Here is a 57,671-nt window from a genome sequence, read left to right as displayed (position 1 = left end):
TAACGAGCCGAACCTGGAGCACCTGGCGCGCCGGGCGATCAACCTGCTGGAGAGCTTTTCGATCCTCAATGCCCTGGAGCAGATGCGCCAGGAGTCCACCCACATCGCCTTCGTGATCAACGAATTCGGGGACTTCATGGGCGTGTTGAGCATGACCGATATTCTGGAGTCCATCGCCGGTGAATTGCCCGATGCCAGCGAAATCGAAGGGCCGGACATCGTCGAGCAGAACGACGGCTTTCGTGCCAACGGTGCCTTGAACCTCAATCTGGTGCGTCAGCGCACGGGCTTCAAGGCTGCGGCGACCGAGGATTATCAAACCCTGGCGGGGTTGGTGATGAGCCTGCTCGACCGTTTGCCGGTGGTGGGCGATAGCCTGGAACATGAGGGTTGGCGTTTGACGGTAGCTGAAGTGGAGGAGCGTCGAGTGACGCAAGTGCACTTGCGCCCTTGCTCAGGTCATAACGGTTGAAGATGTCTGTTACGCACTGCTCTTGCTCTTCAAGTGGGCCGAAGCCCTTGAGTTTTTCTACCACGATTCCCTCCTGGTAGATCAGTAGCGTCGGGGTGCCTGTCACATCAGGGTGCCTCGGCGTATGGGCGCAATCGAGTACCAAACTGACTAGCCAGGGATGCTTCCAAGCGGCCTGTTCGAATAAGGAGCCTGCTTGCGCACAGGCAGGGCAGTGCTCGGAAACAAACAGAATGAACACCGGGCGCGGGGTGTTCAGTACCCGATTGAACTCTTTGGCGCTGGAAATTCTGCGCGTGGCGACTCCCATGTCGATCCCCTTCCGCTGTGTTGGTTTTTGCCAACGCTAAGCCGGTGGGGTACCACCGTCTACTGTCAACCTTCACAGGTGTGCGTCGATCCGAGGCGGTCAGTATGGGGGCGCAGTAACACCGTTGTGGGGCGTTGCGTAGCAACACCCGATGCTGGCGGCGCAAAGCCGTTAAGCGCTTCAATACCTATCTTACTGAACCCTAAAGAGTTTCCCGACCGCATATTTTTCCTCCCGTGGCTGTGGCACACTTTCTGCTGTCTATTCCGTTGTTACATACAAAGTTCCGGTATAACGGAATACACAACCCCTGGAGTGCTTGTCATGCATCACCGACCTTCCGTATTCAAAGCGTGTGTTTTTCTTGTTGCCGCATCGGCTTCCTTCACAAGCATGGTGCAGGCGGCGGACAGCAAGCTGGATGATGTGCTCAAGCGCGGGCATCTGATCGTGGGTACAGGCAGTACCAATGCGCCGTGGCACTTCCAGGGAGCGGATGGCAAATTGCAGGGGTTTGATATCGACATCGGCCGCATGGTGGCCAAGGGTTTGTTCAATGACCCGAGCAAGGTCGAGTTTGTGGTGCAGTCATCCGATGCGCGCATTCCCAACCTGCTGACGGACAAGGTCGACATGAGCTGCCAGTTCATCACCGTCACCGCCAGCCGTGCGCAGCAGGTGGCTTTTACTTTGCCGTACTACCGCGAAGGTGTCGGCCTGCTGTTGCCCAACAACAGCAAGTACAAGGAAATCGAAGACCTTCAAGCCGCAGGCGATGACGTGACCGTGGCCGTGCTGCAAAACGTGTACGCCGAAGAGCTGGTGCACCAGGCGCTGCCCAAGGCCAAAGTCGATCAGTACGACAGTGTCGACCTGATGTACCAGGCCGTGAACTCCGGTCGCGCCGACGCGGCTGCCACCGATCAGTCCTCGGTCAAATACCTGATGGTGCAGAACCCCGGTCGCTACCGCAGCCCCACTTACGCCTGGAGCCCGCAAACCTACGCGTGTGCGGTCAAGCGTGGCGACCAGGATTGGCTGAACTTCGTCAACACCGCGCTGCATGAAGCCATGACCGGTGTGGAATTTCCCACCTACAAGGCTTCTTTCAAGCAGTGGTTCGGCGTTGACCTGCCAGAACCGGCCATCGGTTTTCCCGTGGAATTCAAATGATCCGGAACAGCCGGGGCGTGCTTGAGCGCGCCTCACTCAGGTATTGCCGACCATGAACTATCAGTTGAATTTTGCCGCCGTCTGGCGTGATTTCGACACCTTGCTGGCGGGGCTCGGCCTGGGCCTGCAGTTGGCCCTGCTGTCGATTGCCATCGGCTGCGTGATCGGCCTGCTGATGGCGTTCGCCATGCTGTCCCGGCACCGCGCGTTGCGCATCCTCGCTTCGGTGTACGTGACGGTGGTGCGCAATACGCCGATCCTGGTGTTGATCCTGTTGATCTATTTCGCCTTGCCGTCCTTGGGGATTCGCCTGGACAAAATCCCTTCGTTCATCGTCACCCTGTCGCTGTACGCCGGTGCCTACCTGACCGAAGTATTCCGCGCCGGGTTGTTGAATATTCCCAAGGGCTTGCGTGAAGCCGGGTTGGCGATCGGCCTTGGCGAATGGCGGATTCGCGCCTATATCACCGTGCCGGTGATGCTGCGCAACGTGCTGCCGGCGCTGTCGAACAACTTTATCTCGCTGTTCAAGGACACGTCCCTGGCCGCCGCGATCGCGGTGCCGGAGCTGACCTATTACGCCCGCAAGATCAACGTTGAAAGCTACCGGGTGATTGAAACCTGGCTGGTTACGACCGCGCTCTATGTGGCTGCCTGTTACCTGATTGCCATGCTGCTCCGTTACCTGGAGCAGCGTCTGGCGATCCGTCGTTAAGGAAGGGTTTGCATGTACGAATCCCCCAGTTGGCTGCATGAATTGTGGATCGCCCGCGAGACCCTGTGGGCCGGCTTCCAGGCCAGTGTGTCGGTCTCGGCACTGGCGATTATCTTCGGCACCCTGATCGGTATCGTCGCCGGGTTGATCCTGAGCTACGGCAAGTTCTGGATGCGTGCACCGTTTCGTCTGTACGTCGATCTGATCCGAGGCACCCCGGTGTTCGTGCTGGTGTTGGCGTGTTTCTACATGCTCCCGGCCCTGGGCTGGAAAATCAGTGCATTCCAGGCCGGTGCGGTCGGGTTGACCCTGTTCTGTGGCTCCCACGTGTCGGAAATCGTGCGCGGTGCACTGCAAGCCATTCCCCGTGGGCAACTGGAAGCGGGCAAGGCCATTGGCCTGACGTTTTACCAGTCGTTGGGCTATGTGTTGTTGCCCCAGGCCCTGCGTCAGATCCTGCCGACCTGGGTCAATTCCTCTACCGAAATCGTCAAGGCGTCCACTTTGCTGTCGGTGATCGGCGTGGCCGAATTGCTGCTCAGCACCCAGCAGGTGATCGCCCGCACCTTCATGACCCTGGAGTTCTACCTGTTCGCCGGTTTCATGTTCTTTGTCATCAACTACGCCATCGAATTATTCGGGCGCTACATTGAAAAGCGGGTGGCCTTGCCATGAACCAAGCTCAAACCAAACCAGCGCTGCTGGACATTCGTGGCCTGCGTAAACAGTACGGCCAGGTGGAAGTGCTCAAGGGTGTCGATCTGTCGATGCAGCGCGGCAATGTGGTGACGTTGATCGGCTCCAGCGGCTCGGGCAAGACCACCTTGCTGCGTTGCGTGAACTTGCTTGAGGAGTTCCAGAGCGGGCAGATCACCCTGGACGGCGAGTCCATTGGCTACAGCGAGGTCGGCGGCAAGCGCGTACGGCACCCGGAGCGGGTGATTGCCCAGCACCGCGCCATGACCGGCATGGCGTTCCAGCAATTCAACCTGTTCCCGCATCTGACCGCGCTGCAAAACGTCACCCTTGGCTTGCTCAAGGTCAAGAAGATGGGCAAGGATGAAGCCGTGGCCCTGGCCGAAAAGTGGCTGGACCGCGTCGGCCTGCTGGAGCGGCGCAACCACTTTCCCGGCCAATTGTCTGGTGGTCAGCAACAGCGCGTGGCGATTGCCCGCGCCATTGCCATGAACCCCAGTCTGATGCTGTTCGACGAGGTCACATCGGCCCTCGATCCGGAGCTGGTAGGCGAAGTGCTCAGCGTGATCAAGGGGCTGGCGGAGGAGGGCATGACCATGTTGCTGGTCACCCACGAAATGCGCTTTGCCTATGAAGTCTCCGACCAGATCGTCTTCATGAACCAGGGCCGCATTGAAGAGCAGGGCACTGCGAAGGACATCTTCGAGCGGCCGCAGTCGCCGCGACTGGCGGAATTTTTAAAGAACATTCGTTTTTAACAAGGAGCAACTTTTATGAGCATTACTCGTTACGGTACCGGCAGCACCGCAGGTGGCGGCCAGCCACGCCCGTTCGCACGTGCGGTGGAGGCCGATGGCTGGCTGTATGTGTCGGGCCAGGTGCCGGCGGTGGATGGCGAAATCATCAGTGGCGGCATCGTCGAGCAAACCCGGCAGACCATGCGCAACGTGGTGGCGATCCTCGAAGAAGCCGGCTATGAGCTCAAGGATGTTGTGCGCGTGGGCGTGTGGCTGGAAGATCCACGGGACTTCTGGAGTTTCAACAAGGTCTTCGGCGAATACTTCACCCCCGAGCACGCCCCGGCGCGGGCTTGTGTGCAGGCCAATATGATGGTTGATTGCAAGGTTGAGATCGACTGCGTGGCCTACAAGAAAAAGGGCTGAATGCCCCCACTCTTGAGATCACTGAAGATCAATGTGGGAGCTGGCTTGCCTGCGATGACGTAGTGCCAGATAACACCTTTGTCACTGACCCACCGTCATCGCGGGCAAGCCCGCTCCCACAGGGGATCACCGTGCAGCAAACACCTTTGACCGGACCCATCACTGCCATGACCGAAGACACCATCAAACGCCGCGCCAAAGGCCTGGACCGTGCGTTCGATATCCTTGATTTTCTCAAGGAGATCGGCCAACCCCTGCGCCCGAATGACATTGCCAGCGGCATCGGCAGCCCCAAGTCCACGGTCTACGAATTGGTCGCGTCGCTGCTGGAGCGGCGCATTCTGGAAACCGTGGGCAAGGACGGTCACGTGTATCTGGGGCGCCAGCTGTATTTCCTCGGCCAGGCGCACCTGCGGCACTTCGACCTGACCCGCGAGGCCGATCACGCCCTGCAGGAAATCGTCAGCCAGACCCACGAAACCGCGCAGATGTGCCTGCTCAACGGGCGCAAGTACACGGTGGCGCTGATGCGCGAAGGCCAGCGGCATTTCCGTATTTCTTCGGATATCGGTGAAAACGCGCCGATCCCGTGGACCGCTTCCGGGCGTTTGTTGCTGGGGCATTTGAGCGACCAGCAGATCATCGAGCTGATCGACCCCGACGATTTCATCCTGCCGGACGGCCTGCGCCTGCCGCTCGATACCTTCCTGGCGCAGATCCGCCAGGCCACCGTCGATGGGTTCTTTTCCTTCGACAGTGTGGCCGACACCTTCACCCATTGCTTCGCCGCCCCGGTGCGGGACGCCCAGGGCATCAGCATTGCGACCCTGTGCATCGTTGCCCCGCGAGCCGATGCCAGCAAGCACTACCACGACTATCGCCGGGTGCTGATCGACAGCGCCAACAGCCTGGCCCGGCGCATCAACGAATAGGAGTTTTCCATGTCTGCCCTCAATGCCGTTGAAAAAGGTGCCGCCGCCGTCGGTGCCCATTTGGTCCGCGATGTCAGCCTGCCGGCGCTGGTGCTGCACCGTGACGCCCTGGAGCACAATATTCGCTGGATGCAGGACTTTGTCAGCCACAGCGGCGCCGAGCTGGCGCCCCACGGCAAGACCAGCATGATGCCTGCGCTGTTCGAGCGCCAGATCACCGCCGGTGCCTGGGGGATCACCCTGGCCAACGCCGTACAAACCCGCGCCGCCTATGCCGGTGGCGTGCGTCGTGTGCTGATGGCCAACCAATTGGTGGGTGCGCCGAACATGGCGCTGATCGCCGACCTGCTGGCCGATCAGGATTTCGACTTCCATTGCATGGTTGATCACCCGGACAACGTCGCGGATCTGGGCCTGTTCTTCGCCGCGCGCGGCCTGCGTCTGAACGTGATGATCGAATACGGCGTGGTCGGCGGCCGGTGTGGCTGTCGCAGCGAACAAGAAGTGCGTGAACTGGCCCGGGCAATCAAGGCCCAACCGGCATTGGCGTTGACCGGCATCGAAGGCTACGAAGGGGTGATCCACGGCGAGCACGCCATCAGCGGCATCCGTGACTTCGCTGCCAGCCTGGTGCGCCTGGCGGTGGACCTGCAAGACAGCGGCCTGTTCGACCTGCCCAAACCGATCATCACGGCGTCGGGCTCGGCCTGGTACGACCTGATCGCCGAGTCGTTCGAGGCGCAGAACGCTGCCGGTCGTTTCCTCAGTGTGTTGCGCCCAGGCAGCTACGTGGCCCACGACCATGGCATCTACAAAGACGCGCAATGCTGCGTGCTCGACCGACGCAGCGACCTCAACGAGGGCCTGCGCCCGGCGATGGAAGTCTGGGCGCACGTGCAGTCGCTGCCGGAGCCGGGGTTTGCGGTGGTTGCCCTGGGTAAGCGTGACGTGGCCTATGACGCCGGCTTGCCGGTGCCGCTCAAGCGCTACAAGGCCGGGATCGTCCCGGCGCACGGTGATGATGTGAGCGCGTGCAAGGTCACCGCGGTGATGGACCAACATGCGTTCATGACCGTAGCGCCGGGTGTTGAGTTGCGCATTGGCGACATCATTTCGTTTGGCACGTCCCACCCCTGCCTGACCTTCGACAAATGGCAGGTGGGTTGCCTGGTGGATGAGCAGTTGCAGGTGGTCGAGTCGCTGCGTACCTGTTTCTAGACCGCGTCGCACCTATCGGGGGGCAAGCCCCCTCCCACATTTGGAATGCATTCCCCTGTGGGAGGGGGCTTGCCCCCGATGAGGCCATCAGCCCCACCGAGACAGCAGCCATGACCACCCAACCCCGCATCGCCCTTATCGGCGAATGCATGATCGAACTGCAACACCGCGCCGACGGCAGCCTGCACCAGAGCTTCGGCGGCGACACCCTGAACACGGCGGTGTACCTGCGCCGTGAGCTGGGCGAGTGCGCCAGCGTCGACTACGTCACCGCCTTGGGCGATGACAGTTTCAGCGACGCCATGTGCCAGCAGTGGCAAACCGAGGGCCTTGGCCTGGGCATGGTCCAGCGCCTGCCCGGGCGTCTGCCGGGTTTGTACTGCATCCAGACCGACGCCAGTGGCGAGCGCAAGTTTCTTTACTGGCGCAACGAAGCGGCTGTGCGTGACTGCTTTACCACGCCTGCGGCCGAGCCGATCCTGGCAGCGTTGCCGGACTATGACGTGGTGTATTTCAGCGGCATTACCCTGGCGGTGTTGGGCGAGGTTGGGCGCGAGCGCTTGCTGGACACCCTGGTCGAAACCCGCCGCCGAGGTGGCAAGGTGGTGTTCGATAACAATTACCGGCCACGGCTATGGGCCGATGTGCAAGCGGCCCGTGCGGCTTATCGCAAGGTGTTGGCCGAAGTGGATATAGCCTTGTTGACCGAGGATGACGAGCACGCGTTGTTTGGCTATGAGGACAGCGAGCAGGTGTTTGCGGCCTATCCATCGATTGCAGAAGTGGTGCTCAAGCGTGGCGCGGATGCGTGTTTGATTCGCTGTGCGGGAGAGCGTTTTGCGGTGCCGGCGTTGAAGGTGGAAAAGGTGGTGGACACTACGGCGGCGGGAGATTCGTTCAGTGCGGCGTATCTGGCCGGGCGGCTCAAAGGTGGCTCGCCGCAAGAGGCTGCATTGGCGGGGCATCGGCTGGCGAGTCGGGTGATTCAGCTGCCGGGGGCGCTGATACCGAGGTGAATGGCCGCCTGCGGCGGATCGCGGGCAAGCCCGGCTCCCACATTTTGCCGGGTGTACACCGTTAAATGTGGGAGCTGGCTTGCCCGCGATAGCGTCTGGAGCCAAGTGCTCAATCCCGGTAAAACACCTGCACCAGGTGATAGCCAAACTTGCTCTTGATCGGCCCGTGCACCACCTTCACCGGCTTCTTGAAGATCACCGCATCAATCGCGCCCACCATCTGCCCGGGCCGCACTTCGCCCAGATCGCCGCCACGCTTGCCCGACGGGCAGGTGGAGTACTTCTTGGCCAGTACGTCAAAGGCTTCGCCCTTGGCAATGCGCTGCTTGAGTTGTTCGGCTTCTTCGCTGGTTTTCACCAGGATATGACGGGCTTGGGCTTTCATTGATCTCTACCAGGTGTGCGACGGCGCGCGATTATGCCTGAACTCAGGCCTCGCCGCCGATCATGCTGCGGATTTTGGTGGCCAGCAGGTCGATCGAAAAGGGCTTGGCGACCATGTCCATGCCGTCTTCCAAAAAGCCCTGGCGCTCAGCGGCTTTCTCGGCATAACCGGTCATGAACAACACCCGCAGGCAGGGGCGATGCTGGCGCGCGATTTCCGCCAGTTGCCGGCCGTTCATGCCCGGCAGGCCGACGTCGGTCACCAGCAAATCCACGCGCAAATCCGACTCCAGCAGCGGTAGCGCGGCACGGGCGTCGGCCGCCTGGTGCGCGGTATAGCCCAGTTCATCGAGGACGTTGACCACCAACATGCGCACTGCGGGGTCGTCCTCGACCACCACCACGGCTTCACCGGCCAGGGCCACCGGGGCTTCGGTGAGGCTGACGGGCAGGTCGCTTTCCAGTGCGGTGCCGTGCAGGCGCGGCAGGTACAGGCGCACGCAGGTGCCCTGGCCCGGTTCGCTCTGGATCGTTACATGGCCGCCGGACTGCTGGGCAAAGCCGTAAATCATCGACAGCCCAAGGCCGGTGCCTTGGCCGATAGGCTTGGTGGTGAAGAACGGGTCGAATGCCTTGGCGAGGATTTTCGGCGCCATGCCGCTGCCGTTGTCGCTCACGCCGAGCATCACGTAGTCGCCGGCCTTGACCGGCTCCAGGGTGGTGATGTCGGTGCCGTCCAGGTAGCTGTTGGCGGTTTCGATCAGCAACTCGCCGCCGTCGGGCATGGCGTCGCGGGCGTTGATCACCAGGTTGAGCAGGGCGTTTTCCAATTGGCTGGCGTCGGTGTTCACCGGCCAGATGTCCTTGCCCAGTTGCACCTTGAGCGCGATATGCGCGCCCTTGGTGCGCTGGAACAGATCTTCCAGGGATGCCACCAGCTGGTTGGGATCGGTGGGGCGGCGGTCCAGCGACTGGCGCCGCGAAAACGCCAGCAGGCGGTGGGTGAGGGCGGCGGCGCGATGGGCCGAGGATACGGCGGCATCGGCAAAGCGGCCAATCTCATCGCTGCGCCCGGCGGCAATATAGCGCTGCATCAGGTCCAGGCTGCCGATGATGCCGGTGAGCATATTGTTGAAGTCATGGGCGATACCGCCGGTGAGCTGGCCCACCGCTTCCATCTTCTGCGCATGGCGCAGGGCGTCTTCGGCGCGTTCACGCTCGAACATCTCGTTCTGCAGGCGCTGGTTGGCCTCGGCCAGCGCCTGGGTACGCTGGGCCACACGCTCTTCGAGGTTCTCGTTGAGATGACGCAGGGCTTCCTCGGTGAGTTTGCGTTCGGTCTCGTCGATGACAAAAATGTAGAAGCCATTCACCGAACCATCATTGCTGAAGCGCGGCAGGTACTTCATCAACGCGTGGCGCGGGCGGCCGTCGCGATGGGGCGTGAGGGTCATGAAGCTGCACGCCTTGCCGTTCAGGGCCGCTTCGATCTTGTCTATTCGTCCGGCATACACCTCATCACCGAGCACTTCGCGGATGGTCTTGCCGTACAGCTCCTGGGGCGTCTTGCCGTACCAGTCGAGGTAGGCGCTGTTGTTCAGGCGAAAGCGCTGTTCATGGTCCACGTAGCCGATCAGCACCGGCATGGCGTTGATGATCAGTTGCAGCTCGGTCTGGCTCTGGCGCAGCGCCTGTTCGGTGTGCTTGCGCTCGGTGAGGTCCAGCGCGGCACCGAGGAAGCGTGCGGGTCGGCCTTGTTGGTCCTTGTAGCAGCGGCCACGGGCAAACACCCAGCGCACTTGGCCGTCGGCTTGCAGCAGGCGGTACTCCTCGGCGTATTCAGTGCCGAAGGTGATGCAATGCTTGATGCTGCGCGTGACCATGCCACGGTCTTCGGGATGTACGCCGAGCAGATAGGCGCTGATGGGCAGCAGGCCGGCGTCACTCGGGTCGACACCGTGCAGGTAGGCGAAATGTGCATCGGCGATAAAGTGGTCTTCACCGATGTCCCAGTCCCAGGTGCCCACGGCATCGGTCGCCGCCAGTGCCAGTTGCAGGCGCTGCTCGGTGTTGTGCTGGGCCTTGAGGCTCGCTTCGGAACGCTGCTGCAGTTCCATGGTTTTGCTGCGCCGTTCATTGGTTTCGATGGCGGTGACCAGGATGCCTGCCACCTGGCCACTTTCGTCGCGCACCGGGCTGTAGGTCAGGTCGAGCCAGATTTCGGTGTCGCGACATTCGCGTTGCAAGACAAAACGCTGCTCGCTGAAGGTGCGCACCTGGCCGCCGAGCACCGCGTCGTACACCGGCGCGGCGAAGCTTTGCAGCTCCGGCCAGGTCTGGTGCGCAGGTTGGCCCAGGGCGCCGGGGTGCTTGTTGCCCACCAGTTGGGCGAAGCCATCGTTATAAAGTTGTATGAGTTGCGGGCCCCACAACAGCACCATCGGCATCGGCGAATGCACGACAATATCGACGGCGGTGCGCAGGCTCTGCGGCCAATCAGTGGCCTCACCGAGGGGGCTTTGCGCCCAGTCCAGCCGCTTGATCAATGCAGCGGCTTCGCTACCGGTGGATGTTCCATTCATGAAAAAAAGCCCTGAACACGACGCTTTGAAAAATGACCACATCCATTGTCCCAAGGATCATCAATGGATGACTACCCCGGAAAAATAGCACGCATTGACGGCTTTTCTTCAAAACAGCGGTTCAGCGCTGAAACCTTTCATCTAAAAATCCAGTTCAGGGCGTCGGCGAAACTGCTCCAGTGCTTCGGGATTGGCGAGGGCATCGGTGTTCTTTACCGGCTCCCCATGTACCACGTTGCGCACCGCCAACTCCACGATCTTGCCGCTGATGGTGCGAGGGATATCCGTGACAGCGAGGATCTTGGCCGGTACGTGGCGCGGCGTAGTGTTGGCACGGATTACCTGGCGGATCTGCTGTTGCAGCGCCTCATCCAGCTCGACGCCGTCATTGAGGCGCACAAACAGCACCACACGCACATCGTCCTGCCAGCGTTGGCCGATGGCGAGGCTTTCCAGCACCTGTGGGACTTTTTCCACTTGGCGGTATATCTCGGCGGTGCCGATGCGTACGCCGCCAGGGTTGAGCACCGCGTCTGAGCGCCCATGAATCAGCAGGCTGCCATTGGCCCGCTGCTCGGCATAGTCACCCTGGGCCCATACGCCGGGGAACTGGCTGAAATAGGAGGCGCGCAGCTTGTGCTGGTTCGGGTCGTTCCACAGCCCAATGGGCATGGCCGGAAAGTGCCGGGTGCAAACCAGTTCGCCTTTTTCCCCGATCAGCGGCCGGCCCTGGTCGTCCCACACCTCGATGGCCATGGCCAGGCTCTTGCACTGCATTTCACCGCGTCGCACCGGCAGCACCGGGTTGCCGATCACGAAGCAGGAGACGATATCGGTGCCACCGGACATCGACGACAGGCACAGCTCGTTCTTGATCTCGCGGTACACATAGTCGTAGCTCTGGGGTGACAGCGGCGAGCCGGTGGAAATCAGGCCTTTGAGGCTGCTCAGGTCGTGGCTCAGGCGTGGCCGCAACCCGGCTTTCTCCAGGGTAGCGAGGAATTTCGGGCTGGTGCCGAATACACTGATTTTTTCCGCATCGATCAAGTCGATCAAACGCTCGGGGCCGGGGTGGAACGGTGAGCCGTCATACAGCACCGCCGTGGCGCCCATCGCCAGCACCGACACCAGCCAGTTCCACATCATCCAGCCGCAGGTGGTGTAGTAGAACAGGCAGTCCTCGCGGCTCAGGTCGGCGTGCAGGCCGTGTTCCTTGAGGTGGGTGAGCAGCACGCCGCCGGTGCCATGGATGATGCATTTGGGGATGCCGGTGGTGCCGCTGGAATAGAGGATATACAGCGGATGATCGAACGGCACTGCGACAAATTCAGGCACGCCGCCGGCCTGATAGAAGTCGTCCCACAGCGTGACCCGGGCTTGGCTCAGGTAATCGTCGACCTGTGCCTGAGGCCGGGCGTACGGCACGATGATCAGCTGTTGCAGGGAGGGCAGGCGCGCGAGGATTTCATTGAGCTTGGCGCTCTGGTCGATGTTTTTGCCTGCATAGCGGTAGCCGGCGCAGGTAATTAGCACTTTGGGTTCGATCTGGCCGAATCGATCGATGACGCCCTGGGTGCCGAAATCCGGCGAAGAGCATGACCAGATCGCGCCGAGGCTGGTGGTGGCAAGCATACCCACCAGGGTTTGCCAGGTGTTGGGCATGCACGCGGCCACCCGGTCACCCATGCCAACCCCGGCCGCCCGCAAGCTTTTTTGCAGGCCGGCAACGTGTTCCGCCAGTTGCGCATAGCTCAGTTGTTCACGTTGGCCGTCTTCGCTGACAGCCACCACCGCAGGATGATTGTCGCGGCGGCGCAACAGGTGTTCGGCAAAGTTCAGGGTGGCGCCGGGAAACCATTGGGCGCTGGGCATCTCGATGTCTTCGATCAGTGTGACGCTGGGCGGGCTGCGAAACTGCACGTCGAAGAACGCCACAATCGCCTGCCAGAAGTCCGGGCGCTGGTCGATGCTCCATTGGTGCAGGGCAGGGTAGTCGTGGAGGTGCAGGCCGTGGCGTTGGTTGATGAAGCGGCGGAACTGGTCCATCCGTGTGTTGGCGATGCGTTCGGGCGAGGGTTGCCAGAGGATGTCGGACATAGCGAAATCTCTTGTTCTAGTATCGGTCTTCCAAACAATAGCGTTCCAATGTGGGAGGGGACTTGCTCCCGATAGCGGTGGTTCAGTTACAGATGTTTACCCTGACACACTGCTATCGGGAGCAAGCCCCCTCCCACATTTTGATCTCCGGTGTCTGGGGGGGTTATTGGGCCAGCCAGCCACCGTCGATATTCCACGCCGCACCGCGCACCTGGGCGCCAGCCTCGCTGCACAAAAACAACACCAGCTCACCCAGCTGCGACGGCGTCACAAACTCCAGGGACGGCTGTTTTTCAGCCAGCAAATCCTGCTGCGCCTGTTGCGGGTCGACTCCACTGGCCACGCGATCATCAATCTGCTTCTGCACCAGCGGCGTCAGCACCCAGCCCGGGCAGATCGCATTGCAGGTCACATTGTTGGTGGCGGTTTCCAGGCCCACCACCTTGGTCAGGCCGATCACGCCATGTTTGGCCGCCACATACGCAGCCTTGCCCACTGAGCCGACCTGGCCGTGCACCGAGGCGATATTGACGATACGCCCCCAGCCCTTGGCCTTCATGCCCGGCAAGCTCAAACGTGTGCTGTGGAACACCGAGGACAGGTTGATCGCGATAATCGAGTCCCAGCGCTCCACCGGGAAGTCTTCCACCGCCGCCACATGCTGGATGCCGGCATTGTTGACCAGAATATCCACGCCACCGAACTCGCGCTCGGCGTAGGCGAGCATGTCGGCGATCTGCGCCGGGTCGCTGACATCCGCCGGGTGATGCCCGACCTTGCCACCAAACGCCTGCACCTGGGCGATCACCGTGCTGGCGTCGCCAAAGCCGTTGAGAATCAGGTTGGCGCCGGCCTTGGCCAGGCTCAATGCTATCCCTAAGCCGATGCCGCTGGTGGAGCCGGTGACCAGGGCGGTCTTGCCATTCAAAGTCGTCATGAAAACCTCACACAATACCGGTGGCATAGAAAGTACCGATCACCACGAACACCGCGAGGGTCTTGATAATCGTGATGCCGAAAATGTCCTTGTAGGCTTCGCGGTGGGTCAAGCCGGTGACCGCCAGCAGCGTGATCACCGCGCCGTTGTGGGGCAGGGTGTCCATGCCGCCGCTGGCCATGGCCGCGACCCGGTGCAGCACTTCAAGAGGGATATTGGCCGCATGGGCCGCTGAAATAAAGCTCTCGGACATCGCCGCCAGGGCAATGCTCATGCCGCCGGAAGCCGAGCCGGTGATGCCCGCCAGCAGGGTCACGGTAATTGCTTCGTTGACCAGCGGGTTGGGGATGCCCTTGAGCCAGTCCGCCAGTACCAGAAAGCCTGGCAGCGAGGCGATTACTGCGCCAAAGCCGTATTCCGAGGCGGTGTTCATTGCCGCCAGCAGCGCGCCGCTGACCGCACTTTTACTGCCTTCGGCCAGCTTGCTTTTGATCGCGGAGAAGCCGAACACCAGTACCACGATAATCCCCACCAGCAACGCCGCCTGCACCGCCCAGATCGCGGTGAGCTTTGCGATTTCGGTGGTCACCGGCGCGCTCATGCCTGGCAGGCTGAGGCTGTGGGTCTTGCCGTACCACTGCGGGATCCAGTGGGTAAACAGCAGGTTCATTACCCCGACCAGAATCAACGGCGACAGCGCGATCCAGGGATTGGGCAGGCTGAGGTTCTCGGCGGTTTCCGGCTCGTTACGCAACTCGGTGCCATAACCTTCCCCGGCCCGCTGGGCCTTGTTGCGCTGGCGGGCCAGGTAGAGCATACCGGTGCAAAACACGAAGATCGTGCCGATCAGCCCCAGCCACGGCGCCGCCCAGGCAGTGGTGTTGAAGAAGGTACTGGGGATGATGTTCTGGATCTGCGGCGTGCCGGGCAGGGCGTCCATGGTGAACGAGAACGCGCCGAGGGCGATGGTTGCCGGGATCAGGCGCTTGGGGATATTGCTCTGGCGAAACATCTCCGCCGCGAACGGGTAAACCGCAAACACCACCACGAACAGCGACACGCCGCCGTAGGTGAGCAGGGCGCAGACCAGCACGATCACCAGCATTGCCTGGCGCGTGCCCAGCAAGCGGATCGCAGCCGCCACGATCGAGCGCGAGAAACCCGACAACTCGATCAGCTTGCCGAACACTGCGCCGAGCAGGAACACCGGGAAGTACAGTTTGATAAAACCGACCATCTTTTCCATGAACACCCCGGTAAAGGCGGGGGCGACGGCTGATGGGTCGGTGAGCAGCACCGCGCCGAGGGCGGCGATGGGGGCGAACAGGATAACGCTGTAGCCACGGTACGCAGCCAGCATCAGCAGCGCGAGCGCGGCCAGGGCAATGATCACACTCATGGTGTGTCTCCATCGGATTGTTATTGTTGTGGGGTGAAGCGGTGGGAGGGCTATAGCTAGATGTGTGCCATGTTATTAACTATTTGAAAAACAACAATATTTTCAGAATTTTCAACAGCGCTTTGAAATTTTATCTCTATTTTGAGACAAGCAAATACCTAATGTGGGAGGGGGCTTGCTTCCGAGAGCAGTGGGTCAGGTACAGATGCTCAGCCTGACAGGCTGCCATCGGGAGCAAGCCCCTCTCACAATGGATTGTCTTTGTATTGAGAATTGGGTCTCAATATGGAGACTGAGTTAGCCCCAGCGCCACCATTTTCTTGTACAGCGTCGACCGTCCAAGCCCCAACTGCCTGGCGGCCTCTACCACATTCCCGGTACACGCCTGCAACGCCGCCCCAATCACCTGCCGATCAAACCGCTCCCGCGCCGCCGCAAAGGTTTCACCCTCGATCGCGTCCACCGGGCCACGGACTACTGGGCTGAACGTACCAATCGCTGCACGAACCTGCGCGGCATTCAACATCAGGTCATCACTGAGCAACGCCGCCCGCTCCAGCACATTGCGCAGTTCACGGATATTGCCCGGCCATGCATGTTGTGCGAGCAACACCAGCGCCTCAGGGTCCAGTTCGTGCTGGCTGCGCAACTCTTCGAGGATCGCCTCGCTCAGCGCTGGAATATCCTCCAGCCGTTCACGCAACGGCGGTACCTGGATCGGCAGTACGTTGAGGCGGTAATACAAATCCGCACGAAACTCGCCACGTTTGATCGCTGCCTCCAGGTCCATGGATGTCGCGGCAATCACCCGCACATCGCTGTGCAGCATCTCGTTGGAGCCCACCGGTTCGAATTCTTTTTCCTGCAACACCCGCAGCAATTTGCTTTGCAGCGGCAGCGGCATGTCGCCAATTTCGTCGAGAAACAGCGTGCCGCCCTGGGCGATCTGGAACTTGCCGGGGCGACCCTTGCGGTCGGCGCCGGTAAATGCACCGGGTGCGGTGCCGAAGAACTCTGCTTCGAGCAGATCGTGGGGAATCGCGGCGCTGTTGATGCTCACGAAGGCTTTGTGCGCCCGCGGTGACGCACCGTGGATAGCCTGGGCGAGCAGTTCCTTGCCGGTGCCGGTTTCCCCCAGCAGCAACACTGGCGACTCGGCACTCGCACTGCGCCGCGCCCGGCGCTTGACCTCCAGGCTGGCAGCGCTGGTGCCGATAAAATGCGCGAAGTTGTATTTGCTTTGCCGCGAGCGCAGCAGCGAGCGCGTCGAGGCCAGCTCTTGCTGCATGCTCAGGTAGCGCTCGATCAGCGGTGACAGGTTGCGCAACTCATCGAACAGCGCAAAGCCAATCGCGCCGATCACCGCTCCGGCATCATCGTGGATTGGCAGGCGCATCACCACCAGCGGGCCCTTGGGGGTGTCCTGGATATCCAGCAGTATCGGCCGGTCGTTGTGCACCACCTGGCGCAACAGGCTATTGGAAATCACCTGCTCGCAGGGCTGGCCGATGGCCTCATCGGCGCTGTGCAGGCCGAAACGCCTGGCGTAGCGCTCGTTCATCCACACGATGTTCGCGTCGCGGTCGACGATGACCGTGCCTTCGCTGGACTGCTCGATGATCTCGAACAACGACTGAATGGCCAGGCCGCGAACGTGTTGATAATCCTTGAGGCTGGTACTCATGGAGGCAGAATCCTGTTGATCATCACAAAGGGATGTGCGCTGCAGCCAGCAGTTCTTTGGTATAGGGGTGCTGGGGCGAATCAAACACATCATGACTGGCACCGCGCTCCACTACCTTGCCATCCTTGACCACGATCATGTCATGGGCCATGGCGCGCACCACGGCCAGGTCATGGCTGATAAACAGGTAAGTCAGGCCATATTTGTCCTGCAGTTCACGCAGCAACGCCACCACTTGTTTCTGCACCGTACGGTCCAGGGCCGAGGTGGGTTCGTCGAGCAGCATCAGCGCCGGTTTGAGCACCAGGGCGCGGGCGATGGCGATGCGTTGGCGCTGGCCACCGGAAAACTCATGGGGGTAGCGATGCCGGCTGGCGGGGTCGAGGCCCACGTCCTTGAGCACCTGGATCACCTGGGCATCGCGCTCGGCCAGGCTGCATGGCGCATGCACTTCCAGGCCTTCGCTGATGATCTGCTCGACCGACATGCGCGGGCTGAGGCTGCCATAGGGGTCCTGGAACACCACCTGCATCTGCTTGCGCCACGGGCGCATCTGCTGATGGTTGAGCGGGTCGAGGGCCTCACCCTGGAAGCGGATGCTGCCGGTGGAGTCAAGCAAACGCAGGATCGCCTGGCCCAACGTCGATTTGCCTGAGCCGGACTCACCGACAATCCCCAGGGTCTTGCCGCGCTGCACGCTGAGGCTGATGCCGTCGACCGCACGCAGCCAGGTCTTGCGCCGAAACAACCCGCCGCCCAAGGGGAAATCGACGTTGAGGTTGTCTACTTGCAACACCGTCTCGCGCGCATCGCTGCACAGCGCATCGCCCGTGGGCTCGGCGTCCAGCAGCAGGCGGCTGTAAGGGTGCTGTGGGGCCGTGAACAAGGTCTGGCAGTCAGCCTGCTCGACAATTTCCCCGGCGCGCATCACGCAGACCCGCTGGGCGATACTGCGCACCAGGTTAAGGTCATGGCTGATCAGCAGCAGCGACATGCCCAGGCGTTGCTGCAAAGACTTGAGCAGCAGCAGGATCTTGCGCTGCACGGTCACGTCCAGCGCGGTGGTGGGCTCGTCGGCAATCAGCAACTCCGGCTCGCAGGCCAGGGCCATGGCGATCATCACCCGCTGGCGCTGGCCGCCGGACAACTGATGCGGGTAGGCCTTGAGCCGTTCCTGGGGTTTCTGGATACCCACCAGCTCCAGCAGTTCGAGAATCCGCGCCCGCGCCTGCTTGCCGCCCAGGCCCTTGTGCAGCAGCAAGGTTTCGCCGATTTGCTTTTCGATGCTGTGCAACGGGTTCAGGGACGTCATCGGCTCCTGGAAGATCATCGCAATTCGGTTACCGCGCAGTTTTTGCAGGGTAGACGGCGCTGCACCGATCAACTCCTGGCCACGATACTTGATCGAGCCCGTGGTTTCGGTACCGGCTTGCGGCAGCAGTTGCAGGATTGAATGGGCGGTCACTGACTTGCCCGAGCCCGACTCACCCACCAGCGCCAGGCACTCGCCGGGGCGCACATCCAGGCTCAGATTGCGTACCACGGTCTGGCCGCTGAACGCGACGCACAGGTCGCGGATTTCGATCAGGTTCATAGGCAATTACTCATGAGCGAGGGTCGAAGGCGTCACGCAACGCCTCGCCGATAAACACCAGCAACGACAGGATCAGCGCCAAGGTGAAAAACGCGGTCAGGCCCAGCCAGGGGGCTTGCAGGTTCTGCTTGCCCTGGGCGATCAGCTCACCCAGGGACGCGCTGCCAGCCGGCATACCGAAGCCGAGGAAATCCAGGGCGCTCAAGGTGGATATCGCCCCGGTCAAGATAAACGGCAGATAGCTCAGCGTCGCGGTCATGGCATTGGGCAGGATATGCCGGCGAATGATCTTGGCGTCGCCCAGGCCCAGGGCGCGCGCGGCCTTGACGTACTCCAGGTTGCGCCCGCGCAGGAACTCGGCGCGCACCACATCCACCAGCGCCAGCCAGGAAAACAGCGCCATGATCCCCAGCAACCACCAGAAATTCGGCTCGACGAACCCCGACAGGATAATCAGCAAGTACAGCACCGGCAGGCCGGACCACACCTCCAGAATGCGCTGCCCGAGCAAATCCACCCAGCCGCCGTAGTAGCCCTGCAACGCCCCGGCGGCAATGCCGATGGCGGCGCTGATGGCGGTCAAGGCCAGGGCAAACAGGATCGACACCCTTGCGCCGAAGATCACCCGCGCCAGTACATCGCGGGACTGGTCATCGGTGCCCAGCCAGTTCACCGCCGACGGTGGGCTCGGGGCAGGGCGGGTCAGCTCATAATTGGGGGTGTCGTCGCTGAAGGGAATCGGCGGGAACAGCATCCAGCCGCCGTCCTGCTTGATCAGCTTTTGCACATAGTCACTGCGGTAATCGGCCTGGAACGGCAGCTGCCCGCCGAACTGCTGTTCGGTGTAGCGCTTGAACACCGGGAAATACAGTTCGTTCTTGAAACTGAGCACCAAGGGTTTGTCATTGGCGATCAACTCGCCGCCCAGCGTCAGGATAAACAGGCCGATAAACAACCACAGCGACCACCAGCCACGCCGGTTTTTCTTGAAGCGTTCGAAACGCCGACGCGCAACGGGAGACAGGTCAAGCATCAGGCGTTCCTCGCAGCAAAGTCGATACGCGGGTCCACCAGGGTGTAGCAGAGGTCACCGATGAGTTTTATCAAAAGGCCGAACAGGGTGAAGATAAACAGCGAGCCGAATACCACCGGGTAGTCACGGGACACTGCCGCCTCGTAGCTCATGCGGCCCAGGCCGTCGAGGGAGAAGATCACTTCGATCAGCAGTGAGCCGGCAAAAAATACGCTGATAAACGCTTGGGGAATCCCCGAGATCACCAGCAGCATGGCATTGCGAAACACATGGCCATACAGCACCCGGCGTTCGCTCAGGCCCTTGGCACGGGCGGTCACCACGTACTGGCGGGTAATCTCATTGAGGAACGAGTTCTTGGTGAGGATGGTCAAGGTGGCAAACCCGCCGATCACCAGCGCCGTCACCGGCAAAACCAGGTGCCAGAAATAGTCGGCAACCTTGCCCACGGTGCTCAGTTCGGCAAAGTTTTCCGACACCAGCCCGCGCACCGGGAACCAGTTCAGCGACGTACCGCCGGCGAATACCACAATCAGAAACATCGCAAACAGGAACGCCGGCATCGCGTAACCGATCACGATGGCCGTGCTGCTCCACATGTCAAAGCTGCTGCCATGGCGCACGGCCTTGCGTATCCCCAAGGGTATCGACACCAGGTAGGTGATCAGCGTCGCCCACAGGCCAAGGGAAATGGTAACTGGCATCTTTTCCAGGATCAGGTCGGTTACCGTCGCGCCGCGAAAGAAACTGTTGCCGAAGTCCAGCTGGGCGTAGTTCTTGAGCATCAGCCACAGGCGTTCCGGTGCGGACTTATCGAAGCCGTATTGTTTTTCGATGTCCTTGATCAGCTTCGGGTCCAGGCCACGACTGGCCCGGGAGCCGCTGATACCTTCGCCGGATGCGCCCGCTACACCGCCGCCGCCAATGCCTTGCAGATGGGCAATGGCCTGTTCCACCGGCCCGCCGGGCGCGGCCTGCACGATCACGAAGTTCACCAGCAGGATGATCACCAGCGTCGGGATGATCAGCAGCAGGCGCCGTACGATATAGGCAAACATCAACGGGCTCCTCCGCGTTTTTTCAGCTCGGCCTGCATTTGCTCGTTAGTCAGTGGCGTGGGGCTGACTTCCCACCAGGTTTCCAGGGCTTCGTCATTCTTCGCCTCGATCGCCGGGCGGCCGAAACGGTTCCACCACGCGGCGGAGGTGCCCGGGGGGTAATAGTTGGGGATCCACAGGTAATTCCATTGCAGCACACGGTCCAGGGCGTGGGCGTAGGTGAGCATCTGCGCCTGGGTGTCGGCCTTCACCAAACCGTTGATCAGCGTATCGACGGCCGGATCCTTGAGTGCGATGTAGTTGTTGGCGCCCGGATCGAACGCAGCGGCGGAGCCGAAGTAGTTGTAAAGCTCCATGCCGGGCGAGGTGGTGACCGGAAAACCGGTGACGATCATGTCGTAGTCACGGGCCATCAGGCGGTTCACGTACTGCGACGAGTCGATGCGGCGGATATTGAGGGTGATGCCGATCTGCGCCAGGTTGCGCTTGTAGGGCAGCAACAGGCGCTCAAGCCCGTTCTGGACGTTGAGGAAGGTGAACTCCAGCGGCTCGCCCTGGGCGTTGACGAGTTTGTCACCCACCGGTTTCCAGCCAGCGTCCTCAAGCAGTGCCAGGGCTTGCAGTTGTTTATCGCGGATCATGCCGCTGCCGTCGGTGACCGGGGCCTTGAATACCTGGGTAAACACTTCATCCGGGATTTGCCCGCGCAACGGTTCCAGGATCGCCAGTTCTTCCTGGGTCGGCAATTGGCTGGCCGCCAGCGGGCTGTTGGAAAAGTAGCTTTGCTGGCGGATGTACAGGTTGCGCATCATTTGCCGGTTGGCCCATTCGAAATCCCACAGCATCGCCAAGGCCTGGCGCACGCGGCGATCTTTGAAAATCGGCTTCTGCACGTTGAACACATAGCCTTGGGCCGGTTGCGGCATCTCTTTGGCCAGGTGTGCGCGCTGCAGGCGACCATCGTCCAGCGCCGGGCCGTTGTAGCCGATGGAATAGCCGGTGGCGGAGAATTCACGGTTGAAGTCGTAGGCGCCGCCGCGCAGCACCTGGCGCGCCACTTCGGTGTCGCCGAAGTATTCCAGGCTCAGGTGATCGAAGTTGTACAGGCCACGGCTGACCGGCAAATCCTTGCCCCACCAATCCGGATCGCGGGTAAAGGTGATGGTGCTGCCGGCGTCGATCTTGCTGACCTTGTACGGGCCGCTGCCCAGCGGGGCTTCGTAGCCGCCGCCATTGGCAAAGTCGCGGGTCTTCCACCAATGCTCCGGGAACACCGGCAAGGTGGCGATATCCAGGGGCAGGGTGCGGTTGTCGTTGCTGGAGAAGTCGAAGCGTACCTGACGCTCGCCTTCGACTTCGACGTGCTTGACGTCGGCAAACAACGTGCGAAAGCGCAGGCTGCCTTGGGTCATCAGCAGATCGAAGCTGTAGCGCACGTCTTCGGCTGTAATCGGGGTACCGTCGGCGAAACGCGCCTTGGGATTGAGGTAGAAACGTAGCGACAGGCCGTCGTCGGCGCGCTCCATTTTTTCTGCCACCAGGCCATAAACGGTGTAGGGCTCATCCAGCGAGCGCAGCGCCAGGGGCGCATACACCCAGCCGTCGACCTGAGACACGCCAATACCTTTGTCGATATACGGCAGCACATGATCAAACCGCCCGACCTCCAGCGCCGAGCGCCGCAGGCTGCCGCCCTTGGGCGCGTTGGGGTTGGCATAGTCGAAGTGGCTGAAACCGGCGGGGTACTTGGCGGGCTCGCCGTAAACCGTCAGGTAGGTTTGCGGGGCCGCGATCGCCGCAGTGCTGGCCATCAGCAGGGCCAGGGTGGAGCAGAGCAGAGATGAAAAAGCCAATCGCATTATCAGCCTTGAACGCCGGGTTAAGAAGAATAGGGATTTGTACGCTAACGGCCTGGGCATCGCCAGTCATCACATGCACAACGGCCCGCCAAAGGGCGGGCCGTTGTTTATCGCATCTGCGCCGATTGAATCAATCCTGGCGGCTGGTGACTTCCAGCAGGTGATAACCGAACTGGGTTTTCACCGGGCCCTGCACGGTATTGACCGGGGCGCTGAATACGACAGTGTCGAATTCCTTGACCATTTGGCCTGGGCCGAACGAACCCAGATCACCGCCCTGGCGGCTGGATGGGCAGGACGAATTGGCTTTGGCGATTTCTGCGAAATCAGCGCCGCCTTCGATTTGGGCCTTGAGTTCGTTGCACTTGTCTTCAGTGGAAACGAGGATGTGACGGGCGGTGGCTTTGGCCATGGGGAATAACTCCTAGAGTAAAAAAACGGTGAGCGTACCGGATTCAGGCGGTTATTTCCTGGCAAAGTTCCGCTGTTGTTCAGTCCTGCCTTTTTCAGCGTGGCGGTTCAAGGCAACACGATGTAGTCGTTGCGCTGCACGATCGGTTGGTGCGGCCCCTGCACCAGGTGGATGTAACGGCCGTCCACCAAGTCGATCGGCAGGCAGTCGTCAATATCCAGCACGCCGTCGGTGTGGGCCTGGGACCAGTGGCGCAGCATCTGCTGCTTGCCCTGGCTCATGGCCTGCTGTTTGTTACGAGCGACTACCAGCAGGTAGTGATGGGCCTCGCCGAAACTATGGGCTTCATAGCCACCGAGGTTGATGAAGTACAGGCGGGGCGCGTCGCCATGAGGCGCCAGATGGCTCAGTTCAACTTTCCAGCCGTCGACGCCGTCGACCGCCATCCATGAGTCGATGTGCACACCCTTGGGGCTGCCAAACCAGGCGTCGCGCAATTGCGGGTAGCTGGCCTGCAACGTATCCGCCATGGCGAACACTACATCGTGTACTTCGATTTTTGCCCGTGGATGCTTGCCCCCGAGCATGACGACAAACAGCATTACCGGTGATTCCTGGCGACTGGCGAAAGGGCAACCATACTGCGATTGAACCCTTTTGTCCGCTCAATGCCACATTGTTAATCAGCACACTCACCAGGAGGTTGTCATGCGTACCATTGATCTGGCCGGTGTTCCCGTCCCTGTCATCGGCCAGGGGACCTGGCGCATGGGCGAAGACCCAAGCCGGCGCCGCGCCGAAGTTGCTGCGCTGCAACTGGGTATCGATGAGGGCCTGACGCTCATCGATACCGCCGAGATGTATGGCGACGGCGGTGCCGAAGAGGTGGTCGCAGAGGCGATTCGTGGCAAGCGCGACCAGGTATTTCTGGTCAGCAAGGTCTATCCGCATAACGCCAGCCAAAAGGGGGTGCCTCGCGCCTGCGAAGCCAGCCTTCAGCGCTTTGGCACCGATTACATTGATTTGTATCTGTTGCACTGGCGCGGCCAGTACCCACTTGAAGAAACTGTCGAAGCGTTCGAGCGTTTGCGCGAGGCCGGCAAAATCGGCCGCTGGGGTGTTTCCAACTTTGATGTGGCAGACCTGCAGGAGCTCGCATCCCCTGCATGTGCGACCAATCAAGTGCTCTACAACATTGAAGAGCGCGGGATCGAGTTCGACCTGTTGCCATGGTGGCAACAGCATCATTTGCCACTGATGGCTTATTGTCCCATCGCCCAGGGTGGTGAGCTGCTGTCGAGCCCGACCCTCAAGCAGATCGCACGTCGCCATGAGGTCACACCGGCCCAGGTATCGCTGGCGTGGGTCCTGCGCCAGGAGGGTGTCATCGCAATCCCCAAGGCGGTCACACCTGAACACATCCGACTCAACGCCGCAGCTGCGAAGCTGGTGTTGGATGAACATGACCTGGACGCTATCGATCGTGTGTTCGCAGCGCCCAAGCGTAAGCACCCATTGGCGATGGTGTAACCGGCCAGCAGGAACGGCGCCTTCCCTGGCAGCTGTTCCCGCTCTAGCCGTGGTTAGCCGGCCACTGGGCTGCGCCAGTCGTCCGAGCCGGAAGTTCCGGCCACTTCGTGAGTCCAGATGATCTTGCGATAGGTGAAGTGCACATCCTCCAGATGAGTGAAGTGGGCGTTGTCGGGGTCCTGGCAGTTGGGCATGCGTGACTGGATGTCCACGATAGTCGCACCCTCCAGTTCAATGGTGAAGTAGTGCTCCTGGGTTCCGGCGGACGAGGTGCGCAGCCATTCGAGGCGGCAGGAGACTTCTTCACCGCTGGTCAGGGCGCTGAATAGCAGCGGTGACGATTTATCGAAAACCTTGCTGATCATCAGCGGCTTGTGCACGCGCTGACCTGTCGGCTGGCCCGATTGCGGATCGCGAGGAATGATCACCTGATGGGCAAACGCCTGGACCAGTATCTGATCCTCATGACCTTCCTGATAAATGTTGCCTACCGAGTCCTGAGTAAATGTGCCTGCCGTGATCAAACCTTGTTTGACTCCGGTGATGGAGAGGTACGCGGGTGTTGGCATGATTGGTTTCCTTGCCGGGTTGAGTAGGTTTTGCCGAACAGCGAAATGGCTGAACGGGTAGGTGCCTATAACCTATAACAAGAAGCGTGCCTGAAAGTGTGAAGTTCAATGAAATAAGGGCGAGCACTGTTTGGTGCGCTGCGTATTGGGTTTTTATTCCGGGCTATGGGCTGTTTTTAGTTATAAAAGTTGCGCATCGATGCGCACTTAGTTGCTCACGTGTTTTTACGGTGAAGTATACGGCTGGCCGAGCTAACAGAGTTGTTGTTACTCGAATGTGTGCGCAAATAGCTGCGCAGGCCAAGATTATAGCGGCGCGTAGGATGTTTCTTAAGTTTTGGTCCGTCGCTTGCTCATTGCTTTATGCATGGCTAAGGTTCTTGTGTCTCGATATGTTTGAACGGAACTTAAGGGCTCTCTGATACGTACTTTAATGGCGTTAAGTTTGCCTATTTTGCCTTGGATGGTTGTGTGCGGCCGAAAATGAGTCATTCAAAAGAACTGTATGCCGATTATTTGCTACTTGCACGAGCAGCCTGTTCGCCAGGTAGTTTCGTGGGCATTGATATGCGCTTTTCCAACGAGTTCGAAGCGCTGGAAGGCGAACTTGGCAAAGCGCAGTCGGTTCATGGCAATGGGCTGCCGGATTGGCAGCGGGTCAGCGAAATCAGCGAATGCCTGCTGCGTGAGCACTCCAAGGATCTGCGTGTCGCCTGCTGGTTGACCTGGGCCTTGTATCAGCGTGATTCATTGGCTGGATTGCTGGCCGGCCTCGGTGTGCTGCGTGAGCTCTGCGAGCACCATTGGGTGCACGTCTACCCTGGCAAACTGCGTACCCGCGTTGCAGCGTTTGGCTGGTTGGTGTCGCGCCTTGAGCAAGCGTTTGCAAAAAAAATCTCGCTCAATGATCAACAGCCTTTATTTCAAGCGTTGCTGGAACACCTCGAACATCTGGACCAACTATGGGCCCAACATCTGGGGAGTGATGCTCCCGTGCTGCTGCCGATTCGACGGCAATTGGCGGAGCGCCTGGCCGATGCCGCGCAAGGGGCGCCAGAAGCTGATGGGCGCGCGGGTGCTATTCCCGGCGTGAGGCAAGCGGCGGTCCAGTTGCCCACCCCCGAGCAATCGGTCAACAGCGAAAAAGAGGCGCACAAATTACTGCGCTCATTACAGGAACAGGCCCGGCCTTTATGCGCCTGGTGGTTGCGTCAGAACGCCACCGACCTGCGGGCTTTGCGCCTGGGCCGAACCTTGGCATGGCTGATGCTCGTCAACTACCCCGACGCCAACAGTGAACGCATAACCGCGCTGCGCCCATTGGCCGCCGACAAGCTCAAGCGTTATCAGGAGCGCTTGAGCCAAGGCCATTACGCCGATGTGCTGTTCGAACTGGAAGTCAGTCTGGCCGGTGCGTTGTTCTGGTTCGATGGTTTGCGCATGGCCTGGGAGTGTCTGGACGGCTTGCACGCGGACCTGGCCATGGCCGAACTGGAGATACATTTCGCGCTGCTGCTGCAGCGCCTGCCAAACCTGACGGAGTACCGCTTCGACGACGGCACCCCCTTTGCCGACACTGCGACAGCCGAGTGGATTGCGCTGCACGTGATGCGCCATGTGCGCAAGCCTGCGCCCAGTGAAGTCGTGACCGACCTGACGACCCAACCCTGGGACGCGGCGTTGGACGCGGTAATGCCTTGTCTGCGCAAGGACGGGCTCAAAGCCGCGGTGGGTGTGATCAAGCAAGGCTTGCAGGGCGCGGTCAGTGATCGCTGCCGTTTTCATTGGCGCCTGGCGCTGGCCAGGCTGTGCATGGCGGCCGGCAAACACGAGCTGGCCAGGATCCAGCTGGAGCAACTCGATCTTCAATTACAGCGCACGGGCCTGGAAAGTTGGGAGCCGGCGTTGGCCCTGCAAGTCGCTCAGCTCCTGTACCGCTGCTACGACCTGCTACCTCAAAGCCAAGCCATACGCGACGGCAAGGATGCCCTGCATCGCCGGTTGTGTCATTTCGACCTGGAAGCAGTACTTCAATAGCGCCTCATTAAATAAAAGGAAAAGCACCATGGCCAAAGACGGTTCGGTAGCCCCCAAGGAACGTATCAATATTACCTTCAAACCCGCCCTCGGCGGTGCCCAGGAAGAGGTCGAGCTACCGTTGAAGCTGCTGGTGCTGGGGGATTTTTCCAAACGTGCGGACCTGCGCAAGCTGGAAGATCGCAAGCCCATCGGTATCGACAAGCACACCCTCGACGAGGTGTTGGCCAAGCAAGCAGTGAGCCTGACGCTGAACGTACCCAATCGCCTCCAGGATCAAGCCGACGTGGAAGAATTGGCGATCCAGGTTCGCATCAACGCGATGAAAGACTTCAATCCCGCGAATCTTGTCGAGCAGATCCCGGAGTTGCAAAAGCTGATGGCACTGCGTGAAGCACTGGTGGCGCTCAAGGGACCATTGGGCAACACCCCAAGCTTTCGCAAGGCGATCGAGCAGGCATTGACCCATGGTGATTCCCGCGCACGAGTTCTGGCCGAGCTTGGGCTGCCCAGCCCAGACGCCTGACATTTTCAGTAAAAGGACACTGATACCATGACCACGATTCAACACGAGCTGCAATCGGTACAGACTATCCACACCTGCAGCATCCTCGACAACATCACCGCCCAGACATTGCTGAGCGCCGACGACGAGGCTTACGGCATCGCCAAGCGCGGCGTATCGGCGTTTATCGCGGAGCTGCTCAAGCCACACAACCGTGACGAACCGGTAAAGAAACGCCTGGTCGACCGGATGATCGCCGAAATCGATACCAAGCTCAGCCAGCAAATGGATGAGATCCTGCACCATCCCGACTTCCAGGCGCTGGAAGCTTCCTGGCGGGGGTTGCAGTTGCTGGTCGACCGCACCAATTTTCGCGAGAACATCAAGATCGAGCTGTTGAATGTCTCACGCGAAGACCTGCTGGATGATTTCGAGGATTCCTCGGAAATCACTCAGTCCGGGCTTTACAAGCATGTTTACAGCGCTGAATACGGTCAGTTCGGTGGGCAGCCGGTGGGTGCGATCATTGCCAATTATTTTCTCTCGCCCAGTGCGCCCGATGTAAAGCTGATGCAATACGCCTCCAGCGTCGCCAGCATGGCTCACGCCCCCTTTATTGCTGCGGCGGGGCCGAGTTTCTTTGGCTTGGAAAGCTTCACCGGGCTGCCCGACCTGAAAGACCTGCGGGATCATTTCGAAGGGCCGCAGTTTGCCAAATGGCAAAGCTTTCGCCAGAGCGAAGACGCCCGTTACATTGGCCTTACTGTCCCGCGCTTTCTGTTGCGCACCCCGTATGACCCCCTTGAGTGCCCAGTCAAGACCTTTGCATATCAGGAAAACGTGGTTAACAGCCACGAGCATTACCTGTGGGGCAATACCGCCTATGCCTTTGCCACACGCCTGACAGACAGTTTCGCTCGCTTTCGCTGGTGCCCGAATATCATCGGGCCGCAAAGCGGCGGGGCCGTCGAGGACCTCCCACTGCATCACTTCCAGAGCATGGGCGAGATTGAAACCAAGATCCCTACCGAAGTGCTGGTATCGGATCGGCGCGAATACGAGCTGGCGCAAGAAGGGTTCATCGCCTTGACCATGCGCAAGGGCAGCGACAATGCAGCGTTCTTTTCCGCCAGCTCCGTGCAAAAGCCCAAATCCTTTGGCATCAGTGAAGAAGGCAGGGCGGCAGAACTGAATTACCGCTTGGGCACCCAATTGCCCTACATGATGGTGGTCAACCGCCTGGCCCATTACCTCAAGGTTCTGCAACGCGAACAGTTGGGCGCTTGGAAAGAGCGCACGGACCTTGAGCAGGAACTCAACAAGTGGGTTCGCCAATATGTGGCGGATCAGGAAAACCCCAGCGCCGAAGTGCGTGGACGGCGCCCACTGCGTGCCGCGCGCATCGTCGTCAGTGATGTCGAGGGCGAGCCCGGCTGGTACCGCGTCCACGTGACAGTGCGCCCGCATTTCAAGTACATGGGGGCAGACTTCACCTTGTCCCTGGTTGGCAAGCTCGATAAAGAATGAGCAGAGGCCAGGGCATGATTCAGCACAACAGCCTTTTCGAGCGTCTTGAATACGGTGCATCGACGCAAGGGTGTCCTGTGGCGTCCATCGCCGCACATCTGGGGAAAATGCTCAGCACACGTGCGGGCAGTGTCCAGACACTGGCTGATTATGGTTTGCCTGATCTCAACGACATGCGACTGAGCCTGCATGAATCATTGACTCAGTCGCGGCTGCATATCGAGCGTTTTATCCAGGCCTACGAACCGCGACTGGCGAATGTGCATGTCAGGCTGTTGCCCGATGTGCGTGGGTCCCTGGTCCTGGCATTTGCAATTGAAGCTGAGCGAGTTATCGACGGCGTCCTGCAACCGGTCGTGTTTCAGGCCCGTCTTGCGCAAGCCGGGCGGGTAGAGGTTTTCGTCCATGACGTTTAACCGCTACTTTCAAAGTGAACTCAGCGCGCTGCGCCAACAAGGGCGGCGTTTTTCCGAGCGCAATCCAGCTCTGGCGCCGTTTCTTGCTGAGGCCGGCCAGGACCCGGATGTCGAGCGTTTACTGGAGGGGGTTGCATTTCTGACCGCTCGCCTGCGACAAAAGCTGGATGACGAACTGCCGGAGCTGACGCATTCGTTGATGCACTTGTTATGGCCCCATTACATGCGGCCAACACCGGCCTTCAGCATCCTGCAATTCGACCCCTTGAAACGTGCCGGCCCCAGTGTTCGAGTGGCCCGGGACACCGCCGTGGAAAGCGCTCCCACCAAGGGTGAGCGTTGCCGGTTCCGCACATGCTATGCCACCGACATCATGCCCCTGCAACTCAGTGGCCTGGAATACCGCTGCCAGGGCGAGGGGGCCTGGCTGGAATTGCAACTGACCATGAGTACCCAAGGTAACTTCAGTGAGTTGGCATTTGATTCGCTGAGGCTGCACTTGGCTGGCGACCACTACATCAGTCAGGGCCTGTACCTCAGCCTGTTGCGCCATGTCGACAGTATCTGCCTGTCGCTGCTGGATCACGAGGGTGTACCGGTGAGGACCCGCGACGGGCAACCTGTAACGCTGCGCCTCAGTGCCGGCCAGGTCCAGCCAGTGGGGTTTTCCCCGGAGCAGGCGCTGATTCCTTATCCGCAGAACACCTTCGATGGTTATCGGCATCTGCAGGAGTACTTCGCTTTTCCCGAGAAATACCTGTTTGTCGACGTCGAAGGGCTGAACGTGGTGCACACGCTGCCTGACGAGCTGCTCCGGGAGGCGCATGGCATGGTGATGCGCTTCGAACTTCACACCCAGGGCCGTGATCCCCTGCGTCCAACCCTGGACAACGTGAAGCTGTATTGCACGCCCATCGTCAACCTGTTCAAACAGGATGCGATCCCCATTCGCCTGGACGGTAAACAGGATGAGTACCTGTTGGTACCTGGGGAATATACGCCGGGCAATGCCAGTGTGTTTTCCGTGGACCAGGTCACCGGGTGGCGCCCCGGCGGGTTGGGCTACCAGACCTATGTGCCGTTCGAGTCGTTTGAACATGACGGCGATCACGAGGCTATGGCGGCCCCCTCCAGTTACAGCATTCGCCAGCGTTCGTCGGTACAGCATGGCGGGCTTGATACCTGGATGGGATTCCCCAGCCGCCGCGAACAGGGCCAGGAAACCCTGTCGGTCGAACTGACCTGTACCAATTGCAACCTGCCGCGCCAACTTCGTGCAGGCGAAATCACCCTGCCCGGGGAACAGACCCCGGAGTCATTGGGGTTTTGCAACATCACCACGCCCACCGCGAGCTTTGCGCCGCCACTGGACCAGGATTTTTTGTGGAAGCTCATCAGCAATATGTCAGTCAACTATCTGTCGTTGACCGATATCAATGCCTTGAAAGTGATACTCCAAACCTACGACTTGCCGCGCTATCACGATCGACAGGCGCTGAAGGTCAGTCAGAAAAGGTTGAGCGCTTTGCGCTCCATTCGCCATGAGGCAGTGGACCGTCTGCACCGCGGTCTGCCTGTTCGAGGCTTGCAGGTCGAGCTGACCGTTGATTCCCAGGGCTTTGTCGGTCAGGGCGATCTGTTTGTATTCGCCTCTGTTCTCAATCAGTTCTTTGCGCTCTATGCAAGCCTCAATTCGTATCACGAGTTGCGGGTCATCAGCACACAAGGAGACGTGTACCTATGGCCATCCCGGATGGGGCAGCAACCGCTGTTTTGACTCAACTTTGCCGTGTGATTCGTGAGTACACGCTATTTCAGGCGATTGTGCAGGTCATCGAACGACTGCGCGAGGCTCATCCGCTGCTGGATGACGAGGCGCTGTATGACCAATTGGAGTTCCAGGCCAACCCCGGTTTTGGGTTTGCCGCGCACGATATCGACCGTGTGGAGTTTTTCAGCGAGCACGGGGCCTTGCGCGCTCGCTTGCGTCTCAACGTATTGGGGTTATTCGGTGCTGGCTCGCCGCTACCTGCGTTTTACGCCGAGCAAGCGTTTGCCGAGCGTTCGGGCGGCAACCCGACTCGAGATTTCCTTGATCTGTTCCATCATCGCCTGCAGCGCTTGATGTTGCCGATCTGGCGCAAATACCGTTATCGGGCGTGTTTCCGGGCAGGTGCTAACGACAGGTTTTCCGAGCAGATGTTTGCCTTGATGGGGCTGGGCGACAGCGCAATTCGCAGTGCTTCGCAGCTTGATTGCAAGCGCCTGCTGCCTTATCTGGGCCTGCTGAGTTTGCGAGTGCACTCGGCTGCGCTGATCGAGGCTGTCCTGCGTTACTACTTCAAGCACGACGCGTTGTTTATCGAGCAATGGGTGGAGCGCACGGTCGAGGTCAGCCAGTTGCAATGCAATCATCTGGGGCGGGCCAACAGTGCCCTTGGTCAGGACCTTGTCCTGGGGCATCGCATCGCTGACCGCAGCGGTAAGTTCAGGGTGCATCTTCTGGCGCTGGGTTGGCAGCGTTTCCATGATTTTCTGCCTATCGCTGAGGCGTACCAGCGGCTGTGCGCGCTGGTGCGACTGACCCTGCGCGACCCTCTGGAATACGACCTGCGCCTGACGTTGGCGCCGGGCGAGGTCAGGCCGTTGCACATCGGCGAAAACACGCTTTGCCGCCTGGGCTGGACCACCTGGCTGGCGCATGAACAGGCCGACGGCGTGGTTACGCTTGCCAGCAATTTTCACAGGGGTTGATGATCATGATGAATGTGGACCTGCCAGGCGAATTGTCCGACCCACTGGTATACGCCAATGCGCTGGCCGCCTGCTTTACACGCCTGGCGTTGTACCGTGATGAACAGGCGCTGCCTGATGCGCTCGTCGCCGGTGTGGCACAACTGAACCAGTGCGAACTCAGCCAGTTTTACCTGCTCAATGAAGTGACCGGTCGCCTTGAACTGATTGCCCAACATTTGTCCGAGGCGGCATCGATGGTCGTCGCGGTCGCAGATTCTGATCTGCACCATCCACCCCTGTTGAACCATACCTTGAGCCAAGGTGCTGTCCTGAGCCTGGAAGATGTGCAGAGCAGTTGCCATGACGTTAATTTCCTGCCCGTACCGGTGAAGCCCTGGCGGGCGCTGTTGAGCGTGCCGTTGCTCAATCGTGGTGAGCGGGTCGCCGGTGTGCTGCTGTGCGCTCGGCAACAGCCGGGCCAGTTGCAAGGCTACGCCACCTCCCTGGCGCAGTTGGGCAGCTTCGCCGTGAACCAGCTGCTGGTACTGCGCGGTATGCAGCCCAACGTTGATTCAAGGCTCAGGTGCAACAAGCCATTGGCCAGGGAGTACGGATTGATTGGCTCCAGTGCGGCGATGAAACAGACGTGCCATTTGATCAGTAAAGTCCTGCATACCCCGTATACCGTACTGCTGTGCGGCGAGACCGGTACCGGCAAGGAAGTGGTAGCTCGGGCCATTCATGCGGCCGGCCCGCGCCGGGAGAAAGCCTTCGTCGTGCAGAACTGCGCAGCGTTCCCTGAAGGGCTGCTCGAGAGCGAGCTCTTCGGTTATCGCAAAGGTGCGTTCACGGGGGCCGAGCGCAATCATGCGGGTCTGTTTGATGCCGCGCACGGCGGTACGTTGCTGCTGGATGAAATCGGCGACATGCCGCTGGCACTGCAAGCCAAATTGCTGCGGGCCTTGCAGGAGGGCGAGGTCCGGCCGCTGGGTGCCAGCGCGGCGCATAAGGTCGACGTGCGGATCATTGCGGCCACTCATCGCGACCTCGCTGCGATGGTCGCCGAGGGGCGCTTTCGCGAAGACCTCTATTACCGGCTCGTGCAGTTTCCGATCACGTTACCGGCCCTGCGCGAGCGAGACGGCGACCTGCTGCAACTGGCGCGCTATTTCACTGACGAGGCGTGCGCGGCGCTGGAGAGGTCACCCGTGGGTTGGTCCACCCTGGCCCTTGATCAACTGTCCGGCCACGCCTTTCCTGGCAACGTACGCGAGCTTAAATGCATGGTTGAGCGTGCCGTGTTGTTGTGTGACGCCGGCGTGATCTTGCCGGAGCACCTGGCGCTGCCACCGACTGCGGCGCCGGCCGCGAGCGACGATGTGACGCTGCGCCAGCGCATGGAACGAGTAGAGCGAGTGTTCCTGCTCGATTGCTTGCACAAGAACCATGGCAATCGCACCCGTACCGCGCGGGAGCTAGGGGTTGCCCGACGCACGCTGCTTTACCGTCTTGCACGCTTGAATATCCCCGTCGGCGATGCCAGGGAGAAATGCTAATGGTGCACTTGATTTTTACTGTGGGAGAAACCTGATGCCTGACCGTCCATGGCACGCCGTGTTGCTTGTGTTGTGTTTGCTGGGTGGCTGTAACGCCAACTACGTGTTCGATGATGCCGAGTACCGTCCTCTGGGTGACCCACAGGCAATTATTCGTGGCCGATGAATAGAGGGATCATGACGATGCAGCTTGTGTTTGAGGTCTGTACGGTCGACAGCGCCAGCGCCGAACCCTCGGCCCACAAAGTATTTGACGCAGTGGGCGGCGTGATTGGCCGCGGCCCCGGATGTGACTGGGTGATACCCGACCCCAGCCGCGTGCTCTCCAGTCACCATGGATTAGTCGGTTACCGTGAGGGCCGCTATTTCCTGACTGATATCAGCCGCAACGGTATTGGCGTGGCAGGCAGTGCTGAACGCCTGCGCAAGGGGCAGGCGCGATTGATCAATGATGGCGATGTATTCGAACTTGGGGCGTTGGTACTACGTGCGCGTTTGTTGCAACCCGCACGACCTTGCGGCGAGCTGCGTGCCAGTGTGGCAGTACCGATTCCCGATGATGCCTTCCTGTCCCTGGACCCTCTGCACGCGCTGGACCTGGAGCACCAGCAGCAGGCCATCTCGGATGACCTGGCAGCATTGAGCGAGGCCGTTGATGAGCAAGGGGTGTGGGCCGAACGCCACGGGACCGATAGGGAGCATGTGACATTCCCGCGCCGGGCAGAACCCGGGGTAGAGGTTGCTGCAGTGCACGTTAGTGCAATGGGACCCTCGACTGATGAAGTGTTCTGGTCACAGTTCGCGGCGGCCTTGGGCGTGGGGCTCGACGCACTCGACCCAGCGGCCAGGGAGGTACTGGCGATCAAGGTGGCGGGGTTGTTTCGCTTGACGATCCAGGGGCTGCAACAAGCCCTGCGCACGCGTGAAGAGTTGCATCACGAATGGGGGAGGTCGTCGTTCGACAGTCAGGGCGCAGCCCGGAACCCTTTGAAAATGTTCAGCGACACCAACGCGGCGTTATCCGCACTGCTGGATACAGGGGCTTTGGGCCAAATGCCCGCCTCGCGGGCCATTGGTCTGGCTCATCGGGAGCTGCAGGTACATCAGGTCGCGCTGCAGGCTGCGTGTCGCAGCACCGTGAACAAGGTGTACACGGCCTTCGAGCCGAACCATTTGGCCTGGTGCTTTGAATCTCAGGGCAAGCCGCCACGATTTTTCACCGATGGCGCGCGTTGGCGTGCTTACCAGCGTCACTACCAGCGTTTGGTGGCGCAAGGGCCGTTGAACGATCGCCCGTTGAACGGCGATTTCGCCACGGCCTATGAAGAACAGGTGCGCCTGATCTCCTCCCTGCACATTGATTTTTCAGGATGATATTCATGTATCGAGCTACCCGTGCTTTGGTGTTGCTTTTGTTTGGTTTCTTGGCGGGTTGCAGCGCCGTATCGCCTTTTTCCACGCTGACCAAGCTGGACGTTGTGTTGACCGCCAACGAGCACGTCAACCCTGACCTGCACGGTCGCCCCTCTCCCGTGGTGGTGCAGTTGATCGAACTGCGCCATGGCGTAGCCTTCGAACATGCCGACTTCTTCAGCCTGTATGACAAGGCGCAGCAATTGCTGGCAAAGGACTGGGTAAGCAGTGAAGAAGTCGAGCTGCGTCCAGGTGACCACCTGGCGCTCAAACTCCGTATCGGTCCCGACAGTCGTTTTGTAGGGGTGTTGGCGGCTTACCGAGACTTGCCGCACGTTCAATGGCGGCAGTTGATCCCCGTGACTATGCACCAGCGCAACCGTGCCGATCTGGTGCTGGACCAGGACGGTATACGCGTCGTCGACTCGCTCGCCGGGATGGAGGTGCGCTGAGATGCCTGTTCATAAAGTGATCTGGCAAGAAGGCATGTTGCTGCGGCCACAGCACTTGCAGCACAACGACCGCTATTACCAGCAGCAACTCAACCAGACGCGCCTGTTGGGCAGTGATGCCTGGGGCTTCCTTACGCTGGAATTGAATGAGCAATACCTAAAGCTGGGCAAGCTGGTGGTCAACCAGGCGAGTGGCGTCTTGCCGGACGGTAGCTTGTTTGATTTGAGTGCCGCTATGGAACCGCTGGTGTTGCAGGTGCCAACTGATGCGGGCAGGCAGGGCATTTACCTGGCACTGCCCCTGGCCAGCGGCAATCACCTTGAGGTCCGCCAGCCTGAACAGAGCGATGTTCTGGCGCGTTACCTGCGATGCGAAGTGGAAGTGGGAGACTCCAACCTGGGTGTAGATGCGCGTTGCCGAATCAGCTGCGCACGGCCCGACTTACGCCTTGTATTGGGCGAGCAGGCGGGTGATCAGAGCTTCGTCACACTCAAGGTTGCCCAGGTACTGGACGTCAGCGGTGAAGGGGGCGTGAGCCTGGATACCGCGTTCATCCCGACCTTCATTTTCGTGCAGGAGCATGGCTACTTGGCGTCGTGCCTTAACGAAGTCGTCGGTCTGCTTGCCAGCCGCGGCGATGCCATCGCGGCGCGCATTCGTGGCGAGAGCACGGCTGCAAGCACACAACTCGGTGATTTCCTGATGCTGCAGGTGATCAATCGTACCGAACTTGCGCTGCGGCACTGCCTGAGCCAGGCCCAGGTTCGACCCGAAGCGCTGTTCCGCCTGTTGGTGTCGATGCTCGGCGAGCTATCAACGTTCGCCTGTGACAGTAAACGCGCGCAGCTGGACGTGCATTATCGACACAGCGACCAGGGCGCCAGTTTTCGTGGGTTGATGGAGCGCCTACGCGCCGTCCTGTCGGTGGTGCTTGAGCAACATGTGATCGAATTGACATTGCAACCACGCCAGTACGGCGTTCTGGTCTGCCCGGTCAACGAGTTGAAATTGCTCGGCACGGCCACGTTCATCCTGGCAGCCACCGCGCAGTGTGAGGCAGAGGAACTGCGCCAGCGCCTGCCGGCACACCTGAAAGTCGGGCCGGTAGAGCGCATACGTGAGTTGGTCAACCTGCACCTGGCCGGTATCAAGGTCAAGCCGCTGCCAGTGGCGCCGCGGCAGATTCCGTTTCATGCCGGCAAGACCTACTTCATCCTCGATATGAGTGCCCCCGAGATCGCGCAATTGCAGCAGTCGGGCGGTTTCGCGTTCCACGTAGGCGGTGACTTCGCCGGGCTTGAACTCAACTTTTGGGCCATCAGGAATTGAATGCCATGGACAGTGAGTACACACAGGATGAAAGAACCGTCCTGCTCGACCGCGAGGGTCATGGGCCTGCACAGGGGGCATTGACGGACTTCCCATCGCCGCCACGCTATGAGCAGCTGGAAGATCGCATGATCTATGCCGGCCGTATGCTCGATGCGTCGAGCTTCAAGGCTGGGCTCAACCCGCTGGTGGCTGCGGCTTGGGCGGTGTTGTCCGAGATCGTGGCGCTCAGGGTCTGCTCTGGTCGCGAAGACCTGGGCACGCTCAACGACCGATTGTCATTGACGGTGACTCAATTCGAAACCCGCGCCTTGCAGGGCGGTGTTGAAAGCAGCCAAGTCATGTCGGCGCGTTATGTGTTGTGCAGTGTGATCGATGAGGCGGTTGTTACTACGGCGTGGGGGGCACAGAGTGAATGGTCGAAGGTTAGCCTGTTGAGCCGCTTTCATAACGAAACCTTCGGGGGCGAAAAAGTTTTCCAACTGCTGGAGCGTCTATCACGCGACCCGGTGAAGAACCTGCCGATGCTGGAGCTGCTTTACCTGTGCCTATCCCTGGGGTTCGAGGGCAAATACCGAGTGATGGAGCGCGGCATGTCGCAACTGGAGGGTGTTCGCGATGCCTTGTATCGCCAGATCCGGCACGTACGCGGGGAGCCGTCGCCGGCGCCACCCGTACCCGCGATGCACGGGGCGAGCCGGCGTACGGGGTTGTGCGTTGTTCCCGTTACCTGGTTGGTCATCTTCACCCTGGTTTGCTTGCTGGCAATGTACACAGGATTTGCCTGGATGCTGAGCACGGAGCGCGCGAACGCGCTGCAACCGCTTCAATTTTCGGCGTCGGATTTGATCCGCACGTCCTTGTAAACGCAGGGAGCAAAGAATGAGCGCATTCTTCAAGGGTGTGGGCGCCGTGCTGGGCCGGATTTGGGTTTGGAGCCTGTTGCTGGCGCTTTCGTGTGCGGCAGTGGTGTGGTTTTGGGGGCCGCTGCTGGCGGTGAATGATCAGCCTGTTTGGCAGGGCGCGACGGCTCGCCTGGTCACCATCAGTGTCGTGTTTCTGCTTTGGGGGTTGGTGATGGTCCTTGCCGGCGGTGGTCGTGCCGCCCGGCGTCCACGGTCTGAGCGCCAGCCCCGCCAGCAGCCGTCGACACGTGTGGAGAACGAATACCGCTGCGTACGCACTCGGTTCAAGGATGCGGTTCACCTGCTGAAAACCTCCAGCCGTTATGGAGAGCGCAGCGCGCGTTGGCGCCATGAGTTGCCCTGGTACCTGTTGATTGGTGAGCCGGGCAGTGGCAAGACGCAGCTGCTGGCGGCAGCCGGCTTGCAGTTATCGCCTGAACACGCTGACAGGCGACCGACGAGCAGCAGTGCTCATTGCGAGTGGTATTTCGCCGACGAAGGCGTACTCGTCGACACCCCGGGGCGCTATCTGACCCAACCTGACAGTGCAGTGGATGCCGCAGGCTGGGCCACCCTGCTGAATCTCCTCAGGTGGCGCCGCCGGGTGCGCCCGCTCAACGGCGTGGTGGTGGCGCTGTCGGTAGACACGTTGCTCAACACCAGCGAGTACGACCTGGATCACCATGCCCGTCGTGTGCACGCGCGCTTGCAGGAGATCCGGCAAACGCTACATGTGGATGTGCCGATCTATCTGGTGTTGACCCAGGCCGATCGATTGCCGGGATTCGCTGAGTTCTTTGATTCACCCCATGGGGAAAGTGCCGACAGTCTGCTGGGGCAGCCACTGGACGTCGGCAGCGGCATGGCTGAAATTACTCAGGTGCACGAGGCCGTCGAGGGATTGTTGCAGCGTTTGAACGGTGAGCTGATTGCGCGACTGCACCAGGAGGGCAACGTTGAACGTCGTGGTCAGATCCTGGAGTTTCCCCAACAGGCGGCACGCGTCGGTGAGCGTGTAAGCCTGTTCGCTGAAATGGCCTTTTCTGCTCATCGCTACCAACCCATCAATGGTTTGCGAGGGTTCTTCCTGACCTGTGCCGATGACAGGCATGCACGTTTTGTGAGGGGGCTGTTCAGCCAGGTGATCTTTGCCGAAGCCGGTCTTGCCAGCCTGCAAGCCCAGGAGCAGCAGCGCATCCGTCAGCGCCAGGGCCTGCAAGCGATGACAGTCGCGCTGATTCTTGGCGGTGTCGGTGGCCTGTGGATGTACAGCTACAGCGTCAACCAGCTACGCCTGGTCCAACTGGCGGCATTGGTCGCCCAGACGATGCCGGCCACAGGGGCTCAAAACGATGAAAGCCCGGCGTTGTTGGGGCTGTTGGATGCGCGGTTGGCGGCGACCCGGGTGTTTCCGGCGGCGCAGGATGTGCGCTTGGTCGAGCGCCTCGGCCTGTATCAGGGCGAGGTGAGTCGTGCCTGGGTAGACCAGGCTTATGAGCAGGCGCTGCAACAGCAACTGCTGGTCTGGATAACCGCGCAGCTTGAAGAACAGATAGACGCAAGCCTGGGGGACCGCGAACGGTTATTGGATAACCTGCGTGCGTATTTGATGCTCAATCTGCGCGAGCGCCGTGACGCCACCTGGCTGGCACAGCATGTGACAGGCCTTTGGTCGGTGCGTTTTGCCGGGGATATGCCCACGCAGAAGCGTCTGGGAGAGCACTTGGCACGGCTGCTTGAACGGCCGTTTGTCACACCGCTCAACGATGAACGAGTGGCCCAGGCCCGCGAAGTGCTGAGAGGGGAATCTTTGGCCGATGGCGTGTATCGAGTATTGCGCGAACAAGCGCGCAACCTGGAACCGTTGCGCCTGGCCGAGGGTAAGGTATTTGCCACGATCGACCCGCCTGTTCCCGGTTTCTATACAAAAAGATATGTGCAGTACTTTGAGGCGCAGGGCCCGAGGCTGGTCAATGCCATCGCTCAGGATAATTGGGTGCTGGGGCAGGGCACCGACCTGGGGCCACAGGATCTGCGGCGGTTGATGGCAGAACTGCAGCAACGCTACTTCAGTGAGTATGCCGATGCCTGGAGCGACGTACTCGGACGAGTCAGGCTGCAACAGACCGACAGCCTGCGCCAGGATGCCGACCAGCTCATGAGCCTGACCTCGGCACAGTCCCCCTTGATTCGGCTATTGCAGCAATTGCGTGAAAACACTCGTTTGCTGCCAGGCCATGTGCTGCTGGATAAGGTGTCCCAGCATTCGGGAGAGCTGGCAGGGCTGGCCAAGGCGACGTTGACGGATGGGCAGTCGGTTTTTGACGATGCGCCACGGCGGGCATTGCAGCAGCGGTTTGAACCCTTGCATCAGTTGCTCGATGAGCAGCACAACCCCGGCGCAGAGCTGGCCCAGGCGTTGCGTTTGCTCGGTGAGCTGCACCTGCAACTCACGGCATTGAACCGTGACAGTGCGCCAGAACAGGCGGCCTTCCTGCGGGCTCGACAGCGTATGGAGGGGCAGCAGGATGTACTGGGCAATTTGCGTGATGCTGCTGCGCGTCTGCCGCTGCCGCTTGCCGGTTGGTTCGAGGGCGTGGCCGACGACAGTTGGCGGCATTTGCTGGAGCAGGCGTATGTGCATGTCAATCAACGGTATCAAAGCGACGTACATAGCCTTTATGCCAAGGCCCTTCGCCGACGTTATCCATTCAATGCCCATGCAAGCAGTGATGTTGCGCTGCATGATTTTCAGGAGTTCTTCAAGCCGCAGGGGGTAATGGCACGTTTTTATGAGGGATATCTTCGGCCTTTCATCAGCGCCGATGGCAGCCGCTACAGGTTGCGTGGGTTGGATGGCCAGAGTTTGCCGGTTTCGCGCTCGCTGCTGGACCAACTGACGAAAACCCAGGTAATCCGCCGCGGCTTTTTCAGCGAGGACTCGGGGGAGTTATCTGTGCGATTTACCTTGGCGCCCTACAGCCTGGACCAATCGGTCAGCCGAGCCGTACTGCGGTTTGGCGACCAGCAGTTGGAATATCGGCACGGCCCGATCACGCCCATGCCGTTTCATTGGCCCACCGAGGCAGAGAATGGGCGCAGCAGCCTTGTGCTGGACAGAGGTACGGAGCAGCGCCCGTTGGGGATCGAGAAAAACGCAGGGGCCTGGTCGCTGTTCCGGTTTTTCGATCTGCTGCAGAAAGAACCCGCAAGTGGTGCAAATATGCAGATTTTCAAGGCAGACCTCGCCGGTCTGCGCGCCAATTACCTGCTGACCAGCCAGCGCACGCCAGGGCCGTTTGATATGGACACATGGCGCACCTTTCGATTGCCGGAGCAACTGTGAGCCAGGCCGGCGCCCATTGGCGCAGTGCCGGGCGCACCCAGCGAGGGCAGGCGCGACTGCGTAATGAAGATGCGTTTCTGGACAACCCGCATGGCGGTTGCTGGGCTGTGGCGGACGGAATGGGCGGCTATCGGCACGGTGATGTCGCCAGTCGTTGGGTGGTCAGCCACCTGGCTTCAGTGCCGGCTCATGGCAACCTCCATCAACGGATCAATGCCGTTCGGGAAAGTTTGCAAGGCGTTAACCAGCGATTGCGGCGCGCGTGGACAGAGCCCGACACAAATGATGGCGCGACGATGGGCAGTACCGTGGTTGCCTTGCTGTTGGAGAACGGGCGGGCGGCCTGTGTCTGGGCTGGAGACAGTCGCTGCTATCTATGGCGGGGCCAGAACTTGTACCAGTTGTCCAAGGATCACTCGCTGCTGCGGCGCCTCATGGACGAGCGTCATATCAGCGTGGCGCAAGCCCAGGCGCACCCCGATGCCAGGGCCTTGACCCGCGCCGTTGGTGCGCGCTCGCGTTTGGACCTTGAGGTATTGGAGCTCAGTACTCGCCCTGGGGATGTATTCCTGCTGTGCAGCGATGGCCTGTATCAGACCCTCAGCCATGTCGAGGTGGGACGGGCGTTGAGCAGGAGAACGCCCCGGCAGGCGGTGGAACAATTATTCGCCGGGGCGTTGCGCAGGCCGGTGCGAGATGACCTGACCGCAGTTGTGGTGCAACCTTGAACCTGGCGGTCGCACCATCCCGTCTGCTGGCAGGGCGTTATCACCTTGAGCACGTCCTGGGCAGCGGCGGCATGGGTGTGGTGTACCGCGCGCGCGATCTGTTGCATGAGCAATTGGGCCAGCCTTGCTCCAGGGTGGCACTTAAGCTGCTGGGCGAGTCCATTTCCCAGTGCCCCGACGCGCATGTGCTGTTGTACGGCGAGTTTGCGTTGGCTCGCAGCCTGCGACATGACCGTGTGGTACGGGTGTTTTCCTTTGAGGTCGACACCCACAGCAAAATTGCGTTTTTCACCATGGAGCTGCTGCAAGGGGTGACCCTCGACCGGCTGCTGCTGGAGTGCCCCTATGGTTTGCCCTGGCAGGAACTGCAACCCATCGCGCTGCAGTTGCTGGATGCTTTGGCCTACATCCACCAGAAGAACGTCCTGCATGGCGATGTGAAACCCGCCAACGTCATGGTGGGAGAGGAGGGCGTATGTTTGTTCGATTTTGGCCTGGGGCATGCTCAGACGCAGGAGGCGATGGGTTTGCCAAGTGTCAGCCGTACTCGTTTCAATGCCTGGACACCCGCCTACGCTGCCCCGGAATTACTGGACGGCGGTGCGCTGAGCGGCGCTGCGGACGTATACGGCATGGCTTGCATTGTGTATGAGCTGGCTAGTGGCCAGCGCATCGGCGCACGCTCTTTCACTGACCGGCTGGCCCGGCCCGCGCAATTACCCAGGCACTGCTGGCCGGCATTACATTCGGCGTTGGCGATAGATCCGCAGCGTCGAACCGTAACAGTCGCCGAATTGCGCCAAGTGATGGCCTGTAGCCGGCCACGCTGGTACTTGTAGGGTAAAGGTCAGACCGCCAGGCCATGCAGCTGGCAATACTCCACCCAGTCCATACCGGCCATCTGTGCGACTTCTTTATGCACTTCGCGGCGCTGGGCCTCGAAGGTTTCGGTGGAGTCGGCCGTCAGTTTAAGGGTCAGTTCCCAGGCGAACAGGTGTTGCTGCTCCGCGTGGGCTTCGAACGCTTCGTGCAAGCGCTCGGCGCGATACTGCGCCAGGGTTTCCCCCCTGGCCTGGGCGGCCAACGGGTTGAGGTTGTCCAGCTCAGCGGCGATGTGTGGCTGATCGCGCAAAAACCTGTCCAAGGCGAGCTGGTAAGTATCGCTGGGTGCTGACAAGGATGTGCCCTTAGTGCGAAGGACGGGACTTGGAATCGCCTGAGTGCGCGCTGGGGTGAAGGCGCGCACGTTTGCGGGCTCTGCGTCGCATCCAGTTCTGCAACGGCGCCAGCAAGAAGAACATCAGGTAAGCGACTAGCACCAATGCCAGGTCAACCCAGGTTTCAGCGACAGGCCCGGTGAACAGCTCAATGACATTCTTGATTACAAACAGCAGCACCACACTGCACAACCACAGCAAAATGGTGACAAATAGGGGACGCATGTTGCTTGACCGCTTGTCTTGCATAGTGAAGCTCTCTCCTTTGTGCCTGTTGTCGTTCCAGGCCTGATTCCCTGACTGCGTACCTGCTGGTTTGCAAGTTGTAACATCCTTTAACACGCAGGCAGACGCGGATGATACCGACTCAGATAGCCTTAGGGGTTGCTTCAAGTCAGAAAGTTCGATAATTCGGTGGGAAATAGGTGCGGCTATCGTGCGTTTTATCCCAAGAAGCGCGGTACGGGTTGGCAAAAGTCTTTCGCTCCTGCACTCAGGGCGTGTAGCGTTAGCGTGTGTTTCCGGCCCTGGTTTCCAGCGGCAATAGGTGACGGGCAGAGGACGGCTCATGGCGCAAACGCTGTTCAAACTTTTCCTTACCCAGCGCCTGGCGGTCTTGGCCAGCACCGAGTCGTTGCGTGCGATTCGCGAGGGGTTGTTGTGGATACTGCCGTGTTTGTTGGTATCCGCCGGATTCCTGATCCTGTCCGAGTGCGCTCAGGCGTTGGGGTTCGCCCCCCAGGTAGTGAGTTTCCTGGCGGGGTTGCACAACCAGATCAGCTCGGTGATTCCCTTGCTGGTTGCGGCCTCCATCGGTTACATGTTGGCGATCCAGCATCGCCTGCCCCAGCTGCCGGTCGCCTTCCTGTGCCTGGCCCACGTGGTGGTTGCCACGTTTGTATTGCGCGAGTATCCCCGGGCGTCGGCCACCTTCCTGCTGTTTATTGCCATCGCTTCGCCCTTGATCAATGTGCCGGTCATTGCCTGGCTGCACCGTTTTCGCTGGACACGCCTGGTCAACGAAGACCTGGTTGGGCATAACCTCAAGGGCACCATCAACATGGTGATCCCTGGCGCGATCACGGCGTTGTCATTGGTGATGATACTGACGTTGCTGTTGCTGATTCCCTACGTGGCGCAATTGCAGGGGCCTCAGGTGCTCGATGCGTTGCAATCGCCTTACAGCACTGGGTTGTTTGTAACGCTGATGAATTCGCTGCTGTGGTTCTTCGGCATTCACGGCGTCTATGCCATGCAGCCGTTGTTCGATGTACTGGACCAGGCCGTGGTGCTCAACGGTGCGGCGCTGGCGGCGGGACAGCCGGTCCAATACCTGCTCAATAACGGCCTGCTCGGCAGTTTTGCGTTTATCGGCGGATCGGGCGCGACCTTGTGCCTGCTGCTGGCGATCCTGGTGTTTTCCCGCAGCCACTCCATGCGGTTGCTGGCGATCGCCAGCTTGCCGTTGTCGTTATTCAACGTCAGCGAGGTGCTGTTGTTTGGCTTGCCGATCATTCTCAACCCGCGTTTGTTCATACCGTTTCTACTGGTGCCGGCGTTCAACGCGATGGTGGCTTTGACGGTGGTGCAATTGGGCTGGGTCTCGCCGGCGGTGGCCAGCGTGCCGTTTACCGCGCCGGTGCTGCTCAATGCCTACCTCAGCACCCATGGCGACGTGGCGGCTGTGGCCCTGCAAGTGTTGCTGTTGGGCATGGGCACGCTGGTGTATGCGCCCTACGTGCGGGCCATTCATCGTCAGTCCATCGACGGTGGCACGGTTTATCTCAAGTCTCTGGACATGACCTTTCGCGGCCTCGAAGAAAAAGGCCGCCTGCTGGAGTTCGATCCGGTAATGGCCTCCCACCGGACCCTGGCGCGGCAGGCCGTTGAATTGAGCCGGATCCAGCAGATCAGCGATTACGAGTTCTACCTTGAATTCCAACCCCAGGTGTCTACCCGTACCGGCTTGTGCACCGGGTGCGAGGCATTGATGCGCGCCCGGGACAGCCACGGCACGGTGCATTCACCCTGGGAGTTCCTGCAATGGCTGGCACAAGCCAGGCTGATGCCGGACGTGGACGTGTGGGTGGCGTCCCAGGCCGTGCGCCAGTATCAGAAGTGGCGCAAGATCGGCTTTGAACTGCCCATGACCATAAACATTTCCAGTGCCACCTTGAAGGACGCTGCCTATGGTGATCGCCTGGTGGAAATTCTTGCCCAGGCCGATGGCCGGGTGTCGGTGGAAATCACCGAAGATGCGCTGGTCAGCGATATTCCCGCCGCCCGCCAAACCATCCATAAACTGCAGGCCACCGGAGCAAAAGTGTATCTCGATGATTTTGGCACCGGGTTTTCCGCGTTGAGTTACCTGCACCAGTTTCCTGTGGACTTTATCAAGATTGACCGCAGTTTTGTGGTGGCCCAGCGCGACCCCAAGGGCGCCCAAGTGCTGACCGGCATGTTGCGGTTTTGTGAGGCGTTGAACCTGGGCGTGGTAGTGGAGGGGGTGGAGACTGCCGAGCAACTGGCGTTCTTGAGTACGGGACCTGAGTTGTTTATCCAGGGGTGGTATTTCAGCAAGGCATTGCCGGGTGATCAGTTGCCGCGCTTTGTGCGCGAGCGGGCGGCGGTGGTTTGATCCGGCGGTGGGGACGACCGGATAGCCAGACGCTCTTGCCCCACCACTCGGCACTTGGCTAGCGGCAGGTCTTGTCCGTCCTGGTCTCACGAGGCGCCAGCAGATAGTCGACTACAGCCTCGTCCACGCAGCGGTCGATGCCGTTGAGCACCAGGGTGTGCCCGTCTCCCTCACGGGTGACCAGTGGGCTTTTAAACCATTTCGCCATCTGCCGCGCGTTGATGTAGGGCGTAGTCGGATCGAATCGCTGGCCGACAAACAGCAACGGTGGCAGGCTCGGTGCGGCCACCGGCACGTGAGCTGAAAGTGTGCCGCGCCATGGCCACAGATCGCACAGTTCCAAGCCCGACTGCTGCACCGCCAGGTAATTGGTGAAGGGCGAGGTCTCTCGAATCGCCTGTCTCTGCTTGCGCAATAACTGAACATCGCGACCCGGGATTGCGACGTCTGCACAAGAGATTACGCTCAGGGCATCATCGGCATCTTCCCCGACGTTTTCGTCAATCAACCCGGCTACCTGTTCATCGGCGATCCTGTCGTTGGCCTTTTGCAACAAAGCCATCAGCTCGGGCCAGCGGTCGGACCACAGCAGCAGTGCTTGAGTGGTGGTCAATAGGTCGTCGGCGGTCACTTCGTCCCCGTCGGGCGTGATCAAGGCTGTGTCGTATACCTGGCGTAATAGTTGATGAAACGCCTCGTTCGCTCCCGCCTCATCGGGCGGTAAAGGGCAGTCACGGTTTTTTGCGCAGTACGCTGCAAAGCGCTTGAAGGTCTGCTGGTAGCCGCGAGCCTGATTCAGTAGTTGGGTGTAATCGTCCTCTGAAAGGTCCACCACGCCGTCCAGCACCAATGCACGGGTTTGCGCTGGAAAACGTTCGGCATAGAGTGCCGCGACCTGGGTGCCGTAGGAGTAGGCCACTGCGGTTAAACCGGGTTCGCCCAACGCAGCCCGGATCACATCAAGGTCATTGACCGCGTCGTCGGTGCCCATGTGCTGCAAGACCTTTGCGCCGGTATGTTCGATGCAGGCGGCCAGGGTTTTGCGGACCTGGGCTTCCAAGGCGCCAACGTCGTTTTCGTCGATGACCGTTTTTTCGTCTCGCTCGGGCAAGGCACAGGAAATCTTCGGTGTTGACTGCCCCACGCCTCGCGGGTCGTAGCCGATAATGTCGTAGGACCGCGTGAGCCTGGCCACGGTGTCGTCATCGGCCAGGAAGGGGTTGATCCCGGGCAGCCCCGGTCCCCCGCTGATCACCACTACGCTGCCCTGTTTGACGCTGGTGGCAGGCAAGCGGGTCAGCGCGAGTCGTACCTTGTCCGCCTTGGCGTGGCCCGAATATCCCAAAGGCGCCTCAACATAGCCGCACAGCAGATCCTCCGGTGGCTCAGCGTCAAACCAATTGTCGAACGGGCTGTCGGTGCACGGCTGCCAACGCACAGCGCCGGGCTGGGCGTGGGCAGACTGGGACAGGATGATCAGCGGGAGCAGTACCAGCAGGTGCTTGAGTGTTGACATGAAGAGTGAGTCAAGGCCAAAGGGCGCCTACCTTAACCGAGATAGGTGGCCTGGAATCACGCCTTTACAGAATCACCACAAATGTTCACCAAGGGGCATTTTGTTCAATATCCGCAGTGTCTGAGTCTTTACCGTGAAGTCACCTGTGTTTGACTTAACAAGAAGGGACTGCAATGAGCTTGATCATTTCCATGGCTGCTTTCGCCCTGGCCACCTCCATTACCCCTGGCCCGGTCAACGTGGTTGCCCTGAGCAGCGGTGCACGCTTTGGCTTTGCCGCCAGCCAGAAACATGTGTTCGGCGCGGCAGTCGGCTTCACTTTACTGCTGGTGCTGATCGGCCTGGGGCTGCATGAAGTGCTGGTGCGCTGGCCGATACTGACTCAGGTGATCCAGTGGGGCGGGGTGGCTTTCCTGTTGTATATGGCTTGGAAACTGGCGATGGATGACGGTCGACTTGACGCTGAAGGCGCCGCTACCGCGCCATCGATGCTGTACGGCGCGATCATGCAATGGCTCAACCCCAAAGCCTGGCTGGCCTGCGTGGCCGGGATGGGGCTGTTCGTGGCCGATGGCGATGCGGGGCAGGTATGGCTGTTTGCGGCGCTTTACCTGGTGATTTGCTACCTGTCGGTAGCGTGCTGGGCGTATGCCGGGACGTTTTTGCGTCGCTACCTGAACAACCCGCAGGGCGTGCGCCTGTTCAACCGCTCAATGGCCGCGTTGCTGGTGGCCAGTGTGGGTTATTTGCTGATGGCTTGAGGTTCTCGCGGTACTGCCCGGGCGTGGCGGCAAAGTGCTGTTTGAACGTGCGCTGGAAGTGCGCCTGGTCGGCAAAGCCTGCGGCCAGGGCGACATCGGCAATCAGTTCGCCGTCGCGCAATCGAGCGCGGGCGAACTGGATACGGCGATTGACCAGGAAGGCATGGGGTGTCAGCCCGTAATACTGCTTGAAGGCGCGAATCAGGTACGACGGCGACAGCTCGGCTGCCAGGCAAATGTCCTCCAGCTTCAACGCCTCGGTGCAGTGTTCACGGATGAAGTCCGCTGCACGCTCCAGCTTGTGATTGACCTCCCGTATCGGCGTAAGCGAGGGGTTCAAACGCTGCTGGACTTCGCTGAAGTAACCCACCAGCGCGCTCTGTTTGTGCAGCAGTTCGGCCTGCTCATCCACCAACAGTCGGTACAACGCCAATAAGCCGTTATACAGCGAGACGTCTAGGGTATAGGGGGTGCTGAACGGGCGGTAACCCTGGTCGGTGCTGAAACCCAACTGGTGCTGCAGGTCGGTCAGCCAGGGTGTGTCCAGGTAGAGCATATGGTAGGACCAATGCTCATTCTGGATAGGGTTACAGGCGTGCACGTCGCCGGGGTTCATCAGCACCACGGTGCCTGCGCTGATCTCGAACGTCTGTGTGTCGTAGTGGTAATAGCTGCGCCCGGCGGTGATCGCGCCGATGGAAAAGTGCTCATGGGCGTGCCGGGTATAGGTGACTTTGCGCCCGTCGGCAATGGTGCGCGCCTCGATAAACGGCAAGCGTTCGTCGCGCCAGAAACAAGGCGCCTGAGCGGGGCGGGCAGTGGTGTTCAGCGACATGGCGGTGGCTCCATCCCTTGAGAGATCGAGGGCTGATCTTTACACACACCGCCAGTGGCGTCAGCCTTGATGTGATGTCAGGCAGGTACCAAAAAGGCGGCCTTGAGCAATTGGCGGGTGTAGGCATGTTGTGGGTCGGCAAAAATCGCCTTGGCATCGCCTTGCTCCACCACCTGGCCTTGCTTGACCACCATCAGTTGGTGGCTGAGCGCCTTCACCACCGCCAGGTCATGGCTGATAAACAGGTACGTCAGGTTGTACTTGGCCTGCAAGCCGCGCAGCAACTCAACCACCTGGCGTTGTACCGTGCGGTCCAGGGCCGAGGTGGGCTCGTCCAGCAGAATCAGGCGCGGCTTGAGCACCAGGGCGCGGGCGATGGCGATACGTTGGCGTTGGCCACCGGAGAATTCGTGGGGGTAGCGATGACGGGATTCGGGGTCCAGGCCCACTTCCCTGAGCGCTGCGATAATCGCTGCTTCCTGCTCGTCAGGCGTGCCCATCTTGTGGATGCGCAAGCCCTCGCCGACGATTTCGCTGACGCACATGCGCGGGCTCAGGCTGCCGAATGGGTCCTGGAACACCACCTGCATTTCCCGGCGCAACGGGCGCACCTGTTGCTGGGTAAGCGTGTCCAGTTGCTGGCCTTCGAAGCGTATCCCGCCCTTGCTGCCGATCAGGCGCAAAATCGCCAGGCCCAGGGTGGACTTGCCCGAGCCACTTTCACCGACGATGCCCAGGGTTTGCCCCTGGGGCAGGCTGAAATTGATGCCGTCCACCGCCTTGACGTAATCCACGGTGTTGCGCAAAAAGCCTTTCTTGATCGGGAACCAGACTTTCAGGTCGTCTACTTCCAGCAACGGTGGGCCGACCTCATTGCCGGCCGGCCCGCCGCTGGGCTCTGCTGCCAATAATTCCTGGGTATAGGGGTGCTGGGGCGACTGGAACAATGTCTCGCACTCGGCCTGCTCCACGATGCAACCTTGCTGCATCACGCACACGCGATGGGCGATGCGTCGCACCAGGTTGAGGTCGTGGCTGATCAGCAACAGCGCCATGCCCAGCCGCGCCTGCAACTCCTTGAGCAACTCCAGGATCTTCAACTGCACGGTGACATCCAGGGCCGTGGTCGGCTCATCTGCGATCAGCAGCTCCGGCTCATTGGCCAACGCCATGGCGATCATCACCCGCTGGCGCTGGCCGCCGGACAATTCGTGGGGCAGCGCCTTGAGGCGTTTGTGCGGTTCGGGGATGCCCACCAGCTCCAGCAATTCCAGGGTGCGCCGGGTGGCGGCCTTGCCCGTCAGGCCCTTGTGCAGGCCGAGTACTTCGTTGATTTGCTTCTCGATGGAGTGCAGCGGGTTCAACGAGGTCATCGGCTCCTGGAAGATCATTGCAATGCGGTTGCCGCGAATATGCCGCAGGGTCTTTTCTTTAAGGGTCAGCAGGTCTTGCCCGGCGTATTCGATAGTGCCGCTCGGGTGTCGCGCCAACGGGTAGGGCAGCAGCCGCAGGATCGAGTGGGCCGTTACCGACTTTCCGGAGCCGCTTTCGCCGACCAGTGCCAGGGTCTCACCCCGTTTGATGTCGAAACTCACCTGGTTGACCACGCGGTGGTGATGTTCACCGGTGACAAACTCGACACTGAGGTCACGGATTTCAATCAGATTGTCCGGATTCATCTCATTTCCTCGGGTCGAACGCATCGCGAGCGGACTCGCCGATAAACACCAGCAGGCTCAACATGATCGCCAGTACGGCAAAGGCACTCATGCCCAGCCACGGCGCTTGCAGGTTGGATTTACCCTGGGCCACCAGTTCACCCAGCGACGGCGAACCCGCCGGCAGGCCGAAGCCAAGGAAATCCAGGGCGGTGAGGGTGCCGATGGCGCCGGTAAGGATGAACGGCAAAAAGGTCATGGTCGAGACCATCGCATTGGGCAGGATATGGCGGAACATGATCGCGCCGTTCTGCATGCCGAGGGCCCGCGCTGCGCGCACGTACTCAAGGTTGCGCCCGCGCAGGAACTCGGCGCGCACCACATCCACCAGGCTCATCCAGGAAAACAGCAGCATGATCCCCAGCAGCCACCAGAAGTTGGGTTGCACGAAGCTGGCGAGGATGATCAGCAGGTAGAGCACCGGCAGCCCCGACCAGATCTCCAGAAAGCGCTGCCCGGCCAGGTCGACCCAGCCGCCATAGAACCCCTGCAACGCGCCGGCAATCACGCCGATGATCGAGCTGAGCACGGTCAGGGTCAGAGCAAACAGCACCGATACGCGAAAGCCGTAGATCACCCGCGCCAGCACGTCACGCCCCTGGTCATCGGTACCCAGCAGGTTGACGCTTGAAGGGGGGGCAGGGGCGGGGACCTTCAGGTCGTAGTTGATGCTCTGGTAGCTGAACGGGATCGGTGCCCACAAGGTCCAGGCATCCTTGGCCTTGAGCAGCTCCTGGATATACGGGCTCTTGTAGTTGGCTTCCAGGGGGAATTCGCCGCCGAAGGTGGTCTCGGGGTAGCGCTTGAGCGCCGGGAAATACCAGTCGCCGTCGTAATGTACGGCCAGGGGTTTGTCGTTGGCGATCAGCTCGGCGCCCAGGCTCAGCCCGAACAGGATCAGGAACAGCCACAGCGACCACCAGCCACGTTTGTTGGCCTTGAACCGCTCGAACCGGCGGCGATTGAGGGGGGACAGGTTCATCTCAATGCTCCCGGCTGGCGAAGTCGATACGCGGATCGACCAGGGTATAGGTGAGGTCACCGATCAGTTTCACGACCAGCCCCAGCAGGGTGAAGATAAACAGCGTGCCGAATACCACCGGATAGTCGCGGTTGATTGCCGCTTCAAAGCTCATCAGGCCCAGGCCGTCGAGGGAGAAGATCACCTCCACCAGCAGCGAGCCGGTAAAGAAGATGCCGATGAACGCCGAGGGGAAGCCGGCGATCACCAGCAGCATCGCATTGCGGAACACGTGGCCGTAGAGCACGCGGTGGTTGGTCAGCCCTTTGGCCTTGGCAGTGACCACGTATTGCTTGTTGATCTCGTCGAGAAAGCTGTTCTTGGTCAGCAGGGTCATGGTCGCGAAGTTGCCGATCACCAGTGCGGTGACAGGCAGCGCCAAGTGCCAGAAGTAATCGAGGATCTTGCCGCCAACGCTCAACTCGTCGAAGTTGTTGGAGGTCAGCCCGCGCAAGGGGAACCAGTCGAAATAACTGCCGCCGGCAAACACCACGATCAGCAAGATCGCAAACAGGAACGCCGGAATCGCATAACCGACGATGATGGCCGAGCTGGTCCACACATCGAAGTGGCTGCCGTGTCGCGTGGCCTTGGCGATCCCCAGCGGAATCGACACCAGGTACATGATCAGGGTGCTCCATAACCCGAGAGAGATGGACACCGGCATCTTTTCCTTGATCAGGTCGATGACCTTGGCGTCACGAAAAAAACTGTCGCCAAAATCCAGCCGGGCGTAGTTCTTGACCATGATCCACAAGCGTTCCGGCGCCGACTTGTCGAAGCCGTACATCTTTTCGATTTCCTTGATCAGCGCCGGGTCCAGGCCCTGGGCGCCACGGTAGCTGGAGCCGGCCACCGCAACTTCGGCCCCGCCCCCGGCAATACGGCTGGTGGCGCCGTCGAAGCCTTCCAGCTTGGCGATCATCTGCTCCACCGGCCCGCCGGGGGCGGCCTGGATGATGACGAAATTGATCAGCAAAATCCCGAACAGCGTGGGAATGATCAGCAACAGGCGGCGAACAATATAGGCCAGCATTCAATCGCCTCCGCTCGCCGCATCGGCGTTTTGTGTGGTGTCCAGGGAGACCGCTGGTTTGACGTCGGGTTTGGCCCACCAGGTGGCCGTGCCCACGTCGTAGCGTGGCGAGACCTTGGGATGGCCCAAGTGGTCCCAGTACGCCACGCGGAAGGTCTTGATGTGCCAGTTGGGCACCACGTAGTAACCAAACTGGAGTACGCGGTCGAGCGCCCTGGCGTGGGCAATCAGGCTTTGGCGCGAGCCGGCATCGATCAGCTCTTCGACCAGTTGGTCAACGGCCGGATCCTTGAGGCCCATGTAGTTACGGCTGCCGGGTTTGTCGGCGCTGGACGACTTCCAGAATTCGCGCTGCTCGTTACCGGGCGAGGTGGACTGTGGGAAGCTGCCCACCAGCATGTCGAAATCCCGTGAGCGCAGGCGGTTGACGAACTGCGAGACATCCACTCGGCGAATCACCAGGTCGATGCCCAGGTCGGCCAGGTTGCGCTTGAACGGCAGCAGGATGCGTTCGAATTCGGTCTGGGCCAGCAGGAATTCAATAGTCACCGGTTTGCCGGTGCTGTCGACCATCTTGTCATCGACAATCTTCCAGCCGGCAGCTTGCAACAGCTGGTAAGCCTCGCGCTGCTGGGTGCGGATCATGCCGCTGCCATCGGTTTTGGAAGGTTCGAAGGCCTGAGTGAAGACTTCGGGCGGGATCTTGTCGCGCAAAGGCTCAAGGATCGCCAGTTCATCCGGGCCAGGTAAACCGGTGGCGGCCATTTCCGAGTTTTCGAAATAGCTGCGGGTTCGGGTGTACGCGCCGTTGAACAGCTGCTTGTTGCTCCATTCGAAATCCAGTAGCAGGCTGATCGCCTTGCGCACCCGCACATCCTGGAACATCGGCTTGCGCATATTGAACACAAAGCCCTGCATACCGGTGGGGTTGCCGTTGGGGATCTCTTCCTTGATCAGTCGGCCCTGGGTCACCGCTGGAATGTTGTAGGCGTTGGCCCAGTTCTTTGCGCTGAACTCCAGCCAGTAATCGAACTGCCCGGCCTTCAAGGCTTCCAGGGACACGGTGCTGTCACGGTAGTAATCCGTGATGCGGGTGTCGAAATTGTAGAAACCCTTGTTGACCGGCAGGTCCCTGGCCCAGTAGTCCTTGACCCGCTCGTAGCGAATCATGCGTCCGGGCTTGACCTCCGACACCTGGTACGGCCCGCTGCCCAGGGGCGCTTCCAGGTTGCCCTTGGAGAAGTCGCGAGTCGCCCACCAGTGCTTGGGCAGCACTGGCAACTGCCCGAGAATCAGCGGCAATTCGCGGTTGTTGGTGCGCTTGAACTTGAACAGCACACGCAACGGGTCTTCGGCCACGACTTCGTCGACATCGGCGTAGTAGTTGCGGTAAAGCGGGTTACCGTCCTTGATCAGGGTCTGGAAGGTAAACACCACGTCCTCGGCGCGGATCGGATGGCCATCGTGGAAGCGCGCTTCGGGGCGCAGGTAGAAACGCACCCAACTGTTGTCCGGGGCTTTTTCGATCTTGCCCGCCACCAGCCCGTATTCGGTAATGGGCTCGTCAAGGCTTTGCATGGCCAGGGTGTCGTAGATCAACGGCAGGTTATCCGCCGGCACACCCTTGCTGATGTAGGGGTTGAGGCTGTCGAAGCCGCCCATGGCCGATTCGCGGAAGGTGCCGCCTTTGGGGGCGTCGGGGTTGACGTAGTCGAAATGCTTGAAGTCGGCGGGGTACTTGGGGGGCTCGTTGTAGAGGGTCAGCGCGTGTTGCGGGGCGGCTTGGGCCGAGGTGCACAGCAACAGGCTGGCGAGCAGGGTAGTACGCAAAGACATCATTGGGCTTTCTCCGAAGCTTTCAGCCACCACGCACTCAGGCCCAGGCTATAGGGCGGCGTGGTAACGAAGGCGAACCGGTTGCGGTACGCCAGGCGATGATAGTTGAGGTACCAGTTGGGAATGCTGTAGTGCTGCCACAGCAGCACGCGGTCCAGGGCGCGGCCGGCCGCCAGTTGTTCTTCGCGGGTCTGCGCCGCCAGCAGTTGATCCAACAGGTGGTCGACCACCGGGTTGGCGATGCCGGCGTAGTTCTTGCTGCCTTTGATCGTGGCCTGGCTGGAGTGAAAGTACTGCCACTGCTCTAGACCCGGGCTCAAGGTCTGGTTGAGGGTCATCAGAATCATGTCGAAATCGAATTGATCGAGGCGCTGTTTGTACTGTGCCCGGTCGACGGTGCGCAAGCGGGCGTCGATGCCGATGCGGGTCAGATTTTCGACATAAGGTTGCAGGATGCGCTCAAGGTTCGGGTTGACCAACAGGATCTCCAGGCGTAGCGGTTGCCCATCCTTGTTGAGCAGGCGTTGGCCCGACAGTTTCCAGCCGGCTTCGCCGAGCAGTGCCAGGGCGCGACGCAGCGTGTCGCGGGGGATACCGCGACCGTCGGTCTGCGGCAGGCTGAACGGCTGGGTAAACAGTGCGGCCGGCAGTTGGTCGCGATAGGGCGAGAGCATCAGCCACTCATGGCCCACGGGCAGGCCGGTGGCCGAGAATTCGCTGTTGGGGTAATAGCTCACCGAACGCTTGTAGGCGCTGCTGAACAGGGTGCGGTTGGTCCACTCGAAGTCGAACATCAACCCCAGGGCTTCGCGGACCTTGGTCTGGCTGAAGGCGGGCCGCCGGGTATTCATGAACAGGCCCTGGCTCTGGGTGGGGATCTGGTGGGCAATCTGCGCCTTGATCACATCGCCACGATTGACCGCCGGGAAGTTGTAGCCCGTGGCCCAGTTCTTGGCCTGATGCTCGATATAAATGTCGAATTCACCAGCCTTGAAGGCTTCAAAAGCCACGTCGCTGTCGCGATAGAACTCCACCTCGACCTTGTCGTAGTTGTAGAAGCCTCGGTTGACCGGCAGGTCCTTGCCCCAGTAATCCTTGACCCGCTCGAATACCAACTGTCGGCCCGGGGCGACCTTGGTCATGCGGTATGGCCCGCTGCCCAGCGGCGGCTCGAAGGTGGTGGCCTTGAAATCGCGGTTCTTCCAGTAGTGCAGGGGCAGCACCGGCAATTCGCCCAGGCGCAGGATCAGCAACGGGTTGCCCGCACGCTTGAATACAAAACGGATGCGGTGGCGGTTGAGAATATCGACCCGGGCCACTTCCTGCAGGCTCGTACGGTATTGCGGATGGCCTTCGGTCAACAGCGTGCGATAGGAAAACGCCACGTCTGCGGCGGTGATCGGCTTGCCGTCGTGAAAGCGCGCTTCGGGGCGCAGGTTGAACACCACCCAACTGCGGTCCTCGCTGTATTCCACCGACTGGGCAATCAGGCCATAGCTGGAAGTGGGCTCGTCGCCCGACGGCGCGTACTGGCCGGTACCGACCATCAAGGGTTCGTTCAGCTCATTGACGCCGTATTGCAGGAAATTGCCGGTGGAAACCGGGCTGGTGCCCTTGAAGGTATAGGGGTTGAGCGTGTCGAACGTGCCAAAGGCCATAACCCGCAGCGTGCCGCCTTTGGGCGCTGCAGGGTTTACCCAATCGTAATGGGTGAATTTGGCTGGGTACTTGAGTGAGCCGAACTGCGCGTAACCGTGGCTCTCGGTAATCGTCGCGTTCGCAGCAAAGCTCAAGGCCAGACTTGTTAGTAGAAGGAGAGGACGCTTCAAGTCAGAGATCCGATCCAGGCGGCTTGGGCTTTATGATCGGTACAGTAACAGCTTGTTCCGGTTGGAAAAAGCCAGTTAGGGCGATGGCGATCCAATGTGGGAGGGGGCTTGCTCCCGATAGCGGCATGTCAGCCAATACATAGGCTGACTGACCCACTGCTATCGGGAGCAAGCCCCCTCCCACATTAGCCTCCGGTGTTCTTGAGGGCTTTATCTTGGCCCGGAAACCACCAGCATCTGCCCTGGCTTTAACGCCTGGCCGGTGCGCGGGTTCCAACGCTTGAGATGTTGCATCTCAACGTTGAAACGCTTGGCGACCATGTACAACGAGTCACCTTTCTTGACCTTGTACTGCACCGGTTTTCTCGCGGCGGCCTTGCGGGTGTCCTGCATCACCAGGGTCTGGCCGACCTTGAGTGCCTGGCCGTTGAGCTTGTTCCAGCGTTGCAGGTCATGCACGTCGACCTTGTTGGCCTTGGCGATCAAGGTAAGGTTATCGCCACTGCGCACCTTGTAGCTGCGGGTACGCCCGGCCACCGACTTGGTCTCGACTTCGTCGAACACCGGCTTCTTGGGGCGCATGCTCAGCAATTCTTCCGGCTTCATCGTCGAAAGGGTGCTGGTGAGCAGCTGCGCCTTGGAGGTCGGCACCAGCAAATGCTGGGGGCCGTCCAGGGTGGTGCGTTGTTTCAGGGCCGGGTTGAGCTGGAACAGTTCGTCTTCGTCGATTTCGGCCAACGCGGCAACCCGTGACAGGTCCATGCTTTGCTTGACTTCAACCACTTCAAAATACGGCGTGTTGGCAATCGGGTTCAGGTTGACACCGTAGGCCTCCGGCGCCAGAACCACCTGGGACAGGGCCAGGAACTTGGGCACATAGTCCTTGGTTTCCTGGGGCAGGGGCAGGTTCCAGTAATCGGTAGGCAGGCCGAGCTTTTCGTTGCGCTCGATCGCCCGGCTGACCGTACCTTCGCCGGCGTTATAAGCCGCCAATGCCAGCAGCCAGTCGCCGTTGAACATGTCATGCAGACGTGTCAGATAGTCCAGGGCGGCGGTGGTGGAGGCGGTAATGTCGCGGCGGCCGTCGTAGGCACGGGTCTGGCGCAGGTTGAAGTAGCGCCCGGTGGAGGGAATGAACTGCCACAAGCCGACCGCATCGCTGCGCGAATAAGCCATCGGGTTGTAGGCACTTTCAATCACTGGCAGCAGGGCCAGCTCCAGAGGCATGTTGCGTTCTTCAAGGCGTTCGACGATGTAATGAATGTAGAGGCTGCCGCGTTCACCGGCGTTCTCCAGAAAGGACGGGTTGCTGGCGAACCACAGACGCTGTTGCTCGATGCGTGGGTTGACGCCGACACCGTCCTGCAATTGAAAGCCCCGACGCATGCGTTCCCAGACATCCTGGGGTACTTCGGGGCTGGGCTTCTCTGATAGCCAAATAGGTTTTTGCTTGATCTTGGCAGCAAGATTGGGTTTGGGT

At 60.4% G+C, this 57,671-nt stretch carries 50 protein-coding genes and 1 pseudogene (2 of these 51 cut by a window edge); 27 read left to right on the top strand and 24 right to left on the bottom strand.

All coding sequences use genetic code 11. The features are described from left to right. Positions 1–472, top strand: the final stretch of a protein-coding gene (locus tag E3O56_RS03595) for a TerC family protein (RefSeq protein ID WP_228309782.1). Its footprint begins 1,097 nt before the window's first position; the window shows 472 of its 1,569 coding nt (coding positions 1,098–1,569); its start codon lies off the left edge, out of view; its stop codon occupies positions 470–472. Positions 473–509: 37 nt separating this feature from the next. Here E3O56_RS03595 and E3O56_RS03590 read toward each other — a convergent pair. Beyond that, positions 510–782 (bottom strand): annotated as a pseudogene (locus E3O56_RS03590) (thioredoxin family protein); the annotation flags it as partial. 324 nt (positions 783–1,106) lie between these two features. On the opposite strand from E3O56_RS03590, the gene E3O56_RS03585 reads away from it, so the two are divergent. The 8 genes from E3O56_RS03585 (at position 1,107) to E3O56_RS03550 (ending at position 7,695) form a co-directional block, all read left to right on the top strand. Continuing rightward, positions 1,107–1,955: a transporter substrate-binding domain-containing protein gene (locus E3O56_RS03585; RefSeq protein WP_005788838.1), complete on the top strand. Its 849-nt coding sequence runs from the start codon at positions 1,107–1,109 to the stop codon at positions 1,953–1,955. A gap of 52 nt (positions 1,956–2,007) precedes the next feature. Beyond that, the gene (locus tag E3O56_RS03580; RefSeq protein ID WP_005788836.1) at positions 2,008–2,670 is read left to right on the top strand and encodes an amino acid ABC transporter permease; all 663 of its coding nucleotides are present in this window, start codon (positions 2,008–2,010) and stop codon (positions 2,668–2,670) included. Positions 2,671–2,682: 12 nt separating this feature from the next. Continuing rightward, positions 2,683–3,345 (top strand): amino acid ABC transporter permease, encoded by a 663-nt coding sequence (locus E3O56_RS03575; RefSeq protein WP_248127875.1) that lies wholly within the window; start codon positions 2,683–2,685, stop codon positions 3,343–3,345. Further along, positions 3,342–4,124 carry an amino acid ABC transporter ATP-binding protein gene (locus E3O56_RS03570; protein ID WP_248127874.1) on the top strand — a complete coding sequence of 261 codons (783 nt, stop codon included), beginning with the start codon at positions 3,342–3,344 and terminating at the stop codon, positions 4,122–4,124. Before E3O56_RS03575 ends, E3O56_RS03570 begins: the two co-directional genes overlap by 4 nt. A gap of 15 nt (positions 4,125–4,139) precedes the next feature. Beyond that, positions 4,140–4,529, top strand: a complete 390-nt coding sequence (locus E3O56_RS03565; protein ID WP_005788829.1) for a RidA family protein — start codon at positions 4,140–4,142, stop codon at positions 4,527–4,529. Positions 4,530–4,696: 167 nt separating this feature from the next. Beyond that, a complete protein-coding gene (locus tag E3O56_RS03560) occupies positions 4,697–5,461 on the top strand; it encodes an IclR family transcriptional regulator (RefSeq protein WP_032876076.1) in 765 nt (254 codons plus the stop codon). Positions 5,462–5,470: 9 nt separating this feature from the next. Next, on the top strand, positions 5,471–6,679 hold the full coding sequence (locus E3O56_RS03555) for an amino acid deaminase (RefSeq protein ID WP_005788824.1): 1,209 nt from the start codon (positions 5,471–5,473) through the stop codon (positions 6,677–6,679). 110 nt (positions 6,680–6,789) lie between these two features. Then, a complete protein-coding gene (locus tag E3O56_RS03550; protein ID WP_248089746.1) occupies positions 6,790–7,695 on the top strand; it encodes a sugar kinase in 906 nt (301 codons plus the stop codon). Between the two features lie 109 nt (positions 7,696–7,804). Here the strand turns inward: E3O56_RS03550 and E3O56_RS03545 are convergent, their stop codons facing one another. From E3O56_RS03545 to E3O56_RS03490, 12 genes are all read right to left on the bottom strand, one after another. Continuing rightward, the gene (locus tag E3O56_RS03545; protein ID WP_003174397.1) at positions 7,805–8,080 is read right to left on the bottom strand and encodes a peptidylprolyl isomerase; all 276 of its coding nucleotides are present in this window, start codon (positions 8,078–8,080) and stop codon (positions 7,805–7,807) included. Between the two features lie 43 nt (positions 8,081–8,123). Then, the gene (locus E3O56_RS03540) at positions 8,124–10,661 is read right to left on the bottom strand and encodes a PAS domain-containing protein (protein ID WP_248127873.1); all 2,538 of its coding nucleotides are present in this window, start codon (positions 10,659–10,661) and stop codon (positions 8,124–8,126) included. A gap of 141 nt (positions 10,662–10,802) precedes the next feature. Further along, the gene (locus E3O56_RS03535; RefSeq protein ID WP_248127872.1) at positions 10,803–12,758 is read right to left on the bottom strand and encodes an acetoacetate--CoA ligase; all 1,956 of its coding nucleotides are present in this window, start codon (positions 12,756–12,758) and stop codon (positions 10,803–10,805) included. A gap of 163 nt (positions 12,759–12,921) precedes the next feature. Next, positions 12,922–13,695: a 3-hydroxybutyrate dehydrogenase gene (locus E3O56_RS03530; RefSeq protein WP_248127871.1), complete on the bottom strand. Its 774-nt coding sequence runs from the start codon at positions 13,693–13,695 to the stop codon at positions 12,922–12,924. A gap of 7 nt (positions 13,696–13,702) precedes the next feature. Then, on the bottom strand, positions 13,703–15,094 hold the full coding sequence (locus E3O56_RS03525; protein WP_005788811.1) for a GntP family permease: 1,392 nt from the start codon (positions 15,092–15,094) through the stop codon (positions 13,703–13,705). A 280-nt stretch (positions 15,095–15,374) separates the two neighbouring features. Continuing rightward, positions 15,375–16,778, bottom strand: a complete 1,404-nt coding sequence (locus E3O56_RS03520; protein ID WP_103734351.1) for a sigma 54-interacting transcriptional regulator — start codon at positions 16,776–16,778, stop codon at positions 15,375–15,377. Positions 16,779–16,800: 22 nt separating this feature from the next. Continuing rightward, entirely contained in the window at positions 16,801–18,372 is a 1,572-nt protein-coding gene (locus tag E3O56_RS03515; RefSeq protein ID WP_103734350.1) for an ABC transporter ATP-binding protein, read from the bottom strand. Between the two features lie 10 nt (positions 18,373–18,382). Next, complete coding sequence (locus E3O56_RS03510) at positions 18,383–19,405, bottom strand: ABC transporter permease (protein ID WP_005788807.1); 1,023 nt, start codon at positions 19,403–19,405, stop codon at positions 18,383–18,385. Next, positions 19,405–20,463, bottom strand: a complete 1,059-nt coding sequence (yejB, locus tag E3O56_RS03505) for a microcin C ABC transporter permease YejB (RefSeq protein ID WP_032876053.1) — start codon at positions 20,461–20,463, stop codon at positions 19,405–19,407. Before yejB ends, E3O56_RS03510 begins: the two co-directional genes overlap by 1 nt. Continuing rightward, the gene (locus tag E3O56_RS03500; protein ID WP_248127870.1) at positions 20,463–22,322 is read right to left on the bottom strand and encodes an extracellular solute-binding protein; all 1,860 of its coding nucleotides are present in this window, start codon (positions 22,320–22,322) and stop codon (positions 20,463–20,465) included. Before E3O56_RS03500 ends, yejB begins: the two co-directional genes overlap by 1 nt. 130 nt (positions 22,323–22,452) lie before the next feature. Then, positions 22,453–22,734 (bottom strand): peptidylprolyl isomerase, encoded by a 282-nt coding sequence (locus tag E3O56_RS03495; RefSeq protein ID WP_005788801.1) that lies wholly within the window; start codon positions 22,732–22,734, stop codon positions 22,453–22,455. 107 nt (positions 22,735–22,841) lie between these two features. Beyond that, the gene (locus E3O56_RS03490; RefSeq protein ID WP_228309789.1) at positions 22,842–23,336 is read right to left on the bottom strand and encodes a DUF1543 domain-containing protein; all 495 of its coding nucleotides are present in this window, start codon (positions 23,334–23,336) and stop codon (positions 22,842–22,844) included. 106 nt (positions 23,337–23,442) lie between these two features. Here E3O56_RS03490 and E3O56_RS03485 point away from each other — a divergent pair, with 106 nt between their 5' ends. Beyond that, positions 23,443–24,264 (top strand): aldo/keto reductase, encoded by an 822-nt coding sequence (locus tag E3O56_RS03485; protein ID WP_248127869.1) that lies wholly within the window; start codon positions 23,443–23,445, stop codon positions 24,262–24,264. 53 nt (positions 24,265–24,317) lie between these two features. On the opposite strand, the gene E3O56_RS03480 is transcribed toward E3O56_RS03485, so the two are convergent. Then, positions 24,318–24,833 (bottom strand): Hcp family type VI secretion system effector, encoded by a 516-nt coding sequence (locus tag E3O56_RS03480; RefSeq protein WP_005788794.1) that lies wholly within the window; start codon positions 24,831–24,833, stop codon positions 24,318–24,320. Between the two features lie 483 nt (positions 24,834–25,316). Between E3O56_RS03480 and tssA the strand changes: the two genes are divergently transcribed. The 15 genes from tssA to E3O56_RS03405 are packed head-to-tail and all read left to right on the top strand — an operon-like array spanning position 25,317 to position 42,623. Continuing rightward, positions 25,317–26,870, top strand: coding sequence for a type VI secretion system protein TssA (tssA, locus tag E3O56_RS03475; RefSeq protein WP_248127868.1), 1,554 nt, complete (start codon positions 25,317–25,319; stop codon positions 26,868–26,870). Positions 26,871–26,898: 28 nt separating this feature from the next. Beyond that, on the top strand, positions 26,899–27,396 hold the full coding sequence (tssB, locus tag E3O56_RS03470; RefSeq protein ID WP_032876040.1) for a type VI secretion system contractile sheath small subunit: 498 nt from the start codon (positions 26,899–26,901) through the stop codon (positions 27,394–27,396). A 27-nt stretch (positions 27,397–27,423) separates the two neighbouring features. After that, entirely contained in the window at positions 27,424–28,902 is a 1,479-nt protein-coding gene (tssC, locus tag E3O56_RS03465; protein ID WP_248127867.1) for a type VI secretion system contractile sheath large subunit, read from the top strand. 14 nt (positions 28,903–28,916) lie between these two features. Continuing rightward, positions 28,917–29,318, top strand: a complete 402-nt coding sequence (gene tssE, locus E3O56_RS03460; protein WP_103734348.1) for a type VI secretion system baseplate subunit TssE — start codon at positions 28,917–28,919, stop codon at positions 29,316–29,318. Next, positions 29,308–31,095, top strand: a complete 1,788-nt coding sequence (tssF, locus tag E3O56_RS03455) for a type VI secretion system baseplate subunit TssF (RefSeq protein WP_248127866.1) — start codon at positions 29,308–29,310, stop codon at positions 31,093–31,095. The genes tssE and tssF overlap by 11 nt, the downstream gene beginning before the upstream one ends. Then, the gene (tssG, locus tag E3O56_RS03450) at positions 31,059–32,072 is read left to right on the top strand and encodes a type VI secretion system baseplate subunit TssG (RefSeq protein ID WP_032876032.1); all 1,014 of its coding nucleotides are present in this window, start codon (positions 31,059–31,061) and stop codon (positions 32,070–32,072) included. Before tssF ends, tssG begins: the two co-directional genes overlap by 37 nt. Before the next feature lie 8 nt (positions 32,073–32,080). Continuing rightward, on the top strand, positions 32,081–33,610 hold the full coding sequence (locus E3O56_RS03445; RefSeq protein ID WP_248127910.1) for a sigma 54-interacting transcriptional regulator: 1,530 nt from the start codon (positions 32,081–32,083) through the stop codon (positions 33,608–33,610). A 34-nt stretch (positions 33,611–33,644) separates the two neighbouring features. Next, positions 33,645–33,776 carry a type VI secretion protein gene (locus E3O56_RS03440; protein WP_078821533.1) on the top strand — a complete coding sequence of 44 codons (132 nt, stop codon included), beginning with the start codon at positions 33,645–33,647 and terminating at the stop codon, positions 33,774–33,776. Positions 33,777–33,787: 11 nt separating this feature from the next. Next, entirely contained in the window at positions 33,788–34,984 is a 1,197-nt protein-coding gene (tagH, locus tag E3O56_RS03435; protein ID WP_103734346.1) for a type VI secretion system-associated FHA domain protein TagH, read from the top strand. Between the two features lie 5 nt (positions 34,985–34,989). Beyond that, the gene (tssJ, locus tag E3O56_RS03430; protein WP_032876027.1) at positions 34,990–35,475 is read left to right on the top strand and encodes a type VI secretion system lipoprotein TssJ; all 486 of its coding nucleotides are present in this window, start codon (positions 34,990–34,992) and stop codon (positions 35,473–35,475) included. Position 35,476: 1 nt separating this feature from the next. Continuing rightward, positions 35,477–36,805, top strand: a complete 1,329-nt coding sequence (tssK, locus tag E3O56_RS03425; RefSeq protein ID WP_248127865.1) for a type VI secretion system baseplate subunit TssK — start codon at positions 35,477–35,479, stop codon at positions 36,803–36,805. Between the two features lie 5 nt (positions 36,806–36,810). Beyond that, positions 36,811–37,671 (top strand): type IVB secretion system protein IcmH/DotU, encoded by an 861-nt coding sequence (gene icmH, locus E3O56_RS03420; RefSeq protein WP_103734344.1) that lies wholly within the window; start codon positions 36,811–36,813, stop codon positions 37,669–37,671. 16 nt (positions 37,672–37,687) lie between these two features. Further along, positions 37,688–41,056, top strand: a complete 3,369-nt coding sequence (gene tssM, locus E3O56_RS03415) for a type VI secretion system membrane subunit TssM (RefSeq protein ID WP_103734343.1) — start codon at positions 37,688–37,690, stop codon at positions 41,054–41,056. Beyond that, positions 41,053–41,784 (top strand): PP2C family serine/threonine-protein phosphatase, encoded by a 732-nt coding sequence (locus E3O56_RS03410; RefSeq protein WP_032876015.1) that lies wholly within the window; start codon positions 41,053–41,055, stop codon positions 41,782–41,784. The genes tssM and E3O56_RS03410 overlap by 4 nt, the downstream gene beginning before the upstream one ends. Further along, complete coding sequence (locus E3O56_RS03405; protein WP_032876012.1) at positions 41,781–42,623, top strand: serine/threonine-protein kinase; 843 nt, start codon at positions 41,781–41,783, stop codon at positions 42,621–42,623. The genes E3O56_RS03410 and E3O56_RS03405 overlap by 4 nt, the downstream gene beginning before the upstream one ends. 8 nt (positions 42,624–42,631) lie before the next feature. On the opposite strand, the gene E3O56_RS03400 is transcribed toward E3O56_RS03405, so the two are convergent. Then, on the bottom strand, positions 42,632–42,961 hold the full coding sequence (locus tag E3O56_RS03400) for a DUF6388 family protein (RefSeq protein WP_032876009.1): 330 nt from the start codon (positions 42,959–42,961) through the stop codon (positions 42,632–42,634). Between the two features lie 10 nt (positions 42,962–42,971). After that, entirely contained in the window at positions 42,972–43,226 is a 255-nt protein-coding gene (locus E3O56_RS03395) for a hypothetical protein (RefSeq protein ID WP_228309798.1), read from the bottom strand. Between the two features lie 343 nt (positions 43,227–43,569). On the opposite strand from E3O56_RS03395, the gene E3O56_RS03390 reads away from it, so the two are divergent. Continuing rightward, on the top strand, positions 43,570–45,639 hold the full coding sequence (locus E3O56_RS03390) for an EAL domain-containing protein (protein ID WP_103734342.1): 2,070 nt from the start codon (positions 43,570–43,572) through the stop codon (positions 45,637–45,639). Positions 45,640–45,697: 58 nt separating this feature from the next. On the opposite strand, the gene E3O56_RS03385 is transcribed toward E3O56_RS03390, so the two are convergent. Then, complete coding sequence (locus E3O56_RS03385; protein WP_248127863.1) at positions 45,698–47,155, bottom strand: alpha/beta hydrolase; 1,458 nt, start codon at positions 47,153–47,155, stop codon at positions 45,698–45,700. A 173-nt stretch (positions 47,156–47,328) separates the two neighbouring features. Between E3O56_RS03385 and E3O56_RS03380 the strand changes: the two genes are divergently transcribed. After that, on the top strand, positions 47,329–47,916 hold the full coding sequence (locus tag E3O56_RS03380) for a LysE family translocator (protein ID WP_032803577.1): 588 nt from the start codon (positions 47,329–47,331) through the stop codon (positions 47,914–47,916). Here E3O56_RS03380 and E3O56_RS03375 read toward each other — a convergent pair. The 7 genes from E3O56_RS03375 to E3O56_RS03345 all read right to left on the bottom strand — a co-directional run. Beyond that, positions 47,858–48,751 (bottom strand): AraC family transcriptional regulator, encoded by an 894-nt coding sequence (locus tag E3O56_RS03375; RefSeq protein ID WP_223018585.1) that lies wholly within the window; start codon positions 48,749–48,751, stop codon positions 47,858–47,860. The two genes, E3O56_RS03380 and E3O56_RS03375, sit on opposite strands and share 59 nt — an antisense overlap. A gap of 77 nt (positions 48,752–48,828) precedes the next feature. Then, entirely contained in the window at positions 48,829–50,430 is a 1,602-nt protein-coding gene (locus E3O56_RS03370) for an ABC transporter ATP-binding protein (protein ID WP_248127860.1), read from the bottom strand. A gap of 1 nt (position 50,431) precedes the next feature. Continuing rightward, positions 50,432–51,451, bottom strand: a complete 1,020-nt coding sequence (locus tag E3O56_RS03365) for an ABC transporter permease (RefSeq protein WP_005788757.1) — start codon at positions 51,449–51,451, stop codon at positions 50,432–50,434. A 1-nt stretch (position 51,452) separates the two neighbouring features. Beyond that, positions 51,453–52,526, bottom strand: a complete 1,074-nt coding sequence (locus tag E3O56_RS03360; protein ID WP_005788756.1) for a microcin C ABC transporter permease YejB — start codon at positions 52,524–52,526, stop codon at positions 51,453–51,455. After that, entirely contained in the window at positions 52,527–54,365 is a 1,839-nt protein-coding gene (locus tag E3O56_RS03355) for an extracellular solute-binding protein (protein ID WP_248127858.1), read from the bottom strand. Next, positions 54,362–56,191 carry an extracellular solute-binding protein gene (locus E3O56_RS03350; protein ID WP_248127855.1) on the bottom strand — a complete coding sequence of 610 codons (1,830 nt, stop codon included), beginning with the start codon at positions 56,189–56,191 and terminating at the stop codon, positions 54,362–54,364. The genes E3O56_RS03355 and E3O56_RS03350 overlap by 4 nt, the downstream gene beginning before the upstream one ends. Before the next feature lie 210 nt (positions 56,192–56,401). Beyond that, positions 56,402–57,671, bottom strand: the 3' portion of a protein-coding gene (locus tag E3O56_RS03345) for a transglycosylase SLT domain-containing protein (RefSeq protein WP_032875985.1). The gene runs 131 nt beyond the window's last position; only the last 1,270 of its 1,401 coding nucleotides appear in the window; its start codon lies beyond the right edge, outside the window; it ends in the stop codon at positions 56,402–56,404.

Origin of the sequence: Pseudomonas sp. W2Aug9 (genome assembly GCF_023127755.1) — a bacterium.
GTDB lineage: Bacteria > Pseudomonadota > Gammaproteobacteria > Pseudomonadales > Pseudomonadaceae > Aquipseudomonas > Aquipseudomonas synxantha_A.
The sequence above is the reverse complement of the archived record's forward strand: the minus strand, read 5'-3'. Positions and strand labels throughout refer to the sequence as shown.

Excerpts from the sequence above, each read along its gene's own strand:
- E3O56_RS03585 (WP_005788838.1), top strand. The coding sequence starts at position 1,107 with ATGCATCACCGACCTTCCGTATTCAAAGCGTGTGTTTTTCTTGTTGCC.
- E3O56_RS03580 (WP_005788836.1), top strand. The coding sequence starts at position 2,008 with ATGAACTATCAGTTGAATTTTGCCGCCGTCTGGCGTGATTTCGACACC.
- E3O56_RS03575 (WP_248127875.1), top strand. The coding sequence starts at position 2,683 with ATGTACGAATCCCCCAGTTGGCTGCATGAATTGTGGATCGCCCGCGAG.
- E3O56_RS03570 (WP_248127874.1), top strand. The coding sequence starts at position 3,342 with ATGAACCAAGCTCAAACCAAACCAGCGCTGCTGGACATTCGTGGCCTG.
- E3O56_RS03565 (WP_005788829.1), top strand. The coding sequence starts at position 4,140 with ATGAGCATTACTCGTTACGGTACCGGCAGCACCGCAGGTGGCGGCCAG.
- E3O56_RS03560 (WP_032876076.1), top strand. The coding sequence starts at position 4,697 with ATGACCGAAGACACCATCAAACGCCGCGCCAAAGGCCTGGACCGTGCG.
- E3O56_RS03555 (WP_005788824.1), top strand. The coding sequence starts at position 5,471 with ATGTCTGCCCTCAATGCCGTTGAAAAAGGTGCCGCCGCCGTCGGTGCC.
- E3O56_RS03550 (WP_248089746.1), top strand. The coding sequence starts at position 6,790 with ATGACCACCCAACCCCGCATCGCCCTTATCGGCGAATGCATGATCGAA.
- E3O56_RS03545 (WP_003174397.1), bottom strand. The coding sequence starts at position 8,080 with ATGAAAGCCCAAGCCCGTCATATCCTGGTGAAAACCAGCGAAGAAGCC.
- E3O56_RS03540 (WP_248127873.1), bottom strand. The coding sequence starts at position 10,661 with ATGAATGGAACATCCACCGGTAGCGAAGCCGCTGCATTGATCAAGCGG.
- E3O56_RS03535 (WP_248127872.1), bottom strand. The coding sequence starts at position 12,758 with ATGTCCGACATCCTCTGGCAACCCTCGCCCGAACGCATCGCCAACACA.
- E3O56_RS03530 (WP_248127871.1), bottom strand. The coding sequence starts at position 13,695 with ATGACGACTTTGAATGGCAAGACCGCCCTGGTCACCGGCTCCACCAGC.
- E3O56_RS03525 (WP_005788811.1), bottom strand. The coding sequence starts at position 15,094 with ATGAGTGTGATCATTGCCCTGGCCGCGCTCGCGCTGCTGATGCTGGCT.
- E3O56_RS03520 (WP_103734351.1), bottom strand. The coding sequence starts at position 16,778 with ATGAGTACCAGCCTCAAGGATTATCAACACGTTCGCGGCCTGGCCATT.
- E3O56_RS03515 (WP_103734350.1), bottom strand. The coding sequence starts at position 18,372 with ATGAACCTGATCGAAATCCGCGACCTGTGCGTCGCGTTCAGCGGCCAG.
- E3O56_RS03510 (WP_005788807.1), bottom strand. The coding sequence starts at position 19,405 with ATGCTTGACCTGTCTCCCGTTGCGCGTCGGCGTTTCGAACGCTTCAAG.
- yejB (WP_032876053.1), bottom strand. The coding sequence starts at position 20,463 with ATGTTTGCCTATATCGTACGGCGCCTGCTGCTGATCATCCCGACGCTG.
- E3O56_RS03500 (WP_248127870.1), bottom strand. The coding sequence starts at position 22,322 with ATGCGATTGGCTTTTTCATCTCTGCTCTGCTCCACCCTGGCCCTGCTG.
- E3O56_RS03495 (WP_005788801.1), bottom strand. The coding sequence starts at position 22,734 with ATGGCCAAAGCCACCGCCCGTCACATCCTCGTTTCCACTGAAGACAAG.
- E3O56_RS03490 (WP_228309789.1), bottom strand. The coding sequence starts at position 23,336 with ATGCTGTTTGTCGTCATGCTCGGGGGCAAGCATCCACGGGCAAAAATC.
- E3O56_RS03485 (WP_248127869.1), top strand. The coding sequence starts at position 23,443 with ATGCGTACCATTGATCTGGCCGGTGTTCCCGTCCCTGTCATCGGCCAG.
- E3O56_RS03480 (WP_005788794.1), bottom strand. The coding sequence starts at position 24,833 with ATGCCAACACCCGCGTACCTCTCCATCACCGGAGTCAAACAAGGTTTG.
- tssA (WP_248127868.1), top strand. The coding sequence starts at position 25,317 with ATGAGTCATTCAAAAGAACTGTATGCCGATTATTTGCTACTTGCACGA.
- tssB (WP_032876040.1), top strand. The coding sequence starts at position 26,899 with ATGGCCAAAGACGGTTCGGTAGCCCCCAAGGAACGTATCAATATTACC.
- tssC (WP_248127867.1), top strand. The coding sequence starts at position 27,424 with ATGACCACGATTCAACACGAGCTGCAATCGGTACAGACTATCCACACC.
- tssE (WP_103734348.1), top strand. The coding sequence starts at position 28,917 with ATGATTCAGCACAACAGCCTTTTCGAGCGTCTTGAATACGGTGCATCG.
- tssF (WP_248127866.1), top strand. The coding sequence starts at position 29,308 with ATGACGTTTAACCGCTACTTTCAAAGTGAACTCAGCGCGCTGCGCCAA.
- tssG (WP_032876032.1), top strand. The coding sequence starts at position 31,059 with ATGGCCATCCCGGATGGGGCAGCAACCGCTGTTTTGACTCAACTTTGC.
- E3O56_RS03445 (WP_248127910.1), top strand. The coding sequence starts at position 32,081 with ATGAATGTGGACCTGCCAGGCGAATTGTCCGACCCACTGGTATACGCC.
- E3O56_RS03440 (WP_078821533.1), top strand. The coding sequence starts at position 33,645 with ATGCCTGACCGTCCATGGCACGCCGTGTTGCTTGTGTTGTGTTTGCTG.
- tagH (WP_103734346.1), top strand. The coding sequence starts at position 33,788 with ATGACGATGCAGCTTGTGTTTGAGGTCTGTACGGTCGACAGCGCCAGC.
- tssJ (WP_032876027.1), top strand. The coding sequence starts at position 34,990 with ATGTATCGAGCTACCCGTGCTTTGGTGTTGCTTTTGTTTGGTTTCTTG.
- tssK (WP_248127865.1), top strand. The coding sequence starts at position 35,477 with ATGCCTGTTCATAAAGTGATCTGGCAAGAAGGCATGTTGCTGCGGCCA.
- icmH (WP_103734344.1), top strand. The coding sequence starts at position 36,811 with ATGGACAGTGAGTACACACAGGATGAAAGAACCGTCCTGCTCGACCGC.
- tssM (WP_103734343.1), top strand. The coding sequence starts at position 37,688 with ATGAGCGCATTCTTCAAGGGTGTGGGCGCCGTGCTGGGCCGGATTTGG.
- E3O56_RS03395 (WP_228309798.1), bottom strand. The coding sequence starts at position 43,226 with ATGCGTCCCCTATTTGTCACCATTTTGCTGTGGTTGTGCAGTGTGGTG.
- E3O56_RS03390 (WP_103734342.1), top strand. The coding sequence starts at position 43,570 with ATGGCGCAAACGCTGTTCAAACTTTTCCTTACCCAGCGCCTGGCGGTC.
- E3O56_RS03385 (WP_248127863.1), bottom strand. The coding sequence starts at position 47,155 with ATGTCAACACTCAAGCACCTGCTGGTACTGCTCCCGCTGATCATCCTG.
- E3O56_RS03380 (WP_032803577.1), top strand. The coding sequence starts at position 47,329 with ATGAGCTTGATCATTTCCATGGCTGCTTTCGCCCTGGCCACCTCCATT.
- E3O56_RS03375 (WP_223018585.1), bottom strand. The coding sequence starts at position 48,751 with ATGTCGCTGAACACCACTGCCCGCCCCGCTCAGGCGCCTTGTTTCTGG.
- E3O56_RS03370 (WP_248127860.1), bottom strand. The coding sequence starts at position 50,430 with ATGAATCCGGACAATCTGATTGAAATCCGTGACCTCAGTGTCGAGTTT.
- E3O56_RS03365 (WP_005788757.1), bottom strand. The coding sequence starts at position 51,451 with ATGAACCTGTCCCCCCTCAATCGCCGCCGGTTCGAGCGGTTCAAGGCC.
- E3O56_RS03360 (WP_005788756.1), bottom strand. The coding sequence starts at position 52,526 with ATGCTGGCCTATATTGTTCGCCGCCTGTTGCTGATCATTCCCACGCTG.
- E3O56_RS03355 (WP_248127858.1), bottom strand. The coding sequence starts at position 54,365 with ATGATGTCTTTGCGTACTACCCTGCTCGCCAGCCTGTTGCTGTGCACC.